Origin of the sequence: Rhizobium sp. 42MFCr.1 (assembly GCF_000377185.1) — a bacterium.
Taxonomy (GTDB): Bacteria; Pseudomonadota; Alphaproteobacteria; order Rhizobiales; family Rhizobiaceae; genus Rhizobium; species Rhizobium altiplani.
In genome coordinates, this window is sequence record NZ_KB897863.1 from 1 (window position 1) to 42422 (window position 42422).

The 42422-nt window shown below is 57.4% G+C and carries 44 protein-coding genes and 9 pseudogenes; 26 read left to right on the top strand and 27 right to left on the bottom strand.

The window, feature by feature from the left end; all coding sequences use genetic code 11:
* Positions 1-132: 132 nt before the first annotated feature.
* A complete protein-coding gene (locus C934_RS0127555) occupies positions 133-420 on the top strand; it encodes a hypothetical protein (RefSeq protein WP_018859770.1) in 288 nt (95 codons plus the stop codon).
* Between the two features lie 923 nt (positions 421-1343).
* On the opposite strand, the gene C934_RS0127560 is transcribed toward C934_RS0127555, so the two are convergent.
* Positions 1344-1577, bottom strand: coding sequence for a hypothetical protein (locus C934_RS0127560; protein ID WP_018859771.1), 234 nt, complete (start codon positions 1575-1577; stop codon positions 1344-1346).
* Between the two features lie 398 nt (positions 1578-1975).
* On the opposite strand from C934_RS0127560, the gene C934_RS35335 reads away from it, so the two are divergent.
* On the top strand, positions 1976-2119 hold the full coding sequence (locus tag C934_RS35335; RefSeq protein WP_198011840.1) for a hypothetical protein: 144 nt from the start codon (positions 1976-1978) through the stop codon (positions 2117-2119).
* Positions 2120-2323: 204 nt separating this feature from the next.
* Positions 2324-3364 carry a fatty acid desaturase gene (locus C934_RS0127575; protein ID WP_018859774.1) on the top strand — a complete coding sequence of 347 codons (1041 nt, stop codon included), beginning with the start codon at positions 2324-2326 and terminating at the stop codon, positions 3362-3364.
* A 439-nt stretch (positions 3365-3803) separates the two neighbouring features.
* On the opposite strand, the gene C934_RS34215 is transcribed toward C934_RS0127575, so the two are convergent.
* The 5 genes from C934_RS34215 to C934_RS0127595 form a co-directional block, all read right to left on the bottom strand.
* On the bottom strand, positions 3804-4097 hold the full coding sequence (locus C934_RS34215) for a YkgJ family cysteine cluster protein (protein WP_083929924.1): 294 nt from the start codon (positions 4095-4097) through the stop codon (positions 3804-3806).
* A gap of 35 nt (positions 4098-4132) precedes the next feature.
* The gene (locus C934_RS35955) at positions 4133-4417 is read right to left on the bottom strand and encodes a hypothetical protein (protein WP_245268025.1); all 285 of its coding nucleotides are present in this window, start codon (positions 4415-4417) and stop codon (positions 4133-4135) included.
* Between the two features lie 220 nt (positions 4418-4637).
* Entirely contained in the window at positions 4638-4829 is a 192-nt protein-coding gene (locus C934_RS0127590) for a hypothetical protein (protein ID WP_018859776.1), read from the bottom strand.
* Positions 4830-4868: 39 nt separating this feature from the next.
* Positions 4869-5039, bottom strand: a complete 171-nt coding sequence (locus C934_RS35340) for a hypothetical protein (RefSeq protein WP_198011841.1) — start codon at positions 5037-5039, stop codon at positions 4869-4871.
* A gap of 99 nt (positions 5040-5138) precedes the next feature.
* Entirely contained in the window at positions 5139-5348 is a 210-nt protein-coding gene (locus tag C934_RS0127595) for a cold-shock protein (protein ID WP_018116770.1), read from the bottom strand.
* Positions 5349-5752: 404 nt separating this feature from the next.
* Between C934_RS0127595 and C934_RS34855 the strand changes: the two genes are divergently transcribed.
* Positions 5753-6055 (top strand): hypothetical protein, encoded by a 303-nt coding sequence (locus C934_RS34855; RefSeq protein ID WP_156828812.1) that lies wholly within the window; start codon positions 5753-5755, stop codon positions 6053-6055.
* A 140-nt stretch (positions 6056-6195) separates the two neighbouring features.
* On the opposite strand, the gene C934_RS0127610 is transcribed toward C934_RS34855, so the two are convergent.
* Positions 6196-6519 carry a hypothetical protein gene (locus C934_RS0127610; protein ID WP_018859778.1) on the bottom strand — a complete coding sequence of 108 codons (324 nt, stop codon included), beginning with the start codon at positions 6517-6519 and terminating at the stop codon, positions 6196-6198.
* A 214-nt stretch (positions 6520-6733) separates the two neighbouring features.
* Between C934_RS0127610 and C934_RS0127615 the strand changes: the two genes are divergently transcribed.
* The 6 genes and pseudogenes from C934_RS0127615 (at position 6734) to C934_RS35960 (ending at position 10617) form a co-directional block, all read left to right on the top strand.
* Entirely contained in the window at positions 6734-7165 is a 432-nt protein-coding gene (locus C934_RS0127615; protein WP_018116768.1) for a hypothetical protein, read from the top strand.
* A gap of 3 nt (positions 7166-7168) precedes the next feature.
* Positions 7169-8395, top strand: coding sequence for an HlyD family secretion protein (locus C934_RS0127620; protein WP_018859779.1), 1227 nt, complete (start codon positions 7169-7171; stop codon positions 8393-8395).
* A 369-nt stretch (positions 8396-8764) separates the two neighbouring features.
* Positions 8765-9199: a pyridoxamine 5'-phosphate oxidase family protein gene (locus C934_RS0127625; protein WP_018859780.1), complete on the top strand. Its 435-nt coding sequence runs from the start codon at positions 8765-8767 to the stop codon at positions 9197-9199.
* A gap of 750 nt (positions 9200-9949) precedes the next feature.
* Positions 9950-10129: a hypothetical protein gene (locus C934_RS0127630; RefSeq protein ID WP_018859781.1), complete on the top strand. Its 180-nt coding sequence runs from the start codon at positions 9950-9952 to the stop codon at positions 10127-10129.
* On the top strand, positions 10129-10365 hold the full coding sequence (locus tag C934_RS0127635) for a hypothetical protein (protein WP_018859782.1): 237 nt from the start codon (positions 10129-10131) through the stop codon (positions 10363-10365). Before C934_RS0127630 ends, C934_RS0127635 begins: the two co-directional genes overlap by 1 nt.
* Positions 10366-10398: 33 nt before the next feature.
* Positions 10399-10617: pseudogene (locus C934_RS35960) on the top strand (hypothetical protein).
* A 204-nt stretch (positions 10618-10821) separates the two neighbouring features.
* Here C934_RS35960 and C934_RS0127640 read toward each other — a convergent pair.
* The 3 genes from C934_RS0127640 to C934_RS0127655 form a co-directional block, all read right to left on the bottom strand.
* A complete protein-coding gene (locus tag C934_RS0127640; protein WP_018859783.1) occupies positions 10822-11988 on the bottom strand; it encodes an amidohydrolase in 1167 nt (388 codons plus the stop codon).
* Positions 11989-12696: 708 nt separating this feature from the next.
* Entirely contained in the window at positions 12697-15294 is a 2598-nt protein-coding gene (locus C934_RS0127650; protein ID WP_018859785.1) for an EAL domain-containing protein, read from the bottom strand.
* Between the two features lie 623 nt (positions 15295-15917).
* Positions 15918-17138: a porin gene (locus C934_RS0127655; RefSeq protein WP_245268027.1), complete on the bottom strand. Its 1221-nt coding sequence runs from the start codon at positions 17136-17138 to the stop codon at positions 15918-15920.
* 414 nt (positions 17139-17552) lie between these two features.
* Here C934_RS0127655 and C934_RS0127665 point away from each other — a divergent pair, with 414 nt between their 5' ends.
* The 11 genes and pseudogenes from C934_RS0127665 to C934_RS0127710 all read left to right on the top strand — a co-directional run bounded on the left by C934_RS0127665 (position 17553) and on the right by C934_RS0127710 (position 26912).
* Entirely contained in the window at positions 17553-18266 is a 714-nt protein-coding gene (locus tag C934_RS0127665) for a hypothetical protein (RefSeq protein WP_156828813.1), read from the top strand.
* 133 nt (positions 18267-18399) lie between these two features.
* Complete coding sequence (locus tag C934_RS0127670) at positions 18400-19077, top strand: L,D-transpeptidase (RefSeq protein WP_026372132.1); 678 nt, start codon at positions 18400-18402, stop codon at positions 19075-19077.
* Complete coding sequence (locus C934_RS0127675; RefSeq protein ID WP_037090543.1) at positions 19074-19628, top strand: OmpA family protein; 555 nt, start codon at positions 19074-19076, stop codon at positions 19626-19628. Before C934_RS0127670 ends, C934_RS0127675 begins: the two co-directional genes overlap by 4 nt.
* Before the next feature lie 73 nt (positions 19629-19701).
* Positions 19702-20697 carry a transglutaminase family protein gene (locus C934_RS0127680; protein WP_018859791.1) on the top strand — a complete coding sequence of 332 codons (996 nt, stop codon included), beginning with the start codon at positions 19702-19704 and terminating at the stop codon, positions 20695-20697.
* 759 nt (positions 20698-21456) lie between these two features.
* Positions 21457-21708, top strand: a complete 252-nt coding sequence (locus tag C934_RS32720) for a hypothetical protein (protein WP_018859792.1) — start codon at positions 21457-21459, stop codon at positions 21706-21708.
* Positions 21705-22142 carry a hypothetical protein gene (locus C934_RS0127690; protein ID WP_026372136.1) on the top strand — a complete coding sequence of 146 codons (438 nt, stop codon included), beginning with the start codon at positions 21705-21707 and terminating at the stop codon, positions 22140-22142. Before C934_RS32720 ends, C934_RS0127690 begins: the two co-directional genes overlap by 4 nt.
* Complete coding sequence (locus C934_RS0127695; RefSeq protein ID WP_026372137.1) at positions 22121-24040, top strand: autotransporter family protein; 1920 nt, start codon at positions 22121-22123, stop codon at positions 24038-24040. The genes C934_RS0127690 and C934_RS0127695 overlap by 22 nt, the downstream gene beginning before the upstream one ends.
* A gap of 372 nt (positions 24041-24412) precedes the next feature.
* Positions 24413-24865 carry a response regulator gene (locus tag C934_RS33330; RefSeq protein WP_245268028.1) on the top strand — a complete coding sequence of 151 codons (453 nt, stop codon included), beginning with the start codon at positions 24413-24415 and terminating at the stop codon, positions 24863-24865.
* Positions 24866-25053: 188 nt separating this feature from the next.
* Entirely contained in the window at positions 25054-25512 is a 459-nt protein-coding gene (locus C934_RS0127705) for a ProQ/FINO family protein (RefSeq protein WP_018859794.1), read from the top strand.
* Positions 25513-25645: 133 nt separating this feature from the next.
* A pseudogene (locus C934_RS35965) lies at positions 25646-25741 on the top strand (GNAT family N-acetyltransferase); the annotation flags it as partial.
* 157 nt (positions 25742-25898) lie between these two features.
* Positions 25899-26912: a methyltransferase gene (locus C934_RS0127710; RefSeq protein WP_018859795.1), complete on the top strand. Its 1014-nt coding sequence runs from the start codon at positions 25899-25901 to the stop codon at positions 26910-26912.
* On the opposite strand, the gene C934_RS34230 is transcribed toward C934_RS0127710, so the two are convergent.
* The 6 genes and pseudogenes from C934_RS34230 to C934_RS0127735 form a co-directional block, all read right to left on the bottom strand.
* The gene (locus C934_RS34230) at positions 26801-27265 is read right to left on the bottom strand and encodes an SDR family NAD(P)-dependent oxidoreductase (RefSeq protein ID WP_245268029.1); all 465 of its coding nucleotides are present in this window, start codon (positions 27263-27265) and stop codon (positions 26801-26803) included. The two genes, C934_RS0127710 and C934_RS34230, sit on opposite strands and share 112 nt — an antisense overlap.
* A complete protein-coding gene (locus C934_RS35970) occupies positions 27220-27399 on the bottom strand; it encodes a hypothetical protein (RefSeq protein ID WP_018859796.1) in 180 nt (59 codons plus the stop codon). Before C934_RS35970 ends, C934_RS34230 begins: the two co-directional genes overlap by 46 nt.
* Before the next feature lie 192 nt (positions 27400-27591).
* A complete protein-coding gene (locus tag C934_RS0127720) occupies positions 27592-28626 on the bottom strand; it encodes an AraC family transcriptional regulator (protein ID WP_018859797.1) in 1035 nt (344 codons plus the stop codon).
* A gap of 57 nt (positions 28627-28683) precedes the next feature.
* Positions 28684-29505: pseudogene (locus tag C934_RS32735) on the bottom strand (oxidoreductase).
* A gap of 285 nt (positions 29506-29790) precedes the next feature.
* On the bottom strand, positions 29791-30303 hold the full coding sequence (locus C934_RS32740) for a DUF2147 domain-containing protein (protein ID WP_018859799.1): 513 nt from the start codon (positions 30301-30303) through the stop codon (positions 29791-29793).
* Between the two features lie 226 nt (positions 30304-30529).
* On the bottom strand, positions 30530-31105 hold the full coding sequence (locus C934_RS0127735) for a class I SAM-dependent methyltransferase (protein ID WP_018859801.1): 576 nt from the start codon (positions 31103-31105) through the stop codon (positions 30530-30532).
* Positions 31106-31827: 722 nt separating this feature from the next.
* Between C934_RS0127735 and C934_RS0127745 the strand changes: the two genes are divergently transcribed.
* The 3 genes and pseudogenes from C934_RS0127745 to C934_RS32745 all read left to right on the top strand — a co-directional run bounded on the left by C934_RS0127745 (position 31828) and on the right by C934_RS32745 (position 33601).
* Positions 31828-32082 carry a type II toxin-antitoxin system Phd/YefM family antitoxin gene (locus C934_RS0127745; RefSeq protein WP_018859803.1) on the top strand — a complete coding sequence of 85 codons (255 nt, stop codon included), beginning with the start codon at positions 31828-31830 and terminating at the stop codon, positions 32080-32082.
* Complete coding sequence (locus C934_RS0127750) at positions 32082-32489, top strand: type II toxin-antitoxin system VapC family toxin (RefSeq protein ID WP_018859804.1); 408 nt, start codon at positions 32082-32084, stop codon at positions 32487-32489. Before C934_RS0127745 ends, C934_RS0127750 begins: the two co-directional genes overlap by 1 nt.
* A 122-nt stretch (positions 32490-32611) precedes the next feature.
* Positions 32612-33601 (top strand): annotated as a pseudogene (locus C934_RS32745) (tyrosine-type recombinase/integrase).
* A gap of 343 nt (positions 33602-33944) precedes the next feature.
* Here the strand turns inward: C934_RS32745 and repC are convergent.
* The 10 genes and pseudogenes from repC to C934_RS32755 form a co-directional block, all read right to left on the bottom strand.
* Positions 33945-35165, bottom strand: a complete 1221-nt coding sequence (gene repC / locus C934_RS0127775) for a plasmid replication protein RepC (protein WP_018859807.1) — start codon at positions 35163-35165, stop codon at positions 33945-33947.
* Between the two features lie 155 nt (positions 35166-35320).
* On the bottom strand, positions 35321-36334 hold the full coding sequence (gene repB, locus C934_RS0127780; RefSeq protein ID WP_018859808.1) for a plasmid partitioning protein RepB: 1014 nt from the start codon (positions 36332-36334) through the stop codon (positions 35321-35323).
* A 75-nt stretch (positions 36335-36409) separates the two neighbouring features.
* Complete coding sequence (repA, locus tag C934_RS0127785) at positions 36410-37615, bottom strand: plasmid partitioning protein RepA (protein ID WP_018859809.1); 1206 nt, start codon at positions 37613-37615, stop codon at positions 36410-36412.
* Between the two features lie 168 nt (positions 37616-37783).
* The gene (locus C934_RS34860) at positions 37784-37954 is read right to left on the bottom strand and encodes a hypothetical protein (RefSeq protein ID WP_156828815.1); all 171 of its coding nucleotides are present in this window, start codon (positions 37952-37954) and stop codon (positions 37784-37786) included.
* A 125-nt stretch (positions 37955-38079) separates the two neighbouring features.
* On the bottom strand, positions 38080-38376 hold the full coding sequence (locus tag C934_RS0127790; protein WP_018859810.1) for a hypothetical protein: 297 nt from the start codon (positions 38374-38376) through the stop codon (positions 38080-38082).
* Between the two features lie 192 nt (positions 38377-38568).
* Positions 38569-38811, bottom strand: a complete 243-nt coding sequence (locus C934_RS0127795; protein WP_018859811.1) for a hypothetical protein — start codon at positions 38809-38811, stop codon at positions 38569-38571.
* A 326-nt stretch (positions 38812-39137) separates the two neighbouring features.
* Positions 39138-40279: pseudogene (locus C934_RS32750) on the bottom strand (site-specific integrase).
* Entirely contained in the window at positions 40276-40524 is a 249-nt protein-coding gene (locus C934_RS0127805; RefSeq protein ID WP_018859812.1) for a type II toxin-antitoxin system Phd/YefM family antitoxin, read from the bottom strand. Before C934_RS0127805 ends, C934_RS32750 begins: the two are co-directional and overlap by 4 nt.
* Before the next feature lie 45 nt (positions 40525-40569).
* A pseudogene (locus tag C934_RS36535) lies at positions 40570-40644 on the bottom strand (type II toxin-antitoxin system VapC family toxin); the annotation flags it as partial.
* Positions 40641-40912: pseudogene (locus tag C934_RS32755) on the bottom strand (type II toxin-antitoxin system Phd/YefM family antitoxin); the annotation flags it as partial. The pseudogenes C934_RS36535 and C934_RS32755, both read right to left, overlap by 4 nt.
* A 182-nt stretch (positions 40913-41094) precedes the next feature.
* Between C934_RS32755 and C934_RS0127820 the strand changes: the two are divergent.
* Together C934_RS0127820 and C934_RS35975 are read left to right on the top strand one after the other, a co-directional pair.
* Positions 41095-41370 carry a type II toxin-antitoxin system ParD family antitoxin gene (locus C934_RS0127820; RefSeq protein ID WP_018859815.1) on the top strand — a complete coding sequence of 92 codons (276 nt, stop codon included), beginning with the start codon at positions 41095-41097 and terminating at the stop codon, positions 41368-41370.
* Positions 41357-41577, top strand: a pseudogene (locus tag C934_RS35975) (type II toxin-antitoxin system RelE/ParE family toxin); the annotation flags it as partial. The gene C934_RS0127820 and the pseudogene C934_RS35975, both read left to right, overlap by 14 nt.
* Positions 41578-41800: 223 nt before the next feature.
* Here the strand turns inward: C934_RS35975 and C934_RS0127830 are convergent.
* Positions 41801-42235 (bottom strand): annotated as a pseudogene (locus tag C934_RS0127830) (IS66 family transposase); the annotation flags it as partial.
* Positions 42236-42422: the final 187 nt, after the last annotated feature.

A 42422-nucleotide genomic window follows, 5' to 3' on the forward strand; every position in this document is an offset into this window, starting at 1 on the left:
ACCAAAAAAGGCCTCGCTAATTCACCGGGTTAGAACGGGCACGGAAACAGAACATACCGTAATTTACTTCCGTGGCGGTCCGCGGTTGCTACACTGTTATTGGGTAGAGGATCGCCATTGGGGAACGATCGGATGGAGACAGACGGCAGCAGCAGGACCGCGCAATGTGGATTGCGTCGATTGATGCTCAAGCTGCCTGCGCAACGCCATCTGCTCCAGAAACTGCCCGCGTCCAGCTCTTGGCCGTTCTTTTGCAATCTTCTTGAAGACTACGACGAGGCTTGTATCGCCTTAGACAACTTCCGGCGTGATGGTGCTGACCGCTTTTATATCGAGGAGTACGAGACGATGGTCGCTGAATTGGAAGCTGATATCGTCCGAGACCTCGAGCGGGTTATCCCTTGGCCTAACCACTACTGAACACGGACTTTGTCGGCTGGGGTCACAGAAAAAGGCCTCCCAACAATTCCAAAGGTGTGGCCTCTAAAGGGCCGCAACGCTGCTTTAGCCTTGAATCTGATGATTACTTTGGGGGCATGGCATCGCGCAGTGTTGATAAGGTTAAAATACGCCCCGCATATCCATCTCGTGCGTAATTCCCGAATATCTGGGAATGAGAAAGCTTCAAACCAAAAGGCTCCTTGCGACGCCGAGGCATAACAGTTCCGTTGTCGCCGTACGCCAAGCTAATTGACTCGCACAAACGGTTTTCATGAGGAATTGCATGCTAGTCGTATCCATATTTGAAGGTGGCAGTGAGCGTAACTTTGCTTGTACCGGACTAACTTTCGAAGATGAATTTGTGTTCATAGTTTCTTACGGAGTAACCTATCGATTTCGGACTGTCGAAATTATGGAAATTGTCCCGGTCTATAACGCTGACGCGCGTCAGAGCGTCGGGTTTTCGCCATGCAACCCATGACGGCCAAGAGTATATTATGGGGAGCAACCATGGATCGAAGACTGCTGGCGGTTGTTGTACGTCTGTCTACCTCTCACCGCCTGTGTGAAAAAAGGTTCGGATGCAGAAGCGACAATGAACGCCTCGCGGTTCACCTCAAAAGGGGTGATTTTTGGACTTAACAGTCGCCCGTTGATCAACGGCAACTAGCTCAGCAAATCGCTCGCTACAGTACTCTGATCGCATGGGCTGACCAGCTCGGTTTGAAGATAGCGTGCCATTTCTGCAATCACCTCTTGCCGAAGAAGAGGCCACTGACAAGAAGCTCATGCAGCTTGCTCAAAGTCGGCAAGCAGCACGCAAAGGCCGTTCTCGGGCGGCCTTTGCGTTTGAATGGAATGGCTGGTTCCAACGCTATTTGGTCGGGCTTGAACCGACGACGTTAGTGAATCGATGCGGAAGTCGGCGCGTTCACCTTCGTCGAACAGATCCCAACGTATGTTCCGATGAGGGAGGCCGCGATGGCGTCAACCGTCAGGTATCCGTCGTGATAAAGGTCGATCGCCGCGTTGCACAGGACCTGGGATGCATGATTTTCAGGTGACTCTGCATAGAAACGGTACCAAGCCTGGACTGCTTCCGACATCAATCGGAAGCCAGTATCGTGCTTTGCCATGAACATCTCCTTGCGCAGAAAGTAAGCTTCTGCACAACGGTGTCAACTTCGCCGGCTGTCCGCCTTCGCCCACGAATTATGTCACATTCCGTTACTGTTATTGGACCGCAACTAATTTCTGTGAGTTTTATCTCCCGATAATATTTCTGGCCGCTTCTATCAACCAATGGCAATCAGTGCTATTCAGGCCGCATCAAGCGCTGCGCCCGCAGAAAGATCCCATGACATACCGCCGCTTCGCGACCGCGTCGTTCTCCGACGCGCCGAAGATTGATAACCCGATACGAGGCCGGGATTTCCGATGCCGCATCGGAAAAATCTCAGGAAGGCGGTGATGCCACCAATCACGCCTCATGACAAAAACGGAAAGCCCGATTTCAATTGAGAGGATCGAACCAATGGCCAAAGGACAAATGCGAAGCAACCGCGAGACGCGGAAGCCTAAACAGGAAATGGCGCCGGTGAGGGTTGAGACGACCTTCGCCAATCAGAAAAAGGACGCCACGGAAAGCAGCCTGCAGGGCGGCAAGCACAAGAGATGAAGCCAAAAGGAAACGCGCCAAGCGGCCGCGCACCATTTATCAAGCGAGCGTCCCTACGACAACATTCCGAACCTCAGGAGATCCAGCAGCGATGAACTCTTTTCATCCAATCTATCGCTTCGACTACCCGCTTTTCCTCATTAAATCCGCCGTTGTGATAGCACTTGCATTCTCATCATTCATTGCCATTGGTGGAACTATTCTTTGACCGAGCCCCTCCACCGCGATCGAAGCCCACCCCTGTCCGATGAAAAGGCTTGGCTCAAAATCCTCGCCATGTATCGCCAGCCGCATCTCAGACGCAGCGTTTTCGAACTTGCAGTAACGGCCATTCCATTTGCGTTCTGCTGGGCTGGTGCCTTGGCGGCGGTTCACTACGGCTACTGGGCCGGGCTAGTTCTGATTGTTCCCGCAGCCGCCTTTCTGCTTCGCTTGTTTATGATCCAGCACGATTGCGGCCACGGCTCCTTCTTTGCCCGTCGCCGTATTGACGACTGGACGGGCCGCGTGATCGGCGTCCTGACGCTTACGCCCTATGATTACTGGCGCCGGGCGCATGCCGAGCATCATGCCTTGGCGGGAAATCTCGAGGGGCGCGGCGTTGGCGATATAACAACGCTAACGGTATTGGAGTATGACCGGCGTTCCTGGATCGGTCGGCTCAGCTATCGCCTGTATAGGCATCCGGCAATCATGTTTGGCATCGGCCCCGCATGGCTGTTCCTGTTCAAGCAGCGGCTACCCTTCGGCATGATGCGATCCGGTTCCTTGCCTTGGATATCCACCATGGCGACAAATCTGGCGATCGCGCTCAGCTCCGCGATATTGATATGGGCAATCGGAATCCTGCCCTTCCTGCTGGTGCATCTGCCCGTCGCCATGCTGGCCGCAACCGCGGGCATCTGGCTCTTCTACGTGCAACATCAGTTTGAAGAAACCCATTGGTCGAGAGAACCGGAATGGCAATTTCCACATGCGGCCCTTCATGGTGCATCGCACTACGACCTGCCGTTGGCTCTTCGCTGGATCACCGGCAACATCGGTATCCATCACGTTCACCACCTGTCGAGCAGGGTCCCCTATTACAGGCTTCCGGAGGTGTTGAGAGACCACCCGGCATTGGCCGGTATTGGCCGCATCACCATGATGCAGAGCCTGCGCTGTGTAAAACTGGTTTTGTGGGATGAGCACAGGCGACGCCTGATCTCATTTCGAGACGCCGCGCAGCTGCGTCAGCCACAGTAGTCTCGTTCGTCAAACAGCAATCTGGCGTTCGGAGCAGTTCAGCCGTCAGATTGTGGCACCGAAGGCTGACCCCTCGTTATATGAGCGTAAGCCTTTGATCTCCAGATAGCAAATTGAAATGCGGCGGGGTCAGGATCGGGGCCGAAGTGACCCCTCCTATGGCCGACGAACGTTCGGCGAGGTTGTCACCTTTAAGCTGGAGCATGGTCGCGCAGAGGATGAAGACACAAGATGGGTTCAAAAGGAGGATGTCGCCGAATGGCGAAGCACCCGTTCCACCCGATAGCAGGGGCTATGTGCCTCCGGCCCCGTCGCGTGACCTCCGCTGCCCCTCGATACATCTAAAAAATGTAATGTACCGCGCCCTTGGTACGCACCCGTCGCCCATTGCCCGGTGCGCGTCTAAGGCTAATCGCGAAAAGAACCTTAGGCCTGCCAGCTAGAAACCAAATTTAGCCCGCGCGGTCTGACAAGCATCATCACCAGGAACACAAGCTCGGCAAACATCCGGCCGAACTTCATAGACAAGGCATGCCGTGCTTATGCCTACTTCACCCGCCAGCGCGGAACATCGCGAGCCTTCGCAGCGCATCCCGCCTTGATCAGCTGCCACATAGTAGCCGGGGACCAAATCCAGATCGTCATCGGCTTCCGTGGTGAACCTGGGCCACTCGGATGAGTATGAGCAGCACGCTCCGCAGCTTTGGCAATCGACTTCGTCGATAAACGTCACGCTCGCCCTCGTCGCGCGAGGGAGATTTCCATGCTTCACTTGTGCTTCAGAAGCCAAAGCTTGCCCGCCATGGTAATACCGTGAGGCGAATGCGCCGCACCATCGGATCGATCGAGAGTGCGAAGGAGGTCAAGTTCCGTAAGCCGCTCCACCGTCGCCGTTGTGACCGACTTCACCTTGATTGGACGCTCTTTGAACCGGTCTGACCTTGCGTAGGTGATGGTAGCGTCAAGATGTGTCCAGGACTTGCCATCTTGGGAATGCAAATCGCCATCCTTCGCAAGCTTCAAGGCTCTAACGTGAGACGGCGTCAACTCCACCGAAATGGCTAGGGAATTCGCGCTGACTTTCTCTTTCGTACTCAGAAACGGTCTCCTTCAATTTCCTTGGCTCCCAGATTTTTGTAATTTCGCCCTTAGCTTTCGCGTGCCTACACCGCAGCATGGAACCGGACATGAATCCGGCTCCTCTGTGCTTCCATCTCATCTCCATGCCAGTACATCCGTGGTCAGGGAGGCGAAAGGTTAGGCTGCCGGCGTTCTAAGGCTTCCTTTTTCTGGACGGCTCTACGACAGGCTGCGCCAGTCTGAGCGCCCGGAGCTTTTGCGTTTTCTTGTCGCGTTCCGCCACTTCGGCTTCGAGAATATTGCGAACCGTCGCATTCATCTGCGTCGCTTTCGCGTCGGCAGAAAGTTTGGCAGGGTTGAAAAACGCTTCTTTCGTGATGGTCATGATCTACCTCCCATTAAAGCTACCTTCTCCAGCAAGCGATCAAGCTTTGCGGGAATTTTTACGGCTACCGTCGGATTTGCCTTTGGCAGATGATGTCTTCGCATCGTACGATTGGCCGAAATTCGTTCCGCCAAGGTGACCGCCGCCACTGGTGTTCTTCACCTGACGGAGGGCCCGCTGGATTTGCTGGTCGGCATTTGTCTTTTTCATTCGATCACTATCTCTGAAAACGAGGAAAGGAAGGGAGTTCCGACTTTTGAAATGTTCGGTCGATGCCAGTACATCCCTGGCAAACGACCGATGGTTTCTTTAGGCGGCTTGGAGGTTTTCAGCGGCGCTCTTGCCCGAACGGGTATCCTCGACGACGTCGAAGCTGAGCTTCTGGCCTTCAGACAGGAAACTCATCCCTGAGCGCTCGACGGCGGAAATGTGAACGAAGATGTCCTTGCTGCCGTCCGTAGGCTGGATAAAGCCGAAGCCTTTAGTGGTGTTGAAAAACTTAACGATACCTGTGTTCATGACGATTATCCTTTTCAATCGCACGAATAGTTGCTGCCCGACGAGAGCCGTCGGCAGTCAATGATCGATGTCTGTAAGAAAAGGTTCGCCAGCTGCGTCACATAACGCAAAGCAAAGCTCAAAAAGCAAAAGTCGATGCCCTATATATAATGAGCAATACGTCGTATTCAAGACGAGAGACCCCGCCCCCAAATTTCTCTGTGATGTTCGAAAGCCTTCGGCGGCTGCAAAGGAAAGCATAGACGTGCTTTTTGATGCCACCCTGCGACGAGATCACTGAATTTCCTTGAAGGAGCGCAATCCAGCTCCTGCCAGAGCCTATGCGGCGCAATTCGGCCAAGACGTAATTCGGGTGCCCTTGTCCCTCGCCTGGTTGGGGGCAGGCCAAATCCGGCGTCGAGAGTGTGACGGGCGATACCGGGGGTTTGCTTTTTCGCCCTGGCTATCGGCGCTCATTCCAGGTGCGCCGCACGGTATTCATCCGCCAGCCAGCCCTAGGCCGTCGCCTCGATTTCGAGGGAAGTACAGTTGACGGTCGGACGCGTTTCGCTCGGTTATCGTCTACGACGCTGGCCCCTGGGGATCTGGCGCAGCATACTTTGACCCGCCGCCAGCATCTCGACAAGGAAGGTTGCGAGCGCCGCGATGAGCGAGAGAACGGCACCCGCAAACAACAAATCATCATCAAAAGTCTCGCTGAAAATTGACAGCGCTCTTTCGGGTATCAACGGAATTTTTGCAACAGCGCCCTAATTTTGCTCACGACCGGCTTTTCTGCCGAACCGCGCGCATCCGCGTGGAGGAAGACGGCGCTCAGTCGGCCGATCATCGAAAAGTTATTATCAGTCTAGAGCAAAATGAAAACCAGGACGGTGACACCGGTAAACATCCCAAACCCGAGCCCGATCTTGTTGGCCTTGGCTTGTGCCCTACGCTGCATGATTCGGCGTTGCGCTGTCTTGATCTGCCCATTCACCAATTGCTCCGCCTCGTCATAGCGCCGCCTCTGCTCCTTAGCCAGTTCCTCGCGGACTTCCGGCGTGTCCTCGGGTATCAATTTGATACGGGCGGTGTAGCCCAGGGCTTTGCGACATTCGACGTCGGCAAGAGCCTCTCTCATGGTGTCGAAGACGCCTTCGATCACGTAATCGACCATCGTAAAGTATTTCATGGCTCCGTCCCCGCTCCCGCTACATCTTAGACCTCCGCTGGCTTCTGAGCCACTATGGCGCTTGGAGTGGTCTGCGAACGCGAGGACCGACCAGCCAGAAAGTTCCGGGAACCACCGCCGGTCGTAATCGAAAAATTCCCTGTTCAGCTCGCTGGAATTTGCTATGTCTCTACAGGTACGACAGGAACAACGATCCTTCGATGGGACTTCCGACATGGACCAAGAAATCCATCCTGCCGCGATTGAGCACCTGCCAGTCTTCATCACCGCACCTGGGCAGACCGACTATCTTTTCGTGGCGGTCGCTATCTTTCTCCTGGTCATGGTCCTCGTTATTGGCAATCTCTATTTTCAGCTCCATGCGCTTCCAGAGCGAATGGCGCATAAGACCAGCAAGATCCAGCTGGAAATCGTGGCGGTGCTGGGTTTGATCTCGTTGTTCACGCACAACCATCTTTTCTGGATTGCCGGTCTCTTGCTGGCTTTCATCGAATTTCCGGACTTCTCGACACCGCTCTACTCTATTGCCCGGTCGCTCGGGAAACTTTCCGGCCGTGACGTCCAGTCGACAGGAGACCCAGCGCTGGTTCGAGAAGAACCGATCGTGTCAGAATCGAAGGTGGACTCCCACGGAGAGGGCATCTGAGCCATGTTCGAACTGATCCTGTGTTCCCTGCTGACGATCGTTCCAGACTATCTCTACCGACGCTACGGCCAAGGAAAGCGGATCGGCCGCGAAATCACGCTCTATAGCGTGTGGTACGAGCTGCGCTGGGGCATTTCTGCTTGTCTCCTGCTGACGATTTCGCTGATCACTATGATCTTCTACTTCCATCCATCGACGTCGAATGTCACCGCGATATTCCGCACCGTAACAATTCTGCCGGAAACAGGCGGGCGCGTGGAAGAGGTTTATGTCGGGATCAACCAGAAGGTCCAGGCTGGGGATCCGCTGTTCAGACTCAACAGTGACGCCCAGCAGGCCGCGCTCGATGCGTCCAGGCGCAAGATCGCCGAAGTCGACGCCGCAATGAAAGTGGCTCAGAGCGAGCTTGCAAGCGCCGACGGCGAGATCAAGCAAGCCCAGGGAGACTACCAAACGGCCGTCGACGAATACGAGATGAAGGCGCAGCTCTTGAAGAACGACGCCGTTGCCAGGCGCGAGGTTGAGAGGCTTGAAACCAACATCGATAGTCGAAAGGGTGCGCTCGATTCAGACATCGCCAAAAAGCAGACCTTGCAAACGCAGATCGAAGAACTTCTGCCGGCTCAAAAGGCGAGTGCTCAGGCGGCCGAAAAACAGGCGCAGGTCGATCTCGACAAGACCGTCGTCAGGGCCGGCGTCACCGGGACGGTGCAGCAATTCACGCTGCGTCGCGGCGACGTGGTCAACCCCCTGCTGCGTCCCGCCGGTATCCTGGTCCCAGAAAGTGCGGGCAAAAACGTCCTGATCGCCGGCTTCGGACAGATCGAGGCGCAGGTGTTGAAGACGGGAATGATCGCCGAGGCGACTTGCATCGGCCGGCCGTTCACCATCATTCCGATGGTTGTAACCGAGGTTCAGGACGTCATCGCCGCAGGTCAATATCGGCCGACGGACCAACTGCTCGACGTCCGGCAGGTATCGCAGCCTGGGACTCTGACCGTCTTCATGGAGCCACTTTTTACCGGCGGCCTCAACGGCGTTCCCCCGGGAAGCAGCTGCATCGCCAACGCCTACACGAATAACCACGACGCGCTTGCCGACAAGAATATCGGCACCTTGCGCTGGATCTTCCTGCATGTCGTGGACACTGTCGGGCTCGTCCACGCGATGATCTTACGGCTGCAAGCGCTGTTGCTGCCGGTACAGACCCTTGTTTTGCAGGGCCATTAAGCTCATCGATCCCGGATGCCGGAGCGGCAGAAAATCGGCGGTGCTGCTGACCGCCGCGCCGCCCGACGAAGAAGCGAGGAATCCGTTCGACTTGTAGCTCGGGATGGCTCTGGCGGCCTTGGATAGCTTTAAAGAGAACCGGCAGGAGCGCAGTCGAATTATCAAGCGCAGGAACAAGCCGTTGAACGATGCGCCGACAAGGCGGCTCCGGTAGAGCGCACAATCATACCGTGTGGCCGCGGCAGGAGCGGGCGAGCGAAGGCTCTCGGCACTCCTTTTCTCAGTGGTGGCGAACCTTTCTTTACAACGACCGTTTCCATCTCACGGACAAGGATCCGCCCATCCGCAGCTCTGTATGGGAGTTTTGAAATGGCAGGCAAGTCACTCGCAGATTTATCCGAAAAGATGCGCAAGATAGATTTTTGCATGATGTCGACGAAGACATCGAGCGGAGCAATCGCAAATCGCCCCATGAGCAACAACGGAGACACCGAGTATGATGGCGATAGCTATTTCTTTTCTTATGACAACACCTCAAAAATCAATGACATCGGTCGCGATCCTTGCGTGACGCTCGCCTTTTGCGAAGCGCCGAGCATGCTCGGCAGGCCCGGCATGTTCATCTCGATTGAGGGCAAAGCGTCACTTGTCCGCGATCGCAGCATGTTCGATGACCACTGGGTGAAGGATCTGGAACGCTGGTTTCCGCAAGGCGTTGAGACCCCGGGACTTCTTCTGATCAAGGTCCAAGCGGACCGGCTGAAATATTGGGATGGCGAAGACAACGGTGTCATCGAGGCGTGACTGAGACTTAGTTCCGAAAGAGGCTCCGCTCTTCGTTGTTCCTATCTTGAGCAACGGGCTAGAGCATCCACCCTCTCTTAGCATAGGGAGGAAGAGTAGACGGCTGAACTGACCTGTTCGACCTTTCCGCTCTTCAGTGACATCGACGTCAGTGCCTAATTCCACCTGTTCGAAACTTCCGGGCATGTTTCCACCGGGGACTTAATGCTTTTGAGCAAATGGACCGCTTCTGCGGGTAAGCGTATATTAGGATTGTCGAAACCTTAGGGAAAAGACAAAGGTAAAGGCCTAACTCCAATCATGCGGATCCCCGCCGCAGAGGAGTTCTCTTCAGAAATGCAAGGGGAGGTTCTCGCCCTCTCGTGAACCTCCCTCCTACTTCCACAACATGCAGACCGAGGTTGTGAAACGATTGATATCCTGCTCATATGGGCATCTGGACGCGCTTGAAACTTTCGACCATAGCACTAATTCTCGAGATGCAGCGTTCTGCTGTCAGGTCCACACCGTCTGTAGGTCCATGCAAAAAAAGCCCGACGACCCGTCCGTCGGGTTTTGCTTTTTCAATTTTCTCACAGAGGGCGCGTAAGCGAAATTTGCAACCTTGAACCACTTCGATCTCGCTACTTTACCACCATCCCGCGGCGCCCACTTTACTCGGCATCGGCCAAGTGGGCCTGGCATTGTTGCAATGGTCTCGGCGCGCAGTTCAGTCGAAAAAAGGCTAGCACAGGCGCCGTGGAGAAAATCATGAGGAACGCCGCGACAACTCCTTCGGCTGGTTTGGCCGTCCTCGCCTATTCCGGATCTCGCGGAGCGGGGGTGGGGCTTACGCAGTCTGCTGACGCATTGATCGACGCGGCCGCCGAAGATACGTGCAAGCGTAAGGAACTTCTGACGAACGACGTTCCTCCCGGCGCGGGTGGCTAATGGACCGTGTCGATTTCTCCGTCGTGAATCCTGTCCTTAAGACGATCTGTCGCGAGAATGGAATTGCCAGGGACAGGAAAGCAGTACTTCAGATCGCCACACTGCTGTTGGCACTTTGGAAGCAAGGCGAGCACGAAGGAGCCGCGCTGGAACGCGTTGCGCGGGAAAAACTGGCAGAGGCTTCGATCATCCTCCCCGATACAGATACGGAACAATCAAGCCTGGATCAGGTTTAGCCATCACCGGTCCCCTAGATCGCGGAGGCGGTGATGTGGGTAATCTTGATTGGCGCAGCTCTTGTCGTCGCCGGAACACTCGTCCCTTTTCCGGTCAACGCTCGATAGACGGCTGTAACCGCAGCGCATGGTGGCCGCACGCTCGAACCCCGAGGCCAGGGTCTGAGGTTCCTTGGTATCTCCAGAAACTGGCCAGCATTGGCACTGATTGCGATTGGCGCGTTCATTCTGGAATTTGCTGGATACTTGTGACGGCCTGACGGCGTCATGCGGCGGCAGCATGCTCCGGAAGCTGTACTTGACGCTTCTTCGCAAAAGTTTACATTCAACCCATCATGTCTCTGACGGCTGACCACGGATGTACTGGCAGTTGTTGTTGAGACAGATTACGAGAGGTCGGCGCCGAGGGAGGTGCCGGCCTTTTTTGTTTGCACGCCTGACACGGCACTATTGACGCTAAAGGCGCCCGAGCTCCTGATTTGCCAGCGACAACCAGTATTTGACGCCGTATATGATTGCTCTATCGTCGAAATTGTATGCAGGGTGGTGAAGGTAGGCACTGTCTCCATTCCCGACGAGAATGATGGCGCCCGGGCGTTGTTCAAGCATGTAGGCGAAGTCTTCAGCCCCCATCGATGGCGCATAGGCCGTCTCGACACGACCCGCCCCCACGACGTTGGCGGCAGCCGACACGGCCACGCGGGTCTTCTCCTCGTCGTTGACGGTAACCGGATATCCTGGAATCCAGGTGACCTCCGCCTCCGTTTCGAAGAGCTTGGCTGCCACCCCCACGATATCGCGGAAGCGTTGCTCGACTGCCTTGCGCGTTTCAGGCTGCATTGTTCGAATTGTACCGCCTATCTTAACCGATGCAGGAATCACGTTAAGAGCCTGGTCGTTGCCTCCGTTCATGAAGGTGACCGACACGACAACCGGATCGAAGGGATCGGTATACCGGGACGGAATCGACTGCAGCGCGGTGATCATATGCGCACTTACCAATACCGGGTCCCGGGTGAGGTTCGGGGATGCCGCATGTCCACCCTTGCCGTTGATCGTCACCAGGAACCGGTCGGCGCCCGCCATGAAAGGACCGCTGCGTATGGCGAATGAACCAACATCGACGCCTGGTTCATTATGCATGCCGTAGACTTCTTCGATCCCGAAGCGCTCCAGGAGACCTTCCTCAATCATGACGCGGGCCCCGCCACCGCCTTCCTCGGCGGGCTGGAAGATCAACACGATCGCACCTGGAAAATCGCGGTTTGCGGCCAGGCACTTCGCCGCAGCAAGCAGCATTGCAGTGTGGCCATCATGACCGCAGGCATGCATGCGGTTCGGCATTTTTGATGCGTAAGGCAGATTCGTTTGCTCGAACATGGGAAGAGCATCCATGTCGCAGCGAAAGCCAAGCGTTTTGCCCGGACCTCTTGAGCCGTTGATGACGGCCACGACACCCGACTTCGCGATCCCCGTGACAACCTCATCGCAACCGAACTTGTGTAGTTTCTCTGCAACGAAGGCCGCCGTCTCGGGCAGATCGAAAAGCAATTCGGGGTTTTGATGTATATGTCGGCGCCAAGTCCTTGCCTCTTCAGCGACAGCTTCGATGTCCAGTTTCACGTTCGGCTTCCTTCGTGATTTCCCCGGCGTTCTGTCACAAGAAACGCTCGCATTTCAAGCGAGAAGCCGCGGCTCTGCATTGCTTAGACTGGCAAGGGCACGCCATTGCATCGAGAGGGGGTGCCTCCTCCACGCCCATGCGACTGAAACCTCGACGCCGGGCGCACTGATCGGAACGTCTCGGGGAACCCCACAAATTGACCGCTAACTAGCCGCCTTCCAATTGATCACGGTGACATCGGAATCTGTCGAAAGACAGGGATGGGCGGGCTGGAGTTGTTTGACCAGTATATTGACGTTGGAAAAACCACTTTGGCTAAGCTCGTCCGAATTCAGTGCCGAGATCGATTTTCTCTGGACGGAAACGACGTGCACCCGGGTCGTTGGCCAACATCCACTAGCGGATCTGATCTCCAGGGGCCCCGGCTTAACCGTGCAGTATCCAACGCGAACCGCAATCGTCTTGGTGCCGTTTTCAACGGACGCCATGTGATTGTCCGCGACAATCATGTTTTGCATCGTGCCTCCGATTATCTCTACCTCGGACCAAAGCCAGGGAACGCAGGCCTGGCGGGAGATGCAAAATAAGCAAACAGGAATGTGAGGCAAACGCAAAAGCCGAATAGCTGCTATGCGCGCCTCCAGATTGACTATTGGAACCTGCCGGGAAAATCCTGCCGTCTGTCTTTTGTGGCCGATAACACTCCGTCAGGCAGCGACGTCGCCCCAGGCTCTGGCGCCATCCCATCGCTCGATGAACGTGGACAGTTCGGGCGCTGTCACGGGTTTGCTGAAATAATAACCTTGGACCTGGTCGCAACCCTCTTGCCTCAGGAATTCCGCTTGCTCCGGTGTCTCGACGCCTTCGGCTGTCGTAACCATGTTCAAGCTCTGCCCCAGGCCGATCACGGATTTCACAATGGCCCCGGACTTGTCCTTGCTGTCCATGTCGCCGATGAAGGATTTGTCTATCTTGATCTTGTCGAACGGAAACGAATTCAGATAGCCCAGTGACGAATAACCGGTTCCAAAATCGTCCATGGCGATCTTCACGCCAAGGTTCTTCAGACCGTTCAGGATCTCGAGCGCAGCCGACGCATCATTGATCAGCACGCTTTCTGTGATTTCAAGTTCGAGCCGTTCAGGCGCCAAACCGGTCCGCACTAGAACCTGGCGGACGGTTTCAACCAACTCCCTGTTTCGGAACTGGACCGGGGAGAGATTGACCGCAACTCGAAGGTTTTGCCAATCGAGCACCTGGCGGCAGGCCGTCTCGAGAACCCACTCGCCGATCGAAATGATGAGGCCAGTCTCTTCGGCCAATGGTATGAAATCGGCAGGCGATACCAAGCCGCGTGCTGGATGACGCCACCTTACGAGCGCTTCCACGGCAGCGACTTGACGCTTCCCGAGATCGATAAGGGGCTGATAGTGGACTTCCAGCTCGTCCTTTAGAACCGCCTGTCTGAGGTCGTATTCCAATGCCTTGCGCTGCTGGAGTTCGGCGTCCATTTGCGCTTCGAATATCCGGTAGGTTGCACGCCCGCTCTGCTTGGCTCTGTAAAGAGCAATGTCGGCATTCTTCAACAGGCGCTCGGGATCGGTCTCTGTGGCGTCTGCAATGGCGATGCCGATGCTGACACCAACGTGCAGATCCTGTCCTTCGATCGTAAAGGGTGCGCGCACCACGTCGATCAGCTTTCGGCTAAGCTCCTCTGCTTCAAGAGGTTGAGCAACGCCCATTTGAATGATTGCAAACTCGTCGCCACCGAGACGGGTGACCGTATCGTGCTTGCGCACGCATCCGAGCAGACGGTTCGACAACTGCTGGAGAAGCTGGTCCCCTGCCCCATGTCCGAGCGTATCATTCACTTCCTTGAAGTGATCGAGGTCGAGACAGATGATTGCCACGCGTGCAGTCTGTTCGGCGGTCGCGGCCAGTGCGATGTTAAGCCGTTCGCGAAAGAGCGCTCGGTTGGGTAGACCCGTGAGTGCGTCATGATGGGCAAGATGGCTGGCTCGCTCCTGTGCTTCCACCTCCTCGGTGATATCAGTCGCCGTTCCTCTAAAACCCAGGAACTCCCCTGACGAAGCAACGATCGGGCGCCCCGCCAGCCGGCAAATGCGCCCATTGCCGTTGGCGTCCCGATAGGAGCAACGCAGATCCCGGAAGGCGCGCTGATCGCTGCTACCTGCCATCAGTTGCCTCCAGCCATCTCCATCCGAGTCGCTCGAGAAGAATTGTTCGAACGTCTTGCCGAGAATGGCTTGTGGCGAAAGTCCCGTCACGTCGCTGAAGCGCGTCGAAAAGTAGACCAGTCGGAGATCCTCATCACTTTCCCATATCCAGTCAGAGGAGGCTTCAGCAACGTCCTTGAACCTGATTTCACTCTCTTTGAGCGTCTGTGCATAGGCTTCGACAGTTTTCGCCGAGGCCTCCAGAGCCGAGGTCGAACGGCGAGCATTTCTGACCACCAGAATGGCAAATGCCGCGAGCACGACAAGGGCGATGCCGAGTGGTGGCAAGATGAAGCGAAGGAGCTGCTCGCCAGGTTTCGGCGGAGACCAGGAGATCGTTCCGAGGAAAACGCGATCCTGAGTCAGGAGTGGGATCGAGGCCTCGGCATCGTCCACTCGATCAAGCGAGATTTTCAAATCGGACAGCAGGTAGTCGCGCCCCATCCGATCGAGAAACTTCTGGTCCAGTCGTTCGGCGAAAACCAACATGGTGAGGTCTCTTGGCTTTACGCTCGAACGGTCAATGGATGGCGGAAGTATTCCATTTGCCGCCACCACATAGATATCGCTCCCCGACTTGATCAAGCTTGTCGTTGGGTCGGCCTGAATGGAGGCGACATTCAGAAGATCCCGAAGTCCACGTGGCATCACTTTCAGCGCGTCGACGTCCTTCGGCTCTCCATCGATCAGCCCATAGATCGTGCGGTTGCCTGGAGCGACAGCAAATACCAGTTCGTAGCCGAGGTCCTTGTAAATGTTCGGGCCGATATTCCCGTCCGTCGCGGCCCAGGCAATGTTGCCGCTCCTGCTGACGTTTTCGTAGACATCCTGACGAATCGTATAGTTGCGCAGATCCCGTCCGACCTCTCGGGCCTTTACTTGGAGTGCGGTTGTCGCAAGTCTCGTGGACGCTTCGACTTCCAGCCTGTTTTGTTGGCGTGCCGACAAGACAAGGACGACGGTTACGACCAAGATTGCGACAACCATGACTGCTGCCATGGGATAGACGATCCGTCGAATGAAATCTCGACCGGAAAAATTAGCCACATCATTGCCCAGACCGTGCATGCCATCCTCGCTCAGGTTGAGCGACACGCTACGGCACAAGTACAAATGACGGGTTAAAAATAGTTATGCTTTTTCAGTACCGCAGTTGCCCGCTGTATGTCTGAACGTTGCTAAATGCAGAAGGGAGTGCCCGCGTATCCGAACACTTGAAACCAAGTACAGCATTCAAACTACAGCGAACTTAGTTGCAAAGTCACGCGGGGACCGGCCCACTGGAGCTTGTGGGACAAGACCGGGCCGATAGGGGATAGTTGGGTTGCGACAATAGTAACGTCCGCGTTGAACCAACTTATTCGCACGGGCGACCTTGTAACCAGCGATGATCGCCGGCAAAGTTCGGCTGTCACGTTCCGGGTCAGCCCTCGGATCTGACGCGTTTTTGCTGACGTGGAATCCGTAAGTCGCGCCTATCGATCGCGGCAACCGGACATCGAGCGCAACTCGTCTGTGCATGTTGCGCTTGATGACGTTCAGGCACCGGATCCTTGCTTAACATCATAGCGTTTCGAACAGCGTCAATGAGCTTTTCGAGACCGCTGGATCCAACCGCGCAATTCTTAGCCGCTACAAGCCAGGCCCTCGTTGAAGGGTCTGCGCGCTCGAACGGCGAGCGTGCGATATCGCTAAAATTTCAGTCTGGCGCCTGCGAGCACAGCATAACTGTCTTGGACACTTGAGACTTCGTCGTCGTACGAATAAGTACGTGCACCGACAAAAAGTTCGGTCTGCCAATAATCGAGATTCTGTACGACTTGCACACCGTAGGAATCGCTATCCGTTCCCTTGCCCTTGATGTCCCGACCAAAATAGGCGTCGACGGAGAAGGCTGTCTTGCCGACTTCAAATATATCCGTCTGGTAACCAACCTTGGCATAGCCGTAGTGTCCATCGATGGACTCCTTGTCCGAGTAGCCGGCTGCAAGGGTAAGGCTCAGGCCCGTTGGCTGATGTAGCAGTGAAACCGAGGCGTCGTAGATCGAATTGCCATCGCCCGGCCTCGAAAACGCCAATGCGCCGCTGATTTTGACGTCCTCGATCGTTTGGTCGTAGCGCAACGCAATGTCCCACACGGCGACGTCACTCGGCTCAGGTACGACTTGCGTCCCAAAGGACGACGACACGCTGAATCCGCCGTAGGATGGGGTGTCGTAGCGGAATCGCAATTTTCGACCGAGACCATCGTAGTTTGTGAAGGCGTCTTTGACGCGTATTGAAGAGAGCGTTCCATCATCAAACCTGAGGAACGGTCCGCCGGCCATGTCCGAGATAAGCGAATAGCCGACGACCGAGGTGCCGGACAAATCGACTTCGGCGCTGCCATCGGACGCCATGCTACCCTGGCCGAACCAGAACTTCCCGTATTCCTTCGACTCCATATAGACTTCTGCTTTTCGCAGAAGCTGTGCCTCCCAATCGTAGTCGCCCTTGTTGAGCTGATTGACGTTCGTTGTCGAATAGGGCGTCCATTCCCATTCGAGATTTCCGCCCACCGACCAGTTGTTCTCCATCTTGGAGTAAAAGCGAAAGCCGGCGCGTGTCGAAGAGTTGCCGTTGTCGACGGGGAAGTAGTTGTCAGTCGAACCGCCGTCGTCGTAAACCAGCAAGCCTTTGTTGATCTGGCCGTAAAATTCCAGGTAGGCGGTGTCATCCCCGAGCCGCAGTTTCGGAATCCAACGCTCATCCGCCTTGCTCGTCTCAGAGGGTTTCTGAGCCGGTTTCGCGACCTCCTGCCCTACCGCGATCCCGGCCGGCAGACACAATGCGAGGAGAGAGTAGATTGGCGCATGCACGGCACTATATTTAACTCGTCGCATCACGTGTCCCCCGGGGCGTTCCGTCAGCATGGGATAAGTGTCAACGTTGCACGCGAGGGACGCCAAATGCCAATCTACTGATTCGTCTTCCACATCGCAATCACGCCGTAGCTGTCGGGCTCGCCTTTCCCATTTCGATCCACCTGAGCGAAGAACGCAGGAAGATACAAGCCATTTCCGGTATGATACCGTAAACTACGATGCCTCTATCAGTTGTGGTTCCGCGCTATGCGAATCCTGTGACCGGCGCGACGGCGGGAAGGATATCCCGCCAGCGATTTCTGTTCGTCTGTCGGGATTAGCGCGCGGGACTTGGTCGCGGTTCAAATATGCTGACAGCGAGCAACGCCCTCTGTATTGCCTGCGCCCGGCTCCTTCCGGTCCGGGGCGCCGCGTGGTAGAAAAGGTTGATCTTTTTCTGAGCCGATCGCGATGGAGACCACCGTGAAGCGAGCAGTAGCGGTGTTTACTGCGGTTGCCATTGCAACTATTGGCACTCAATCGAGCATCGGCAAGGCAGCGGAGGGTCGATCAGTTTCCCTGGGCTGGCAGACGTCCTGCGGCGTAGATGCCGGCGCTATCAAGCATGTCAAGGACACCTACGTCTTTCACAACAGCTCGAACCATTGCAGTGGCGGGATATTCCACCAGCGGGCGGAGTTGAACTCCACAAACATCTCGGTGACCAGCAGGATCACTTATGTATTTGAGTCGAAGGTGTCGATGAAGACGTCGAGGGACAACGACTTCATCCTTTTCCAGGTCCATGACGGACGGATCGGCTGCTCGCCGCCGATGAGCCTGCGTTGGACCGGCGGCAACACGCTTCGGTTCGACAGTGACTACACCCGCGGAAAGGGGATGGGCGGCTGCTTCGAGAATTGGGGACTGCGCAACGCGATCTACGACGGGCAGACGCTGAAACGTGACGGAACGACGTACGACCTCGCGGTGACGGTGGCCTTCGACGGCAAGGGTAGCTTCGACGTCACCGTGCGGATGGACGGTGCTGTAGTCTTGTCCGGACAATACGAACCGTCGAGCGACCCGCAATTCCTGACGTCGAAGCGGTTCTTCATGAAGCACGGCGTCTATTCTCAGGATCGTTTCGAATACGAGATGAGATCGACCGGCATGCGGGTGCTTCGGCAAGGATAGGTCCGGCATGCGACTGGGACAGGGCGGCAGCGCCGCTCCACCGAGGATGCAGAGCAATGCATTTTTATTCTTGTCGGCCACGAAAAATCTGTTTTACATGAGCGCCTCGCTGCTTGGCTTTCGGGGGATGCCGATGAGGTGGACGCGCAGGGATATTCTGCTTGGCGGTTTGGCTTCGGTCGGAACCTTGGCGGCGGTTGAGAAGCCGACTTTAGCTGCGGCCGCTTCATATTTTTCCGGAACCAGTATCGACAACGGTGTGACGTTCCGAAGCACGAACTTTGTCAAGATCGACAGGAAGTGGCACCGCCAGGTTGTCAAATATTTCAGCAGCGAGCCGATTGGTACGGTTGTTGTCGATACGACGCATCATTTTCTCTACCTGATCATGGAGAACAAGACGGCCATTCGTTATGGCGTCGGTGTCGGCCGCGAGGGCTTCAAATGGTATGGCCGCGCGACGATCGACCAGAAGGCGCTTTGGCCGCGCTGGACCCCGCCGCCGGAGATGCGTCAACGCCACCCCGAGCTGCCCGAGTCGGTAGATGGAGGTTCACCGAAGAACCCACTTGGGCCGCGCGCGATGTATTTGCTTCGCGACGGCGTCGATACCGGCTATCGTTTCCACGGTACTCTGGAGCCAGGCAGTATCGGCAAGGATGCCTCCAGCGGCTGCATTCGCATGTTCAACGAGGATGCAATCGATCTTTATCAGCGGTGCCCCATCGGCACCGCGGTACAAGTCCTGCCCCACATTGCCGATCAAGCTCAAAATGCCGCGCAGACGAACCAAGCGGTTCCGGTCGAATGAGGAATATCACCCTGATGTCTGTTTTAATCGGATGTTCTAGGCCTCTCGTTGCTGCTACCATGCTCTTGGCGCTTGTCGCCTGCAGCACCACCGATATCGCCGAGGTGGAGGAGCCTGCCGTGGCGCCGATGACCGGACAGACCAACGACCCGGCGCCCGGCTTCGAGAATGTCGCGGCCGGAAGCGAACAGGACTTCATTCTGAATGTCGGCCGACGGACCTACTTTACGCAGGACTCGGCCACGCTTGATAACGTCGCCAAGGCAACGTTGGATAAGCAGGCAACCTGGCTCAACAGCAACCCGCAATGGCTGGTCAAGCTGCAGGGATTTGCCGACGATTCCGGATCTGGTTCAGCAATGACGACACTTTCACAGCGACGCGCCGATGCAGTGATGGCCTATCTGGTTTCGAAGGGCGTGGACGCCAGCCGCGTATGGGCCAAGGGCTACGGCAACGATCGCGAAGTCCGCGACTGCACGAGCCGCTCGTGCAAGGTGCAAAACCGGCGCGTTGTATCCAATCTTCGTACTCAGCGCGACTCGGTCTGACCGTAGTATCGCGCCCAGCTCGCATTGGCCGCGGCACGCGTGAAGGCCGTTGACACGCCGCTATGGGCTGGTCATGGATAAATGGCTGAACCTATGCAACTTCACCATCGCCCGTTTCGGCAAGGGATCCTATTTAACTGCGGCAGAGCTGGTAGACATGGCGATTCTTGGTAAGATCACACATGTTACGACCTACAGGTATGCCAAGCCTGTTACCTTCGGCACGCACCGAGCAATATTTTTGCCGCGACGTGGCGCCTGGGCGCGTCTGCTCGGTTGGTCGGCGAGAACGAGCGTTCCCTCAAAGATTCATTGGATCAGCGATCCCCGTTCCAACACTGTGACCGTGATGGAGTTCAGCGAGGCCGGAGCCGAACTGACGTTTACGTTTGAGGTTCAAGGTGTCTTTTTCGGAGTAAAGGGAGTAGAGGCCTTCCCTTTGGAACCGCGCGCCGACGAAATCCCGGTGCAATATACCCCCGACGAATGGACCGATCTCGCTGGCTATTTGCGTCCGCATACTGAAGATCCTGATGGAAGCGTAGCCGCCTGGACCAAGCGCTTCGTCGCGCGCGACCAGGACCAAACCATCGATGTGTTGCGTCGGATGCTGAACACTTTCCAGGATGACTTTACCTACTGTGCGAGAGAAACAGAAGGAACCCAGTCACCTGGCGAAACCGTTCGCACCAAATCAGGATCATGCCGTGACTATGCCTGGTTGATGATAGAGGCATTGCGCCGGCTCGGGATCGCCTCCCGCTTTGTATCAGGTTACTTGTACGACGCGGCGTTGGACGGCGGCGCGGTCGGAACAACGGGCGTCGGCGCTACACATGCCTGGCTGCAGGTATTTCTCCCCGGTGCAGGATGGCTAGATTACGACCCGACGAACCAGATCACCGCGGGTTTCAATCTGATCCCGGTGGCAGTCGCCCGACATCCAGCTCAGGCAATACCATTGGAAGGCTCATGGTTTGGAGAAGCCAAAGACTATCTGGGCATGACAGTCGACGTCGCCGTCAATAAGATTGGTGAGATCCCGGATTCGTCGGAAGTCAGGGACTAGTTCGATCCATGCGCATTGTCCCGCTGTAATTCGGGGTAGCCTGCGACGGCAACCGCAATCTATGCGTCGCTCGACGGAAAAGCGGTCAGCTTGGCAATACACGTTCCTTGGATCTGCGCCATGGCGCAGCAGAAGACCGCACAGGTGCGATTGTCTAACTTCGCAGAAGAATACCCTGTTCGGCCCTAATCAAACAACATGACACCACCGAGCAGCCACAGCTCGTGAAAATTTCGTTCTATCGGCGCATCTCTGATTTGCCGTAACAACTCGCCTGCGACTGCCGCTGTTGGTGTGATCAGGACGAGATCGTCAGAGCGGCGCCGAGCAGAACGGGCAAAGTTTGTTGCCATACGACCGGGGGGCGCGGCAATCGTTGGCGTGCGTAAGATTTCCTAGGGCAGGCCTCAATCGTCATTCCACGTTCGACGTTACCCTGCCGCCTGAGCCGCGCGTACTGAGGTCGAAAGGTCACAGTCATACACGGTTCAAATCGCTTTTGCTCCAGAGTGTTAGTTCCCAGGCTTCACAATCAGGTCGACCTGTACAATGATTGAAGCCACTGCTGGGGATCCCTTAACTGTATGCCGGAGAAGCGCAGGTATGACGAGATGGAATGGATCAACGAAGTACCGTCGCAAATCTTTTCCTTCTCTCCGCAAACAAGCTCTTCCTCCCCTAGTCAGCATCCTTAGCTTCTTCATAACTCTGCCGGCGTTCGCGGATTGCGATCCAGCAAGCCCCTCTTCCGGTCAGACGGTGACATGCACGGGTAATCCATCCGGCTACAGCAGCACTGCCAGCCTCGGCGCGCTCACGGTCGATATCCTCTCCGGTACCAACTTCAACGGTCCGCTCACCCTTTCCAATATCGGCACTCTTGGCGTGACCACCGCAGGAAACCTGCAGAGCGTCACGCTCGACAACAACGGTTTCATCACCTTCGTAAATTCCGGCAACATCAATAGCGGCCTGGTGATCACCGGCAATGGCATGGCACCTACTCGGTGACCAACAACGCCAACGCCACGACCTTTTCCTTCACGGGCAACAGCAACAATACGATTACCAACAACGGCACACTGAACCAGGGCATCACGGTCAATGGCGACGGCACGACGACGATCCTGAACAATGCAGGCGCCTCTATCAACAATGGCGTCTTCATCAACGGCGCAAGCCAGACCCGCATCGACAACTACGGCACCATTCAGAGCAATACGCTGCTCGGCACCGGTAACGACACCATCGTCAATTACAATCCGGGGGTACTCAATGGCACGGTAGATCAGGGCGCCGGCAGTGATCTCTTTCAAATGCTGGGCGGCCGGGTGAACACATCGGTCAACCAAGCCGCAGGCGCTTCGAGTTGTCGGGCGGCGAAGTCACGGGCTTTCTCAATGCCGGAGCCAACAACGATTCGATGCTATGGACCGGCGGCCTGATTGGCGGCATCAACATGGGCGACGCGAACGATGTGGCTCTATTCCAGGGTTTGACCGACACGCAGCTCAAAACGATCCAGATCAACGGCGGCCAAGGCAACGACACGCTGACCTGGCAGGGTACTCAGGGCAGCAACCCAAACCGGTTGATCAACTGGGAGCTCATTGAGCTCGAACAGGGGTCCAAGCTCACGATGAATAACAATCTTGTCCTCGGTGATAACGGTACCGGCAGCGGCGCACTGAGCATAGACTCGACCAGCGTGCTGAACGCCCGCGGCTTCCAGTCTACGATTTCGCCAGCGACCACAGGCGGACGTGTGACTGTAACCAACGCTGGTGTGATCGACCTCACAACCGGTTCGAACTCGACCTCGGACTCGCTCAAGATTGTCGGCAACTACGTCGGCAATTCTGGTCAGTTGTGGCTCCAGAGCACGCTCGGCAACGACAGCTCGCCGGCAGACAAGCTCGTGATTGATTCAGGAACGGCGTCTGGATTGACTGGAATTGTCGAAACGAATGTCGGCGGCGCCGGTGACGAGACAGATCAAGGGATCCTGGTTGTCGAGGCGATCAATGGGGCCACGACCGCGAACGGATCATTCTTTCTAAGTCGCCGCGTCAGCGCGGGGATCTACGAATATATGCTGTACAAGGGCTCGTCCGTGCCGGGCACGGAAAACAACTGGTATCTGCGCGACGAGTCGGGTGACAACGGTGGCAACGGCGGCGGTGGTGACAACGGTGGGAACGGTGGCGACGGTGGCGACGAACTTGACGGAGATGGCGGTGATCCGGGAACCTTCGATCCCGGTCCGACGATCCGACCCGAGGTTCCGATCATGACTGTCGTTCCGGCAGTGTCACGCGGCCTACTCAGGACGACACTCGGCACCTTCCACGAGCGCCACGGCGAGCAGGATTGGATGGCCCGTGAAAAGGCTGGCAACGCAGTCTGGACGCGCGTTTTTGGCGAGAACTACGATCAGGATCTAACCCGCCTACTCGACGAAACGTACGATGGACAGGCATTCGGCTTCGAAATTGGGGCGCCGTTCTACGAACGCGAGGGCAAGGGCGTACTGGATTCGTTCGGCGTCTTTGCCGGCTATTCTCGTGCGTGGGGCGACATCACGGCGGACGCGCTCAATCTCAACAGCATCCACGTCGGCAATCTTTCGATCGACAGCTATAGCATTGCCGCTTACTGGACCCGAACCTGGGACAATGGCAGCTACATCGACGGCGTTCTGATGAATTCATGGCTGGATACCGACACCCACTCGATAGGCGGAGCTGACAACAGCTTCAAGGGCGATGCGGTGACGGCGTCACTGGAGACGGGGACCAGGTTCAAAGCCACCGATCACTGGGATATCGAGCCGCAAGCGCAAATCATCTGGCAGTACCTGAATTTCGACCAGGCCCACGATCCGGGCGGCACGATCAGCTATGACGACAACGACGCCTTTACTGGTCGGCTCGGCGTACGCCTGCAGGGCAGTTATGACTACAATGGCAAGCCGGTCTCGCCTTTCTTGCTCGCCAACCTCTGGCACGGGTTCGAAACGACCGATGTCGTTACTTTCAACAACGCCGGTCGATGCTACTCGCAAGGCGACAACGCTGGAACTGGGCGGGGGAGCGACAGCGGATCTCTCCGAGAATGTGCGGGTCTATGCCAACGCATCCTACTATTTCAACCTTGGGGGCGAAGACTTCAGCGCCGTTTCAGGGCGGGTTGGGTTAAGGATCGTCTGGTAGCGGCTGACTCACATGACACGAGCGGAATAAAATTTCCCGTGTTGCCGGCGCAAGCTGCCGTGGATGCCACTGTGCTAAACGGGCGAGCGGCAACAATTTCGCTTCCGGCCAGACCGGACACCTTGCGTTGACCCGTCGAGCGGGAAAGAACGGACAAACTTGTCTCATGTCCCGCCACGCTGCGGCGTCAGGTGTATCTCGATCAGATCGCGGATGCGTCGCCGATCAACCTAGCGGGGATAGCCTGCCCGAGTACCCGACAGACGCCTGTGATACATATGTGTCGAGGCATACAGGAAAGGACTCGATCCTTATCCTGCGTGATGCGCTGCCTCGGCCTGAAGGCCAGGCTATCATCTCGAAAACGCGTTCGGTGGCAGGACGAAAGCTCCGCAAGCCAATCGCGCTCCAACGGCCGACTGACTTTGCAAAGTGCGATGCGGCAGCATATTGTTGCAATGCATCAATCGTGTTTAAATCCGGCTCCGGACAAGGAGGTGGCCTTGCAGCAGTCAGCAACCGGGAAAGAAGATTCGCACAGGATTCTCGTGGTAGAGGCCGACGCAATCCTGCGCGCGGTGATGGTTGCAGCTATCGGGGCCGCGGGCTTTCGCGCGATTGAAGCTGAAACTGGCGACGGGGCCTTGCGATGTCTCGATCGCCACAGTGATATCGCACTGGTGTTCACCGCGATCAACATTCCTGGCAATGTGGACGGTGTCGCCTTGGCAGTTCAAATTCACCGTCACTGGCCGGACATTGCGATCGTCATAACATCCGGGATCGTCAGCCTCAGGCAATCGAGCCTTCCTCGCCGCTGTCGTTTCCTGAAGAAGCCCTACCGCCCGGATGATGCCATCGTCTGCTTCAGGCTGCTGTTGGAACTGGACAGAGAGATCCCAGTATTTGGGCCTCAGTCGCGTCATGCTAACGTCATTGGCCTGGAAACGAATTGACTTCCAAGGGCCCATTGGCGGGGCCGATGTCGAGTTTTGGCTGGATACTAAAATGCCTTGCCTTGCTTCCACCGCATCGATCCTGCCTGCGCCTTGATCCATTCCCAACTGAAGCCGTGAAGCGGACCTCTCGTTTGTCAAACTCGCTTCACGATCGCCCACTAGGACGAAGCCAGAGGTGACATTTGATGACCAAGCCGTGGACTTACAGTCGTGGACCGATTGCGGCCAACGAGTCCGATCTTACCAAGGCAGGAGACATCAACGCGCTGCTGCGCCAGCCCATTGATGTTTTGCCCGCGACGATCGGCGATCCGATCAAACCGTTTGCAGTTGGTCTCTGGAACGAAGTCCGTTTACTGTTGAAGCCAGATATCTCCGTAACGACGCTTAGGAAAGCGACCGGAGCCTACATCCACTCGAAGCGATATTTCTTTGCGACTGCGCAACCGGACTCAATGCGTTTTGATCTCCAGGGCAACCCGATCGAACCTGTCTCCACTGCAGATCGTCTGTCCGCTCAGGCACGCTATCAGCGTATCAAACGATGCGATTTGCAGCTCGACCCTGACGCAGACATCGCTCCCTCTCTCCCCTCGATGGTAGACCGTATCCGTGCCGGTTTGCTCGCCAGGCGGCCAACTTAGCCACTGTATCGGTGAAGCTCCGCTCGTGCAGCATCGAACCGACCTTGATGAGTAAGGGGGGCAAAATCGGTGGCAGCACGTTTGTCGTTGAAGACGACGGTGATTGTAGGGATGTACTGCCTCCGAACTAATCGGAGGGAAACATGTTTGCAACTGCGGCTACATGACAGACACGGCGGCAAGTCGTCGAGGCGCGGCGCGTCGGATGCACGAGCATTCGCCTACTCACCTAGTGCTTCTTGATTAATTGCAGGACATCCCAAAACGCTCTATTTTCCCTTGCAGGGTGCCTCGACGAGACGAGACGGGACTGGGCATGCCAGGCCGGACCGCTTCCGCACCAATCCCAGATGCTGTTCGATGATACGATCAGGAGGAGAGGTACGATGGGCGAAACGACGCCGGACAACATCATGCAGCTCGGTATGGGGTTCTGGGCCTCCAAAGCCATGCTCAGCGCGGTCGAGCTCGGCGTCTTCACCGCGCTCGCGGCCGGCCCGGCCGACCTCAGCGACCTGCAGGCCAGGCTGCAACTGCATCCCCGCGCGGCCCGCGACTTCTTCGACACCCTGGTGGCCCTGAAGCTGCTCGAACGCGAGGACGGCCGCTATCGCAATGCCCCTGATACAGACCTCTTCCTCGACAAAGGCAAGCCCTCCTATATTGGCGGCATCCTCGAAATGGCCAATACCCGGCTCTACGGTTTCTGGGGCTCGCTGACCGAAGCCCTGCGCACCGGAGAGCCGCAGAATGAAGCCAAGCACAGCGAAGACTTCTTCGCCGCGATCTATGCGGAGCCGGCGCGGCTGCGCGGTTTCCTCGAAGCGATGAGCGGGATCAGCGCCGGTGCGGCGCAGGCGATCGCCGCCCGGTTCGACTGGTCGAAATACACGACCTTCGTCGATGTGGGCGCGGCGCAGGGCATGGTGCCGGTGGTGATCGCGCAAGCGCATCCGCATCTTCAGGTCATCGGCTTCGACCTGCCCGCCGTACAGCCGATATTCGACGAGTTCGTCGCCCGACAGGGTCTCGCTGACCGTATCCGCTTCCAAAGCGGCAACTTCTTTGACGGCCCGATGCCGAATGCGGATGTGATCTTGATGGGGCACATCCTGCACGACTGGGATCTTGCCGAGAAGAGGATGCTCTTGGAAAAGGCCTTTGCCGCGCTGCCGAACGGCGGGGCCGTGATCGTCTACGATGCCGTCATCGATGACGAGCGCCGCTTGAACGCTTTCGGCCTTCTGATGAGCCTGAACATGCTGATCGAGACCCCCGGCGGGTTCGACTACACCGGCGGCGACTGCCAGGCATGGATGCACGACGCCGGTTTCGTGGCGACGCGCGTCGAGCCGTTGCTGGGGCCGGACTCGATGGTGATAGGCTTCAAGCCTGACTGAGCGCAAACCGCGACCGCGGCCGGTGGTCCGCAAGATCGACCAAAGATGTCGATCGCCTGGCGTGCCGGGGGGCAAAATCGGTGGCAGCAGTTTCGGTGAGCGAGCATAGAAGTGTGCATAACCCGGCGTTTTGAGTCTAGATCGATAACCCGGGAATTCTCCTGCAGGGGCAAATGCATCGCCTCGAACGCCCCTTTAGAGGCGTGATAGAATCCGATGATCGGGCTTGCGACGAGGCCTGCCACACTGGAAACGCCGATGATATGGCCGCTCCCCTGCTTGCGCAGCAATGGCAGAGCTGCCTGGATCACGCGTAGCGTGCCGAAGAAGCTGGTTTCAAATTCCGCCTTGATGTCGGCTTCCGCCGTTTCCTTTCGAGCGAGCGTGCCGTGGCAGCGACTTTGTCGCCGCGGTAGAGGGCAGCTTCCGCCCAGATGCGACCGAAACCGCGGGAGGCGCCGGTGATGTACCACACTTTGCCAGGCATTCTGATCTCCTTGAATTGATTGCTTGCTTCAGATGCCTCCGGCATTTTTTTAGTACCAGCGAGGGCGTGCCGGCGCAGTCACCGACGGCGCCAATCGGATTGCGGGAGGCGCCAAAGGGTTTTTACTGTTCAATACTGGAGAATGGTTTCGCCGTCGCTGCGAGGAGTGGAGCGTGTCCACTTCCGTCTGTATCAATGCAATGAAAGGATCGCTGGCGCGTCCCGCCCGTTCAATTCGCGCCATTGCAGCGGTGTCAGCCCTTCCCAGTCGCGAAACGCACGATAGAAGGAGCTGCGGTCCTGATAGCCCAGCAGACATGCAACCTCGTCAATGTCGGTGGCCGGATTGGACAGGAGCTGGCGTCCGAGGTCCTGGCGCGCTTCCGACAGCAGCTCACGGAATGTCTTGCCCTCGTCGGTGATGCGGCGCTGGAGTGTTCTTTCGCTCATGTTGAGGTCCTGGGCGACCTGCGACAGCTCGGGCCGTCCACTTGCCAGGCTTCGTTTCAGCACGACCTTGACCTGATCGCCGATGGAACTGCGGGCCTGCAGTTCACCCATAGCAGCGGCAAGCGCAGGCGTCAGAATATCCAGGAGTTCGGGGTTGTGCCCCGGAAACGGCCGGTCGAGATCGGAGGATTTCAGAACAAGTTTGTTTCGGGTAGCACCGTACTTGATCGGACATCCGAAGAAGGCTTGATGGAGATCGCTCTTCGGCCCCGCACTCATGAACTCGACGCGAAGAGGCGCTAGCGGCTGCCCGGTCCCGCGACGGCCGAGCTCAACCAAGAAAGCAAAGGCGACGTCGGTGGCGATACCCGGTTCCGGCTCGCTGGCGTATATCCAGTCGCTGGTGATCGAGACTTCGCCTTTCTCTTCGTTAAAACTTAACTGCTCGGGGGTGCAGAGCCGTTTAAACCGCGCGACACGGTAGAGACCATCGCGATAATCCCTGGCATGAAAGGCCGCCAGGGTGGACGGTGGATGGACGGTTGTATCGGCTTCGCGGACCAGCCGAAGCCCAAGGGCAGGCTCCGGCGCCAGTTCCTCGAGCGCCCGGAAAATCGCGAAATACTGCGCCGTCGTCACCATGCCCTTTTCGCTAAGGTGCAGCGTGGCGGGAAGCCGGGCCTGACGCAGAACCGCGGATGGCGGCAGGCCGATCCTTTCGACCGCACGCCAGAATGCCAGGGGAACCTTGCATTTATCCGCCGGTATTGCCGTCATCCGGGTTGGCCTTTTCGCAGTACTCATAAAGGATGCCGGGTTCGATTGCCCGAAATTCTATCGCATCTGGCTCATGATGATACGATCGAACATACGGTCACCAAGCCATTTGCGGATAGCGATCATCGGTTTCGCGTATTTGCCGGCAACATAGCGTACGTGGCTTTCTTTTGCTGACGGCCGTGGAGACGACATCAGCGATCACCTTCGGATCCGTGCCGCGACCATGACCATAAGTCGCCTTGGTGGTCTTTGCGACGGCCTGCGAGACCTTGGCATAGGCGCCGGCGCCCGAGCGCTTGACCAGGCCGTCGGCAACCACATCGCCGAAGCCGGTCTCGATCAGACCCGGCTCCACGATCACCACATTGATGCCGAAGGGTGCCAGTTCCAGCCGCAGGCTGTCCGACCAGCCTTCGAGGGCATGCTTGGTGGCATGATACCAGGCGCCGAGCAACGTATAGATCTTGCCGCCCATCGAGGTGATGTTGTGCCCGCCCCCCTTTGGCGCATCGCCGGCAAGAGAAGCTGGGTCAGGCGAGCCGGGCCGAAGACGTTGACCTCGAACTGGTATCTAGCCTCGTCGAGCAGAATGTCCTCGACCGGCCCGTAAAGGCCGAAACCGGCATTGTTGACCAGGACATCGACACCGCCACTTTCCGTCAGAATTGTGCTGACGGCAGCCTGGACCTCGTTGTCGTCGGAAATATCCATCTGCAAGGCACGCGCGCCGATTTTCTCCAGATCTGTCATCTTGTCGACGCTTCGTGCGGCCACGTAGACCCTGAAGCCGTCGGCGATGAGGCGCTTGGCAATTTCCTTGCCCATGCCGGAGGATGCACCGGTTACAAGTGCTGTTTTCTTGCGGTTGTCGATCATGTTTGCCTCTCTGTTCGTGAAATCACAGATAGGGCCTCGCCAGCATAAGGTCATTGACGGAACATGCCATCACTGTTGCATAGTGCGCCAATGGCATCGATGGCGCCAAGAAAATTGCCGTTCGGAGGAACAGCACCATTCTTAGTCGAGAGACAAGCCAGCAGCGGTTCCGTCTCATCCCAGGAAGGCAGGTCAGTTGTACTCAACAAATCGGGCGGGTGCCGCCTCATGCGGCATCCGCCCGACGCCGAACCGGCGAGTTCTCACCATGTGCGGGGGCGCTACTTATGTTGGAAACCCGTCGGCTGAGCTCATGTCCGCAATCACAGAGTTAGCCGCCCACGCGGTGGAAGGCCGCGTTTGTCCGAGTGCGGAGATATAACCGCGGAGATTCATTTTGCCGCCCTGCATGGTAATCTGGCAATTATAGGTGCGGCCCGAGGAGCCATCGTAGAGCGCGCCGCCGGTCCAGCTCCCATCATTCCAATGAAGACCGGTGATGAAGATGACATTCTTCATGGAACGGGAGCGCAAGGCCGGATCAGGGTTTTTGGCGTCCTTCTTGAAAGTAACGTTGTCTGCTTCCATCAATTGATTGCCATAAAGCAGGCGCGCCCGGAACTCCGGTCCTTCCTTAAACATATCCAGTTTTACGCTGCCGTCGTTGGCCTGCCATGTTCCGACGATAGCGTCGGCCGGAGAAGCCTGCTGCGCATGGGCCGCCGGCACCGCGGCCAGTCCGATTGTTGCCACTGCCAGGAATATGGCAGATCGCCTTGAGACCTTTGACACGTTCATAAGTTGAAACCTTTTCAATAAATCGATGTTGATGCATCCGCACAGGAAAGACGAGGACCTTCGTTCCGGCTGCCATCTCTGTCGCGACCACAGTACCGGCCGATTTGCATCGGCCTGGGGCAGTCCGATGTTGTTTGTTGTCGTCGGACGCGAGGAAGACTAATGGCCTGCCGGGCACTCAGCAGTGACCGAGCACGTCAATCCAGTTGCGCAGTCCGCCAATGAGCTATTTACCAGGCCGGCGGGTGGTAATCCGATAGACCGCGGCCGGTGGGAGGTTCCGAAAGGTTCGGTCCACCTGCGTTGCGTTCAGATCAAGATGATCAAGAACTGACTGGGGGACAGGACACTTGCTCATGTAAGTGAACTGGTAGAATGCGCCGCCGGGCCGCAGGTGCCGGAAAGCTCCTTCGAGGATCTCCATCACCTTGCCTGCCGGCATGGTCAGTAGCGGAAGGCCGCTAACGACGGCGCCCACCGACGTCTCTGGTGGAAATTTAAGATCTTGCAGAAGTGCAGCGTCCATCGACAGTACCCGGGCACCTGGAAAGCGGCCCTTGAGGCGTTCAACAAACTCTTGACTGTACTCGACCAAAGTGAGGTGTTGGGGCCTGACGCCGCGTTCGATCATCTTGGTCGTAAACACGCCGGTACCCGGCCCGAGTTCGATGACATGCCCCGTTTGTGGTGTGATCTCCCGCGTAATGATCTCGGCAACCGCCCGTCCTGACGGTACGATGGCGGCTATCTGAAACGGTCGCGCGACCCAAGCCCGAAAGAAAGCCAAGCTATCGCTCTGCATCTCGCCTCCTGCGAATGTGGCGGAAACGGAGTGCGGTTTGAATGAGTGTGCCGCTACCAACCTGCTGCCGCTTCCAAAGCTGTTCGACAAAGCCTCGATGTCACCGATCCAAAACGGATCGATCATCACCTAGGGCGCGGAAAAGGTATTAATTGGCTGCAGGGTTTGCAGTGGCAGGGTATGCCAATCGAGTGGCAGATTCTGCCAACCAACTTCATCGAGCGCTTTCGTCAACCGCGTGGACCGCCAGATAAGGCAACAACCAACCGGGAGAGTGCGTCATGACCCGGCATGGCAAATCCATTCATATGGTCTGCTCAAAAACAGAGCGGGCCAACGGGAGGGCCTGCGCCAGTCCCAATGGCGACGGCTATCAGCGGGGCAAACGTGCTCTCAATCACCACGAAAATCTCGGCAATCACACCTGCAAACACCACTCTCGGCTTGCTGGGACCGACAAGCGCCGCTGCCATCAGCGGCCCACCGGCAGATCCGATACACAGAACCCCATAGCCAGAGAATGCCGACCGCGGGTTCCTGCGTGGGAGGCCTTCGTATGCCTGACGGCACTCGAAACCTAAACGTTATCGGACATTTCTTTCTTCTTTAGACAGGCCACCGAATCAGGCCGAAATCGCCCTCGATCGGTGGAAATTTGCGCTTTCACCCGCCGGAAAACAGGTATATATGGCTAGACAGTCTAGCTAGTTTGGAGCAAAGCAATGGAATGGCAACTGCAGGACGCCAAGAACCATTTCTCGAAAGTGGTGCAGAAGGCACGACACGAGGGGCCGCAGATCGTCACGCTTCGTGGAGAGCGCACTGCCGTGGTGCTGTCCGCCCACGACTATGACGCTCTGCGCGCCGGCCGACCGACGCTGGTCGACGATCTGCTTGGCGGTCCCGCTTGGGACGATGAGCTCGCCGATGCGGTCGAGGCGCGCGCCAAGACGCCAAGCCGCGACGTGGCCTTCTGATGTATCTGGTTGACACCAACATCGTTTCGGAGGCGCGACGCGGCACGCCGCAGGCGGTTGCTTGGCTGCGCTCGGTAGACCCGCTTAGCATCCATCTGAGCGCGCTGACCCTCGGCGAAATCATGCGCGGCATTGCGCTGAAACAGAAGTCGGATCCGAAGGCCGCCGCTCACCTCGCCGAATGGCTGCGCAAGCTGCGCCACGACCATGGCGACCGCATCCTGCCGGTGACCGACCAGATCGCCGTCGAATGGGGCCGCATCGCCGCGATCCGGCCGCGTGGCGATATTGACGGGTTGATCGCCGCGACCGCCATCGTCCACGACCTGATCCTCGTCACGCGCAACGTCAAGGATTTTGAAGACACGGACGCATCTGTGATCAATCCCTGGGAGACACCGGCGTGAGCGGCTCAGCGACGGGCTCGGAACCGCAAGAAGTCGATCTCTCCCACCCGGGTGGTGTAACGGTCGACGCGAATCCTGGTGGCACTGCACTCCCCTCCCTTGTTCCAGAAACGAGCGCCGCCTTGCCGGCGCGCCTCGAGCGCCTCGCCGATCGGGCCCGCGGTTATGTCGAGGCCTCCAGCTCCGCCAACACTCGCAAGGCCTACGCCTCGGACTGGAAGCATTTTACCGCCTAGTGCCGCCGGCAGAACCTTACTCCCCTCCCCGGATCCCCAGGTCGTCGGCCTCAAGATAACCGCCTGCGCATCAGGCGCCACATCGGCCGACCGCAAGCCCAACTCGGTCACAACAATCGAACTCCGTCTCTCTTCGCTGTCCTGGAACTACGCCCAGCGTGGCGGCGAGAATCTCGATCACAAGCACCGCGCCATCGCCACGGTCATGGCTGGCATCCGCAACACCCATGCTGCCCCTCCCCGGCAGAAGGAAGCCGTGCTTCTGGAAGACTTGCTCGCCATGCTCGACACCCTCGACCGCGCTACATTGCGGGGCTTGCACGATCGCGCCATGCTGCTCATCAGCTTTGCCGGCGGCCTGCGCCGCTCGGAGATCGTCGGACTGGACCTTGGTCGCGACCACACGGAAGACGGCCGCGGCTGGATCGAGATCCTCGACAAGGGCCTGCTCGTCACCTGCGCGGCAAGACCGGCTGGCGAGAGGTCGAGATCGGCCACGGCTCGTCCGACACGACCTGCCCGGTCGTTGCCGTCGAGACCTGGATCAAGTTCGCCCGGATCGCCAGAGGTCCGCTCTTCCGCCGGGTCCTGGGCTAGGGCAAGGACGTTGGGCCGGACCGATTGAATGACCGGGAGGTGGCACGTCTCGTCAAGAAGGCGACACTTGCCGCCGGTGTTCGCGGAGATCTGAGCGAGGGTGATCCGGCCGAGATATTCTCGGGCCATTCGCTGCGTGCCGGCCTTGCGTCCTCGGCCGAAGTAGACGAGCGTTACGTCCAGAAGCAACTCGGCCATGCCAGTGCGGAAATGACCCGCAAATATCAGCGCCGCCGCGATCGCTTCCGGATCAATCTCACCAGGGCGTCGGGGCTTTGAAGGCCCCACCCCTATTGGTGTTGCGACATCGTTAGGTAAAATTCACGCGTCTGATTTTCAGCTCAGCGCTCCAATTGAAATCGGGAAGTAAAAGCCACACTTGGTGGGCGGTTCTGGACTGGCGTGACGTGGTCGTGAGCATTTTCTGGTCGGGTCTAACATCCTTGACATTCCAAGAAGTCGCGCTGATTGCGGAAGTAAACCAAGTGTTCTTTTCCGTTGCTGGTTGGTGGCCAAACTCCAGGTATACGTTGATGACTTCGGCGAAAGGGCAAAAGCGCTGCCTTTTGGACGTCATTCGTGGTTCGTGATGATGCTTTGTCTCGATGCAATAGGCAGGTTTCTACGTGATTGTGCGAGCGCGGCCCTCTGCGCCTGAATTCGCGCGCAACAGGGCCATCAGCATCGGCGTGGGCGAAAATGCTTTCTGGCGAGCGCGTCGGGTCAAATCCCTCAGATAACCGCCGGCCGAGTTGATGTGGCGAGCGCGCTCAAGGATACAGGCGAGAGTGATGGCAGTGTTTTCCGGTCCCATCACATGGCAGGCATCCTCGAAGGTGGCGGAGCTGACGCCGAGCATCGATCTGACGACGGCCGATGCAGCCATCAGGTCCCGCCAGGTGGCAATGGTTCCTCCTGGTCCGTAGGCGCCAATGTCTGTGCACGCCCTGAGCACCATGCTCAGTGGCACGTTCTCTGCGTGGCTTCGCGCAGGTCCGTGATGGGCATCTGGTTCGCAAGCGAGAGGTTTGCGGTCACGTTCAGATTCAATATGAGATTCAGTATTAGAACTCTGTGTGTGGTGCTCACTGTGAGCATCATTGGTGCTTGGATTATCGGAATCTGAGTGGAATTTCAGGATATTGATGACTTCGGACAACAGAAGGCCCATATCGTTCAGAACACGATTGATGGTCTCAAGGCTGGCCGAGTGGTTCAGTGGTTTCAGCAGGTCGGTGCAGGCTTCGCTGATGCTGTCCCAATCGCCACTGACACCTTCCTCGGCGGCCATGGCGATGAGCTTGCGAACATCGCGCCGGCAGATTGTAAGCTTCTCCCTGGCTCTGCGGATCGCTGCTCGTTCTGCGACAACCTGGTTGGCAAACGCTGCAAGCTCGTCTGCGCGCGCAAGCAGCGGAGACAGATCGAACCCGAAGGCACTTTCGATCTCCCCTCCCCTGCCCCGGTGGGCGTAGCGCTTGCCGTTCGCACTGTCCTTGCGCAGGATGAGACCTGCCTCGACGAGGAAAGCGAGATGCCTGCGAAGCGTTGCTCCGGCGATACCATGGGCGCGAAGCGAAAGCTGCGCATTCGAAGGGAAGACGACAAGCTGTGCGTCCTGCCTTAGCTCATTTTCCGGGTGGAAACTCAAGAGGGCATCGAGGACGGCCAGACTTCGGTCCTTGAGGTCAAGCATCACCTTGGCCTCGGAGACGTCGCGGAAGATCTTCCACTTGTTTGCTGATTTGCCTTGCCTGATTTCGGAAACGATTGTCTGGCGTTTCACGAGCGCAAGCGTCATCGGCCGCCGCCCAAAGGGCGTCGTTATGTGTTCACCGTGCATTTTCCTTCACCTTTCAGAAGGCAAAAGAAATTTGCTCACCAAAACGGTGCCAAAGACTCTTGACTGCGATTCGAGGAAATGCGATTCTCTAAGTGTCTAGTTCAGAGGAAGGCTTCCACGGCGGCAACGTTGAGGGGGCCTTTTTCTTTTGCTGTTCAGTCTCCCGTTTGCTGTTTTTCGGTTGATCTTGAATACTGCTCGAAGAGGCTGTCCATATTGCTGGAGAGCCACTGGCCGAAGGATTTGCCCTTCGGATTTCCAAACTCCATCACAAGGCCGTTGGCCTTGGGCTTTGCCGTCACGCTGACCGACTGATCTGCCGGAGCCCAGGCGGAAACGGTGGGCTTCTGCTTGGACGGACGACCTGACTTGCTTGAGCTCTTCAGAGCCGTGAGAAGATAAAGAAATCTCGCGTCGTCGCTCGTGAGGGCGGCAAAGCCGTCCTCCTTCACCGTCTGGCACGCTCGCTGGGCCACAGACGGATTGAGAACGAGTTTCTTCAATTCCTCCCACCGATCTCGGCCGACGCCCTTGGCAGCCCCCAGAGCGTCCAGCACGCTGTCAGGAACGACTTCTGCAACGGAAAGCATGCGCGACAAAAGGCTGTCATCGACGGTAAGTGCTGACTTAAGGACGTCGCGGGACATTCCGCTTCGCTGCAGCTTGCTGGCAAAGATCGCCTTTTCGATAAAGGTCAGATCGGCGCGGGCCGTATTTTCCTGGCCTTGGGCGATAACGTGCTCGATATCGGCAAGCGGTTTGACGACGGCACGTACCTTCAAACCAAGCTCGCGTGCAGCACGCGCACGACGATGGCCGAACACAATCATGTATCGGCCGTCATCGGTTGGATGCGGCCGCACGAGGATTGGGGTGGATTGGCCTGAGAGCCGAATGGCCTCCCGAAGACTGGTATATGCCTCGTCGTCGTCGCCAATCCGATCGGCAACGAAAGAACCATCGAGATCGCCTGGATCGAGCGATATGACGGTCTCGCCGTCAAGCACCCGCATGGAGGTCTCGGCAAGCTCGTCAAGGGACTGGATCATCGAGCGTGACGCCCCTCGTCGCGTATAGGAGGCGCGTGCTTCAGACGCAGTGACGGCGGCGCGGTCGACATCGTCGCCCAGCGTCGCCGTTACGCTCGCAAAGAGGTTCTTTCTAGCCATTTCCATCTCCGCTTTTGGTATTCATCTCCCTGAAAGCAATCGACTTTCTGATCGTTTGCACGGCTGTCAAAAACGTCACTTCCGTCCCCACGCGCCGTGGATCAAGGAAACAATCTCTCCATTGACCGCATTCAGGCTCTCTACCGCTCGTTCATAGGTGGAGCGGGTAAACTGCGACTTCTCAATTTCGTACAAGGTTTGCTTGGTAATGCCGGCATCCGAGATTGCCGTGGACTTCAGCATCTGGTTCTTCAACATGCGTTTGTTAAACAGCGCCTGGAGAAAACCGACCATCTGCGCCTGCGGCTGGTCCATCGGCTCATAACGCGTTACCAGGTAACGGAACCATTTCAGCTTGACCGAGGCCCCTGCCCCCTTGATCGATTCAAGGATGCCGCCAAGCATCAACAGGAACTGGCTCATTGACATGACGTCGAGCATCTGCGGATGGACGGTGATAAGAACCGCCGTGGAAGCGCTGAGTGCCGTCAACGTGAGGTAGCCAAGCTGCGGCGGGCAGTCGATGACGACGACATCGTAGTCAGCGTCGACTTCCTTAAGGGCCTGCGAAATGCGGGTGAAGAATAGCTTGCCTTCCTGCTGGCTCTTGGATGAGGCGGCAAGAGGGGTCTCATACTCGTATTCCTGCAGTTCGAGATTTGCAGGAACGATGTCGAGGCCTGGGAAGTTCGTGGGCCGGATCAGCTCCTTGATCGACTTGCGCTCACTGTCGTAGCGGAGAGCCTCGTAGAAGGATGGATTGCGGTCGAGCTCGGGCTGGATGCCATGGAGCGACGTGAATGATGCCTGCGGATCGAGATCGACGGCAAGCACGCGGTGGCCGGTTAGCGCGAGATATTGCGCGAGATGGGCTGCGGACGTCGTCTTGCCCGAACCGCCCTTGAAGTTGACGACGGAGATGACCTGCAGCTCTTCGCCATTGCGGCGATGCGGCACATACTTCTTGAAATCCGATCGGCCATGCTTGTCGAGATAGCGGCGCAGCTCCATCATCTGCTCGGCGGTGTACGAGCGACGGCCAGAGCCCGACAGCTGAGGCGCAGGGCCCTTGCCTTCGAGATGGAGCTTCTTGATATGGTTCTGGGTGACGCCGAGGTACTCGGCAACCTCGGCCAACGAGAAGTGCCTGAGGCCCTTCATAGCGTTCGGTGGGTACTGTTCCAGCCGAAGCATGTTCAGCTTGTCGGAGATGAGTTCGCCTTGTTCAAGGATTTCCTTGTCAAACTCAAGGTCTTCGATGAAGACTGGTGCCATGTTCATATCTTGCCATTTTCCGGAATAACGCTTTTCTCAAGCGATTTGCATCTTAAGCGTGATTTAGATGCGATTCTCTGAATGGCGCAAGAAGTTTTTAGTTAACAAAGGCTTAATATGCCCGGTTCTCCGGCAGAAACGCCTTCCAATGGCGAAGTGCGCACGGCAGAGCCGCTAAAAGCGAATCAACCTGCTGATTTTGCGAGATATTTTTGCTGTTTGCACGGCTGTCAAAAGATTCGCGGCCGCACAGTTCAAGAAATCGGTGTTGTCCACCGAAAATTGTTTAGAGAGCAATTCGGCAGCGACCGGTGTGGCGCCCATGCAATCGACAATGCCTGCCAAGGGACCTCCGCTGCTAACCCCAGCCCTATCGCCCGTCATTGCCTCGGATCAACAAGAGGGCATTGAAGGACACAGGATGGCGAAGTCTCAAACTACGCCATCCTTCCAAAAGCCGGGCCGGCAGATCAGTTGTTATTGTCCGCGCAAGTGTCTTCGGCATTTTCTGTGTTGCTGTTACCGCCCTGGGTCTGCAACGAATTCTTTCCTTTGATCGACTTGCAGTTTTCCTTGTTGACGTTCTGGGTCGTGCTGCCGGTGGTCGACCTATCAACCTTCTTCATCTTCATGGGTTTGGTCGTGCTTGTGGCGGCGCCATGGTTCTTGTCCATGGTGGAGCCCGCCGGAGCCGGGTTTGATTGTGCAAAGGCCGAACTGGCAAGTCCGATGGCCAGGAGCGACGTGGCGACTAATTTCAGATGCATGACTGCCTCCATAAAACCGCTGCGTGATTGCAACTAAGTTTGAAACGGAGGTGAAAAGCCGTTGTTCCGAGATCCGATCGGCAAACCGGTGCGGCACTGTCTTGATCATAGCTATTTTGCGCCCCGCGGCGCGAACCGTCAGCGCCTTTGATTCAAGACGACCTTCGCAGTAATTGCCCGTCGCAATTGCTGTCAGGACGGGTTGAGGTCCTGGAGGATGGAGAAATTTGCGCAGCTCGCGTCTACATTTCCGATCCGGATCAGATGCTCGGACCTTGCCGTCAGAAATGCCAGTCGCACGGCCTTTGCATTCTTGGCACGCATCAAGAGTTCTTGGTGTGCAAAGAGAAGTCCCGAGCGGCCTGAAAGCTCGAATGCGACGTGTTCGCTGTGGCCATCGTCAGCAATTGTAATCGTCGCCAGGCCGGATTGCATTGTGAGTTCCCCTCTGATTCCGGGGCCAGCATCGTCGACTTCGCTGGAGGCTACAACGGGTCGCGGCAGGCAACCCACAGGATCGTGGTGCACCTTGAACCGCACCATATATTGATGGGTGAAGGACGAAAGCAGCCGGGGCCGATTGGGGAAGCAAGGAAGGCGGCCAAGACTTCGGAGCCATCTCCGGACGATCCTGCCTTCACGTCGAGCGACAGGCAGGCTGGCAGATGGCTAATCGGCTGGTTCAAGGGGTCCATGCGTCGGACTGGGGGAGAAGCGTTCTTCCGGCTTAATCGAACGTCATCTTGGTGTTGGTTGTGGTCCTAAAGCAGGCGGGCGGCGCGCCCGTTGCGCCGCGACGCGTTGTTGTAGTAGCTCGACGCCTGTTGGACGGATCGATGCCGCGATTGCTCCATCGCCTCAGGGAGCGGAACGCCGCGATTGGCGGCTTCGGTCAGATATCCCGACCGCAGCCCATGCGCGGAGAAATCCCGAGGCTCCAACCCAGCCATCGCCGCCCTTTGCTTGACAATATCGTTGACTGCCTTCGGATCGAGCGGACGGCGCGAAACATTACCCCAGCGATCGATAGCCCGGAAAATCGATCCCTTGTTGATGCTGGCGGCGTCGAGCCAGACGTTCAATGCCTCAACCGGCCGGCCAGTGAGATAGACGACCTCATCCTGATCGGCACCTGATGTTTTCGTGCGGCCGAGATGGATGGCGAGCGAGGGCAGGGGAGGGCCGTCGTTGACCTCGATTGCGGGCTCGACCGTGAGCTGCTCCTTGCGCAGCCCGGCAATTTCGCTGCGCCGGCGGCCGCCTGAGGCGAAGGCCACCATCAGGATGGCCCGATCCCTGATATCGCGCAGGCTGCCGCCGCTGCAGGTCGCCAACAGTCTGGCCAGCACGTCGGCTGTCACCGCTTTCGCGCTCTTGCGCATTCTCGGGCGCGGTGCGGCGCGCACCGCCAGCCGGATTGCCGATTTGAGGGCAGGGGAGGCGAAGACCCCCGTCAATCCCCGCCATTTGGTCAGCGTCGACCAGGTGCCAACCGGCGGCGCACCGTGTCGGGGGCATGTGGCCCGCCTGATCTCAAAAAGCCCTGATCGCGCAGCCTCTGCTCGGTGGCCGGCGGCATACCATGGCCCGGTTCAGTTTCGCGCTTCTGCGGATCCCACAGATGGTGGGCGACGAATTTCAGCAGCAAGGCTTCCGGCGCCGGCCAGGGCAAAGGGCTGCCTGTGGCCGCCAGCGACCAGGCCTGCAGCTAGGCGAGGTCGGACGTCAGCGCCCGCAGCGTATTCTCGCCCATGCCCGCATTGACAAGATGGCGGAGGGTTTCGACATCCTGATCGGTGAGCAGCTCGGCCAGTTCATCGCGGCGCCCGATCGGCAACGCCGCAGCGATGGTATCGAGTTCTCTTGCGCGTTTTTCGATCAAGCTTGGCGACTCGCTGCTCATGCCGGCAGTCCGTTCTCGTCATAGAGGTCGTCGTGGTTTGAGGTCAGGTCATTGCTCGTCGGGCGACCCTCTGCTGCCAGTGCCAGAAAGTCATCGATCGTGCCATGGTCCGCCTTCCGCACAGCCATGATGACCGCAACGGGATTCCCCACACGACAGACGACAACCTCGTCGCCGCGCAAGGCAGGGTCTATCAATTCTTCAAGCCGTTCCGCTGCCTCGGCAACTTCAACGCAGATCTTCATCGTTATTACCTTTACCAGACACGTTCATGCAAAATCGGGTCGAACGCGCGCCTTCAGTGAAAGCCGATCGCTGCCGATCGTCCACCAGTAGACCGCGTGACTATCGAGAAGATCCTTCATGCCGTGGCCTTGGAACCGGCGGAGTCGCCCTGCCACACGCCGAGGTCGTCATTCCAGTCGCCGCCGTCGATGGCGTCCTGTTCGGCATCGCTTTCGTCGAACAGGTCATCCGGCAGGCGCCGCTGGCGCAACAGTCCGGACGAGCGCTTGCCGCCGTCGGCCGGGCCGATCCGCGCGCAGACCTCATTGTCGCGCATGATGACAATTTCCTCACCTGGTTGGCGCGCTCAGGGACTTCGGCAAATTTCTTGCGTGCTTCGCTTGTACGTGGCCTGCGCCCTTGCTGGCTTCCAGTATGTCTGGTTCGCTACCATAGCATGCCCTACCGCGCGTACAATCGCCATATACGCGTGGTGATCGGAAATGCGTCTCAGCTGGTAATAGCGCCATCGAGAAATCGCTTGATATATGCGACTGGGTGGCAATGCTGGAAGCAAAGGAGCTGACGTCATGAGCGTAAAATCATCGATTTCGCTAACCGAGCACCAGGATTCCTTTGCGCGATCGCTCGTCGACACAGGACGGTATTCGAGCTTGAGTTCGGTTATTCAGCAAGGGTTAGAGCTTCTTCGACAGAAGACGGAGACTGAGTCCGCTGAGACGGAAGCCATGAAGGAGCTGATTCACCGGCGGCTAAGCGGAGCGTCTATGTCTGAAGAGGCAATGGCAGGCGCGGTCGACGATATGATCGCGCGTAAGCAGAGAGCTCTTCGTGTGGAGTCTTGAATATTCCGTCGAAGCGGAGCGCGATTTTGAACTGATCTTCGATCATCTCTTCGCCGCTTACTGCGATCTCGGTGACCATCCCGACGAGGCGTTGGAGTGTGCTGCCGGCCGAGTTCATGGCCTTCGCATGTTGATCAACGGATCGCCGAGATCGGAACATTGCGACCCGATATTTATCCGGGCATCCGCTGTTTGCGACGAGACAAGGGCTGCAGCCAATGGTCCAACGAGCAAGCTTACGTCTGGTCGAGAAGCAACTATTTCGACCAAGAAGCGCTCACTTCCGATAACCGATCATTATCGATGATTAGAAGGCTAACCCAGTCCCGTCAGCTGCAGCGGAAGCATTCGTTCATATCGCTTCCGGTGAATGGCGCGTTTGCCATGATGTCAATGCGTTAAGATCGTTTGAAATTGTGCATCTCGAGGCGAGCACCAAGTCGCGAACATAGGCGCTTTTGTACCCCTTGAAGCGTGAGCCGGCCGGCGCATTGATGAGCAGGACCTCCTCCCGGCTCACCCGTTTCACATCCAACTTCGCACCGCGCGGCTTCTTCTTTGCCTGGGCTTTGTCATCGGATTTGGCATCCGTCGCCTTGTCCGTGCCGGAAGAGCGAAACGGTGGGCGCGGCGGCAGGTTCTTCAACCGGGCGATCTCGTCGCTCAGCTGCTGATTGTCGAGTTTCAAGCGGGTGTTTTCGAGCCGAAAGGTGGCGTTTTCCTCGCGCAGCTGGATGTTGCCGGCCTCAAGCTTCGCGAACCGGGCTTCCGCTTGCTGCGACCGCTCCAACAGACCGGACACAAGACTGCGCAACGCATTCAGCGACAGCGTGTCGGCATGCTCGGGGGGGAGCCGCTTCGTCATTGCAGAATCGAATCATGACTTGCCCCTGCAGGAGAATCCCCAGGCTATCAATCTGTGGCGGCAGGGTTGAAATGTCCGCCGGTTTGCAAAGTAGATGGGGTGGTTGCCGCCCTCTCCAAGTGGCATCGTTAGACGCTATCATTTTAGAGCGTGTTTGGACCAGTAGCGGAGAGGACTACACATGACG

Excerpts from the sequence above, each read along its gene's own strand:
- C934_RS0127555 (WP_018859770.1), top strand. The coding sequence starts at position 133 with ATGGAGACAGACGGCAGCAGCAGGACCGCGCAATGTGGATTGCGTCGA.
- C934_RS0127560 (WP_018859771.1), bottom strand. The coding sequence starts at position 1,577 with ATGGCAAAGCACGATACTGGCTTCCGATTGATGTCGGAAGCAGTCCAG.
- C934_RS35335 (WP_198011840.1), top strand. The coding sequence starts at position 1,976 with ATGGCCAAAGGACAAATGCGAAGCAACCGCGAGACGCGGAAGCCTAAA.
- C934_RS0127590 (WP_018859776.1), bottom strand. The coding sequence starts at position 4,829 with ATGACCATCACGAAAGAAGCGTTTTTCAACCCTGCCAAACTTTCTGCC.
- C934_RS35340 (WP_198011841.1), bottom strand. The coding sequence starts at position 5,039 with ATGAAAAAGACAAATGCCGACCAGCAAATCCAGCGGGCCCTCCGTCAG.
- C934_RS0127595 (WP_018116770.1), bottom strand. The coding sequence starts at position 5,348 with ATGAACACAGGTATCGTTAAGTTTTTCAACACCACTAAAGGCTTCGGC.
- C934_RS0127610 (WP_018859778.1), bottom strand. The coding sequence starts at position 6,519 with ATGAAATACTTTACGATGGTCGATTACGTGATCGAAGGCGTCTTCGAC.
- C934_RS0127615 (WP_018116768.1), top strand. The coding sequence starts at position 6,734 with ATGGACCAAGAAATCCATCCTGCCGCGATTGAGCACCTGCCAGTCTTC.
- C934_RS0127620 (WP_018859779.1), top strand. The coding sequence starts at position 7,169 with ATGTTCGAACTGATCCTGTGTTCCCTGCTGACGATCGTTCCAGACTAT.
- C934_RS0127625 (WP_018859780.1), top strand. The coding sequence starts at position 8,765 with ATGGCAGGCAAGTCACTCGCAGATTTATCCGAAAAGATGCGCAAGATA.
- C934_RS0127630 (WP_018859781.1), top strand. The coding sequence starts at position 9,950 with ATGAGGAACGCCGCGACAACTCCTTCGGCTGGTTTGGCCGTCCTCGCC.
- C934_RS0127635 (WP_018859782.1), top strand. The coding sequence starts at position 10,129 with ATGGACCGTGTCGATTTCTCCGTCGTGAATCCTGTCCTTAAGACGATC.
- C934_RS0127650 (WP_018859785.1), bottom strand. The coding sequence starts at position 15,294 with ATGCACGGTCTGGGCAATGATGTGGCTAATTTTTCCGGTCGAGATTTC.
- C934_RS0127655 (WP_245268027.1), bottom strand. The coding sequence starts at position 17,138 with ATGCTGACGGAACGCCCCGGGGGACACGTGATGCGACGAGTTAAATAT.
- C934_RS0127670 (WP_026372132.1), top strand. The coding sequence starts at position 18,400 with ATGAGGTGGACGCGCAGGGATATTCTGCTTGGCGGTTTGGCTTCGGTC.
- C934_RS0127675 (WP_037090543.1), top strand. The coding sequence starts at position 19,074 with ATGAGGAATATCACCCTGATGTCTGTTTTAATCGGATGTTCTAGGCCT.
- C934_RS0127680 (WP_018859791.1), top strand. The coding sequence starts at position 19,702 with ATGGATAAATGGCTGAACCTATGCAACTTCACCATCGCCCGTTTCGGC.
- C934_RS0127695 (WP_026372137.1), top strand. The coding sequence starts at position 22,121 with ATGCTATGGACCGGCGGCCTGATTGGCGGCATCAACATGGGCGACGCG.
- C934_RS0127705 (WP_018859794.1), top strand. The coding sequence starts at position 25,054 with ATGACCAAGCCGTGGACTTACAGTCGTGGACCGATTGCGGCCAACGAG.
- C934_RS0127710 (WP_018859795.1), top strand. The coding sequence starts at position 25,899 with ATGGGCGAAACGACGCCGGACAACATCATGCAGCTCGGTATGGGGTTC.
- C934_RS35970 (WP_018859796.1), bottom strand. The coding sequence starts at position 27,399 with ATGCCTGGCAAAGTGTGGTACATCACCGGCGCCTCCCGCGGTTTCGGT.
- C934_RS0127720 (WP_018859797.1), bottom strand. The coding sequence starts at position 28,626 with ATGACGGCAATACCGGCGGATAAATGCAAGGTTCCCCTGGCATTCTGG.
- C934_RS32740 (WP_018859799.1), bottom strand. The coding sequence starts at position 30,303 with ATGAACGTGTCAAAGGTCTCAAGGCGATCTGCCATATTCCTGGCAGTG.
- C934_RS0127735 (WP_018859801.1), bottom strand. The coding sequence starts at position 31,105 with ATGCAGAGCGATAGCTTGGCTTTCTTTCGGGCTTGGGTCGCGCGACCG.
- C934_RS0127745 (WP_018859803.1), top strand. The coding sequence starts at position 31,828 with ATGGAATGGCAACTGCAGGACGCCAAGAACCATTTCTCGAAAGTGGTG.
- C934_RS0127750 (WP_018859804.1), top strand. The coding sequence starts at position 32,082 with ATGTATCTGGTTGACACCAACATCGTTTCGGAGGCGCGACGCGGCACG.
- repC (WP_018859807.1), bottom strand. The coding sequence starts at position 35,165 with ATGCACGGTGAACACATAACGACGCCCTTTGGGCGGCGGCCGATGACG.
- repB (WP_018859808.1), bottom strand. The coding sequence starts at position 36,334 with ATGGCTAGAAAGAACCTCTTTGCGAGCGTAACGGCGACGCTGGGCGAC.
- repA (WP_018859809.1), bottom strand. The coding sequence starts at position 37,615 with ATGAACATGGCACCAGTCTTCATCGAAGACCTTGAGTTTGACAAGGAA.
- C934_RS0127790 (WP_018859810.1), bottom strand. The coding sequence starts at position 38,376 with ATGCATCTGAAATTAGTCGCCACGTCGCTCCTGGCCATCGGACTTGCC.
- C934_RS0127795 (WP_018859811.1), bottom strand. The coding sequence starts at position 38,811 with ATGCAATCCGGCCTGGCGACGATTACAATTGCTGACGATGGCCACAGC.
- C934_RS0127805 (WP_018859812.1), bottom strand. The coding sequence starts at position 40,524 with ATGAAGATCTGCGTTGAAGTTGCCGAGGCAGCGGAACGGCTTGAAGAA.
- C934_RS0127820 (WP_018859815.1), top strand. The coding sequence starts at position 41,095 with ATGAGCGTAAAATCATCGATTTCGCTAACCGAGCACCAGGATTCCTTT.